This is a genomic window from Streptomyces sp. NPDC093064, assembly GCF_044754605.1.
Classification (GTDB): Bacteria; Actinomycetota; Actinomycetes; order Streptomycetales; family Streptomycetaceae; genus Streptomyces.
The window spans coordinates 1-57671 of the sequence record NZ_JBIVPK010000003.1 but is presented as its reverse complement, the minus strand read 5'-3'; the positions used below and the strand labels follow the sequence as shown (position 1 = coordinate 57671).

Here is a 57671-nt window from a genome sequence, read left to right as displayed (position 1 = left end):
CACACGGCGACGCCGGAAGTCGGCAAGCAGTGGACCGACACGGGGGAGATCCACGAAGAGCGCGATCTGAAGGGTCGCGCCGAGAGGGAGACGGGCGGCATCCTCGCGGCTCCGTCGTCCGGCGGGCCTGGCACGGCGCGCGCAAGGCGGTGCTGCCTTCCCACGTCTTCGAGTCGCCCACGGGCAAGCGCGTGTACGACAACCGGCACACGCGCCTGACGAAGTGGCTCAACGATGGGATACCGCCCGCTCAGGTGGCGGACTGGGCGGGCAACAGCGTCCCGGTGCTTCTGGCCACGTACGCCCGCTGTGTCGAGGGGCAGCTTCCCGATCTCAAGAGGCGGCTCGAAGCCGCGGGGGATCTCCCGGAGCTGCCGGACGTCGGCTGACCGTCCCGGCCGAGAACTTCGACACGTATTCGACACGGCCACCCGCGAAAACCCGGTGACAGCCGGACAGCCCCGGAGCCTCCCCATGATCGTCGGGGGAGCGCCCGGGGCTTCGTCGTGCGCGGTGAAACCCGGCCTGACCAGCGAAAAGCCCTCCCACTAGGGAGGGCTGGCAAAGGCGCCCCCGGCAGGACTCGAACCTGCGGCCAAGCGCTTAGAAGGCGCCTGCTCTATCCACTGAGCTACGGGGGCCTGGTGTGTGGCCTCTGTCGCGGTGCCCTGGCAGGGGCTGATCCGTGACATCGCCGGGGACAAGGATAGGGCTCCCAGATCCATGTCCCGGTTGCTTCGCCTCCGTGGCTCAATGTGGAGGTTCAGTGAAGCGGTCCTGATAATCGCAGGCGGGTACGAATCGTGCATCGCTTTTGACGTCCGGCGCACCTGGTGTTGTGCACTCGTTATGCCTGGACTGTACCCGCGTCCCAGTCGTCCCTTCCGTCCGATGTGTCCAATCGGCGCGCAGACATGCTCATATGCTTCAGAATTCCCCTAAAATTGGGCATTCTTCGCATGTGGTGACCTTGGACGTACGGCCTCAGCTGCTCGACGCACTCTCCGCCCTGCGCGACAGTGTCGCCGCCGCACGCTTCCCGCTGCCCCTGGCGGGGGCTCCGCGCGCGCGTGCCAACCGCGACGAACTGCTCGCACAACTCGACGACTACTTGGTGCCCCGGTTGAGAAGGCCCCAAGCGCCGTTGCTGGCGGTCGTCGGGGGATCGACAGGCGCCGGGAAGTCGACCCTCGTCAACTCGCTCGTCGGACGGCGGGTCAGCGAGGCGGGCGTGCTGCGGCCGACTACACGGACCCCGGTGCTGGTCTGCCATCCCGAGGACCACCACTGGTTCAGTGGGATGCGCGTCCTGCCGGACCTCACGCGCGTGTGGGTGCCCAGGGGCGACCCCGGGGCCGGCGACGACCTGCTGACGCAGGAGAGCACCCCCTCCCGGGTGCTGCGCGTGGAGACCGTCGACACCCTGCCTCCCGGGCTCGCCCTCCTCGACGCGCCCGACATCGACTCCCTGATCGCTGACAACCGCGTCCTGGCCGCCGAGCTGATCTGCGCCGCCGACATCTGGGTCATGGTCACCACGGCGGCCCGGTACGCCGACGCTGTCCCGTGGCACCTGCTGCGCACGGCCAAGGAGTACGACGCCACGCTGGTGACCGTGCTGGACCGGGTGCCGCACCAGGTCGCCTCCGAGGTCTCCCGCCAGTACGGGGCGCTGCTCACCAAGGCCGGACTCGGCGAGGTACCGCGGTTCACCGTGCCCGAGCTGCCAGAGTCGGCCTGGGGCGGGGGCCTGCTGCCCGCCAGCGCCGTCGCGCAGCTGCGCACCTGGCTGGTCCACCAGACCCAGGACTCCACGGCCCGGCAGTACGTCATGTCCCGCACGGCCCAGGGCCTCCTCGACTCGCTGAAGTCCCGGATGCCCGAGCTGGCCAGTGCCGCCACCGCCCAGTACACCGCCGCGCTGAGGCTCACCACGGCCGTTGAGACCGCCTACGAGAGCGAGCACACGCGCGTGCGGGGACGGCTCCAGGCCGGGGCGGTGCTCGCCGGGGACGCCCTGAAGAGGTGGCGCGCCTTCCCGCTGGACTGCTCCCCCGGGGAACTGCTCGACGCGCTCGTGGAGAGCCTGGGCTCCCTGCTGCTGTGCGCGGTCACCGCCGCCGACGAGCGCGTGGACGACGCCTGGCGGCACGAGCAGGCCGCCACGGCGCCGGGGCTCACCGATCGCGATCGCGCCTCGGAGAGCGCCGAGCACCGCATCGGGCTGGCCGTACGGCGCTGGCGGCGGGAGCTGGAGGAGTACGCCGAGGACGAGGTGCGCCGGCTGGACCGGAGCATCGCGCCTGACGCCGAGGCCGTCGCCGCCCTGGCCGCCACCGGGCTGCTGGGAGGCCGCCGGGCGCGGTCGGCGGGAGAGGGCCTCGCCGAACGGATCGGCGCGCACGGGGCGCTGCGGCTGCGCGACCGCGCCGGGCGGCTGCTCAACGAACACCTGGACCGGGTGATCCACGTCGAGCGCGAGCGCCGTCTGGCCCCGCTCGACGCCCTCGACGTGCACCCCGAGCCCCAGGCCGAACTCATCGCCGCGCTGTCCGTACTGCTGAAAGAGAGGTGACCGGTGACCGCCGTCACTGACCAGGACCGAACGGAACACACCGATCAGACGCCGGGCACCGTCCTCGCGGACGGAGATACGGACGGAAGGACGGACGGGGAGAGAGCGAGCGGGGAGACCTGGATCCGCGACAGGGCGGCAGACGCCCGGGCCGAGGGCGGCCACGGCGCCGAAGGCGTTCCCGAGGCCGGAGACGCGGAGACGCCCAGGGATGCCAAGGGCCACCGGGTCCCCGGGGCGGCCGCCCCCGACCACCTGGTGACCGGGGAGATCAGCATGGTGAAGGAGGCCGCCGTCGTCCACGCGCGCGTGGAACACGACGACTGCGACGCGCGCGGGACGGACGACGACGCATTGAGCCGTGCGGAGGCCGAGGGCGCCTGGGACGACGGACTGATCGCGCGCCGCGTCACCGAGACGGGCAGCGCCGCCGAACTCGTACCCGTGGAGCCCCGGACCGCCCGGCAGCCGGGCGTCCCCCCGCTGGCGTACGACGGATCGCTGCGGTCCCGGCTCGACGCGCTGCGCGAGCTGGTGGGCCTGTCCCGCACCCGGCTCGACAGCCAGACCCTCGCGGAGGCGGGCCGTGTCCTCGACGAGGCCGCGGCCCGGCGCCGGCTCTCCGGGCAGCACACCGTCGTCGCCATCGCGGGCGCCACCGGCAGCGGCAAGTCCCAGCTGTTCAACGCCCTCGCCGGCGTCGCCATCTCGGAGACCGGGCTACGGCGGCCGACCACCGCGGCGCCCATCGCGTGCAGCTGGAGCGACGGCGCGGCCAGTCTCATCGACCGGCTCGGCATCCCGGGACGGCTGCGCAGGCGCCCGGTGCAGGCCCAGGACGCCGACCCGCAGCTGCGCGGTCTGGTCCTGGTCGATCTGCCCGACCACGACTCGGCGGCCGTGCAGCACCGCGAGCACGTGGACCGCATCCTGCGGCTCGTCGACGCCGTCATCTGGGTCGTCGACCCGGAGAAGTACGGCGACGCCGTCCTCCACGAGCGCTACCTGCGGCCCATGGCCGGCCACGCAGAGGTCATGTTCGTCGTCCTCAACCAGGTCGACCGGTTGCCCGGCGAGGCCGCCGACCAGGTCCTCGACGATCTGCGACGGCTGCTCGACGAGGACGGGATCGCCCTCGGCGAGCACGGCGAGCTGGGCACGACCGTGCTCGCGCTGTCCGCGCTCACCGGGCAGGGCGTCGACGAACTGCGCGAGGCGCTCGGTCAGTTCGTGGCCGAGCGTGGAGCCGCGGTGCGGCGGATCTCGGCCGACGTGGACGCCGCGGCGCAGCGCCTGCGGCCCGTCTACGCCGCCCGGTCGAACGCCGGGCTCAGCGAGGAGGCGCGCGAGGAGTTCGCGGCTCGGCTCGCGGACGCGGTGGGCGCCACCGCCGCCGGCGAGGCGGCCGAGCGGGCCTGGCTGCGCAACGCCAACAAGGCCTGCGGCACGCCCTGGCTGCGGCTGTGGCGGTGGTGCCGGAGCCGGCGCGAGGCACCCACCGGACGCTTCCTGCTGGGCAACCAGCAGGACGAGGAGGCCACCGCGCGTCAGCGTGTCGAATACGCGGTGCGCACGGTGGCCGACCAGGCCTCGGCCGGCATGCCGGGGCCGTGGGCGCAGGCCGTGCGTGAGGCCGCCGTACGCGGTGCGCGCGGGCTGCCCGAGGCGCTGGACCAGCTGGCGGCGCGGGCCGGGCTGCCTTCGGGGCGGCCCCCGCGCCCGGGCTGGTGGCCCCTCGCGGTCCTCGTGCAGGCGGCGATGACGATCGTTCAGGTGGCCGGTGGTCTGTGGCTGGTGGGCCAGATCGTCGGGGTGACGGCGCCGTACCTGGGGATGCCGGTGCTGCTCATGCTGGCCGGCATCGTGGGCGGACCGGTCCTGGAGTGGAGCTGCCGGGTCGCGGCACGCGGACCCGCACGGCGGTACGGCCAGGAGGCCGAGCGCCGACTACGGGAGGCGGCCTCGGGGTGCGGCCGGGCCCGGGTGCTGGATCCGGTGGCGGCGGAACTCCTGCGGTATCGAGAAGTTCGGGAGCAGTACGCGCTGGTGCGGGGAGCGGGGGTCGGATGACGGGTGGTCATCGCCCGCAAGGGTGAGGGAGTTTTCCACAGGCAGGCGGTGGTCCACAGGGCTCGGCGGGCCCGGCCCGGACGGAGGCAGTCTGGTTCCGCGGCGATTGCGACGAACGCGGTCGTCACGGCAGACGCAGCCGTACGGGACGGGCCCGTACGCGTGTCCGCCCGGACCGAGCGGCCGGGCGAGGGAGGGGAATCGACGATGAACGAGACGATCGTCTGCACCGTGGGCAACGTGGCGACGCAGCCGGTGCACCGGGAGCTGCCTTCGGGCGCCTCGGCGCGGTTCCGGCTGGCGGTGACCTCGCGCTACTGGGACCGGGAGAAGAGCGCCTGGACGGACGGCCACACCAACTTCTTCACGGTGTGGGCCAATCGCCAGCTCGCCGCCAACGCGGTGGCGTCGCTGACCGTGGGCGACCCCGTCATCGTGCAGGGCCGGCTGAAGGTGCGTACCGAGAGCCGCGACGGCACCAGCCGGACCTGGGCGGACATCGACGCCCTGACGATCGGCCACGACCTGGCGCGGGGTACGTCGGCCTTCCGGCGCACGGTCAGGACGGACCCGCAGACGGCGAGTCCGCCTCCGCGGCCGGAGCCCACGTGGGAGACGGCCGCCGCGGACACGGAGGTCCCGCAGGAGCCACAGCCGCAGCCGGAACCTGAGCCGGTCGCGGCGGTGTGCTGACGGGAGTGTGCTGACCCCCCGGCCGGATTGCCGCTCGTCACCGCCGCTCATCGGCGCATGCGCCCCGGATACGCCCGGGATGCGCCATGGAAGTCCCCAGGGGACTCCTCGACGGGCCCCGCTCACAGGGGTCCAGGTGATCTTGGCGATAACGATTGCGATTCGGATCTGCGATCTGACGATACGACAGCGAAGTCCTGGTGTGAGGGATCCATAGGATGCCGGACACAGCTCTCTGGGCTTGTCTCAGGGCTTTGAGGTTTCTGCCGGTGGGACCGCACCCCCACGTCAACGGGTCCTGCTCGAAGGGGAATTCTGTGTGTGCTTGGTACTCTGCGCCGTCCGCGCGCAGGCGGGGGGCGGCCCGACTCGCCGCCGCCACCCTGATCTCCGGATTCGTCGCCGCCGGTGTGCTGGCCGCCGCCGGCCCTGCTGCCGCCGACGGCATGCCGCAGAGTCCGGGCGGCGCGACCGCCACCATCGGCGGCCTGAAGACCTACGGCACCGCCGTCATCCACGACGACGGCGGTGACCACCAGGTCTCCGCGGGCCTGTTCGAGATGTCCGTCGACGGCGGCGGGACCCTGCAGACCTACTGCATCGACGCGTACAACCCCACGCAGCGGGACGCCAAGTACCGCGAGACGCCCTGGAGCGGCACCTCGCTGGCCGCCAACAAGAACGCCGGGAAGATCCGCTGGATCCTGGAGAACTCCTACCCGCAGGTCAACGATCTCGCGGCGCTCGCCGCCAAGGCAGGCGTCGGGAACCTCACCGAGCAGGACGCGGCGGCCGGCACCCAGGTGGCCATATGGCGCTACTCCGACGGCGCGGACGTCGACGCGGTCGACCCACGGGCCGAGAAGCTCGCCGACTACCTGGAGGAGAGCGCCCGCGACCTGCCCGAGCCGCGGGCCTCGCTCACCCTCGACCCGGCCGCCGTCTCCGGTCGTCCGGGCGAGCGGGTCGGCCCGGTGACCGTGCACACCAACGCGAGCAGCGTGACCCTGACACCTCCCGCGGGCGCCGCCACCAGCGGCGTGCGGATCGTCGGCAAGGACGGCAAGGAGATCACGTCCGCCAGGGAGGGCAGCCAGGTGTTCTTCGACGTGCCCGAGGACGCCGGAGACGGCTCGGCGACACTGACCGCGCAGGCCTCCACCTCCGTGCCGGTCGGCCGCGCCTTCACCTCCGACAGCCGCAGCCAGACCCAGATCCTGGCCGGCTCCAGCGAGTCCACGGTCGCCGCCACCAGCGGAGCGACCTGGGCCGCCAAGGGCGCGATACCCGCCCTGTCCGCGGTGAAGAACTGCGCCAAGGGCGCCCTGGACATCACCGCGGCCAACAAGGGCGACGAGCCGTTCACCTTCGAGCTGATGGACACCCGGTACAGCATCGCCGCGGGCGCGTCCGAGACGATCACCATCCCGCTCCAGGAGGACCAGGCCTACGACTTCACGATCAGGGGCCCGGGAGGCCACGCGGAGCGCTTCGCAGGCGTCCTCGACTGCCGGACCCAGGGCAGCCCGGGCGGCGCCGTGACCCAGACCGTCGGCGAACCGAGCCCCGTCACGGCGGGCGGCGGCACCTCGCCCAACCCCAACCTCGCCGAGACCGGCGGCACCAGCACCACCCCGCTGATCGCTGCCATCGGCCTCAGCCTGCTGGTTCTGGGTGCCACGGCCCTGAGCATCGTCCACAAGAGGAAGAGCGCCGGGAACTGACCTAGCGTGGTGGGGGGACATCGAGCGGATGCCCGGCACCGGCCGTCGAACGGGGTGTGACATGACCGTGCGAGCGAGCAGGACAGACCTTGGCACAGCGCCTGCCGGCGCACCGGCTCCGGTCACGAAGGCCCACGGCGCCCGCGCCGCGGCCGAACGGGTCCTCTCGGGTGATTCGGTGACCGTCTCCCTGGGCGGTCTCCGACTCGAACTGCCGTCCCGGGACCAGCTCGCCTACCTCGCGGGCCTCGGTCTCCTCACGGCTTTCGACGTCATCGAATGGCCGATCGCGCTCGCCATCGCCGTCGGCCACGAACTGGCCCGCAGCCACCGCGGCAAGACCCTGCGCGAGTTCGGCGACGCCCTGGAACAGGCCTGAGCACCCCCGGCCGAATGTCCGGATAGTGATCATGCTGTGACCTGTGCGTACTCAGCGCGGAAGCCCTGATCACTACGGTTCAACCGTGCCAGTGAACGACGATGTGCCCACGGACCACGACCGGCGGAACGACGACGAGTGGAACGTGGTGCTCGACGACGATTTCGTCAACAGCGCCACCGTAAAGGAGGGCCCTGCGCCCGTCCGGAAGCGGCTGTGGCCCCGGTACGCCGCGCTGGCCGTGGTGGCGGCTGTGGCGGCAGCGACGGCCTTCGTCGTTCTGAGGCACGTGGGCTCGTCGCCCGACGAAGCCGCCGCGTCCGGGCCGGCGGCCTCCGCGTCCGAGTCGACGGCTTCCGCCCCCGCACCGTCGGCGGCCGCGGCCGCTCCTGCCGCAACGCGGCCGATGATCCCGCTGGCCGAGGCGTTCCCGGCTCAGGTGGAGGACAGTGCCGGACCGAGGGTCGTTGTACGGCGACCAGCCGGCCGTCGCGCTCCACCACCCCGCCGGACAGCACGAGCCGTAGCAGTGGTGCCGCCGCGACGGCGCATCCCACCCTCAACTGCTCCCGTGGCGTGCCGTCTCGCGTGTCCAGCCCGAGCAGCACGATCTGCTCGCCCACTGTCAGTCCGGCGTCCATCGACCCCCCTTTCCCCTCACAACGCACGGCGTACGTCGCACGGTTCCGCCTGTTCCAGCCCGGGCACGAACGCCCGGAGCTACGACAGGATGCTGCGCGGGTAACGGCGCTGCACCGCGCGCAGCCGGGCCAGATCCTTCTCGAAGCCACCCGCGTCGGCCGCCGACGAATAGCAGCGGCAGCCAGACCACGGAGCCGTCGCGCAGCGTGGCCGCGACACGCAGCCGCTCACCACTGCGGGCCCGGGGGCCGGTAGCTATGCGCAGTCCCTCTGAGCGGACGATCTCGTCCTACTCCAGCCGCCGCCACCGCGGCACCGCGCGGATCCGCGGCCCGTCCGGGCCCGCCTCCACCCGTCGCCCGAGCATCCCGAGCGCGCACCCGACGGCCCCCACACCCACGGTCCCGTCAAGTACCCCCACCTCTCGGCGTCCGTCCTCCCACCCGCCTGCCGCCGCGCGCAAGGCGCCGATCACCCCCTCAGCGTCAGACGAGCCACCGCCGCCACCAGCGAAACCCCAGGTCAGAGCCTCCCGGCCGCATGGGTTTCCACGTAGGGGTGGCGGTACGGCAAGATGGGGTGTATCTGCCCACTGCCTGATTTCAAGCTGCCGGACGGTTTCTCTTGGCTGAGTTCATTTACACCATGCGCAAGGCGCGCAAGGCGCACGGCGACAAGGTGATTCTCGACGACGTCACCCTGAACTTCCTTCCGGGTGCCAAGATCGGCGTCGTCGGCCCGAACGGTGCCGGTAAGTCGACCGTGCTGAAGATCATGGCGGGGCTGGAACAGCCGTCCAACGGTGACGCGTACCTGTCGCCCGGCTACAGCGTCGGCATCCTGCTGCAGGAGCCCCCGCTGACCGAGGAGAAGACGGTCCTGGAGAACGTCCAGGAGGGCGTGGCCGAGATCAAGGGCAAGCTCGACCGGTTCAACGAGATCGCCGAGCAGATGGCCACCGACTACTCGGACGCGCTGCTGGCGGAGATGGGCAAGCTCCAGGAGGAGCTCGACCACGCCAACGCGTGGGACCTCGACGCCCAGCTCGAGCAGGCCATGGACGCCCTGGGCTGCCCGCCCGGCGACTGGCCCGTCACCACCCTCTCCGGTGGTGAGCGCCGCCGTGTCGCGCTGTGCAAGCTGCTGCTCGAGCAGCCCGACCTGCTGCTCCTCGACGAGCCCACCAACCACCTCGACGCCGAGTCGGTGAACTGGCTGGAGCAGCACCTCGCCAAGTACGAGGGCACCGTCGTGGCCGTCACCCACGACCGGTACTTCCTGGACAACGTGGCCGGCTGGATCTGCGAGGTGGACCGCGGCCGGCTGCACGGCTACGAGGGCAACTACTCCAAGTACCTGGAGACGAAGGCCGCCCGTCTGAAGGTCGAGGGCCAGAAGGACGCCAAGCGGCAGAAGCGGCTCAAGGAAGAGCTCGAGTGGGTGCGGTCGAACGCCAAGGGGCGGCAGGCCAAGTCCAAGGCGCGTCTGGCCCGCTACGAGGAGATGGCCGCCGAGGCCGAGAAGATGCGGAAGCTGGACTTCGAGGAGATCCAGATCCCGCCGGGCCCGCGCCTGGGCAGCGTCGTCGTCGAGGTCAACAACCTCAACAAGGCCTTCGGCGAGAAGGTCCTCATCGACGACCTCTCCTTCACGCTGCCCCGCAACGGCATCGTCGGCGTCATCGGCCCGAACGGCGCGGGCAAGACCACGCTGTTCAAGATGATCCAGGGCCTGGAGCAGCCGGACTCCGGCAGCATCAAGGTCGGCGAGACCGTCAAGATCTCCTACGTCGACCAGAGCCGCGCGAACATCGACCCGAAGAAGACGCTGTGGGCCGTCGTCTCCGACGAGCTGGACTACATCAACGTCGGCCAGGTCGAGATGCCGTCCCGGGCGTACGTGTCCGCGTTCGGCTTCAAGGGCCCGGACCAGCAGAAGCCCGCCGGCGTGCTCTCCGGCGGTGAGCGCAACCGCCTCAACCTGGCGCTCACCCTGAAGCTGGGCGGCAACCTGCTGCTCCTCGACGAGCCGACCAACGACCTCGACGTCGAGACCCTGTCCAGCCTGGAGAACGCGCTCCTCGAGTTCCCCGGCTGCGCCGTCGTCGTCTCCCACGACCGGTGGTTCCTGGACCGCGTGGCGACGCACATCCTCGCCTACGAGGGCGACTCCAAGTGGTTCTGGTTCGAGGGCAACTTCGAGTCGTACGAGAAGAACAAGATCGAGCGGCTCGGCCCGGACGCCGCCCGGCCGCACCGCGCCACCTACAAGAAGCTGACCCGGGGCTGATCGAAGCAGATGCGCCACATCTACCGCTGCCCGCTGCGCTGGGCGGACATGGACGCGTACGGCCACGTCAACAACGTGGTGTTCCTCCGCTACCTGGAGGAGGCACGCATCGATTTCCTGTTCCGCCCGGACAAGGAGTTCAAGCAGGGGTCCGTGGTGGCGCGCCACGAGATCGACTACAAACGCCAGCTCGTCCACCGGCACGCGCCGGTGGACGTCGAGCTGTGGGTCACCGAGATCAAGGCGGCGTCCTTCACCCTCACCTACGAGGTCAAGGACGGCGACCAGGTCTACGTCCGCGCCTCGACGGTGATCGTGCCGTTCGACTTCGAGGCGCAGCGCCCGCGGCGGATCACCGCGGAGGAGCGCGAGTTCCTCCAGGAGTACACCGACGACGCCGGCACCGGTGACGACGCCGCGGACGCGGGCGACAAGGAGGAGGCCGTCGCCGCATGACGGTCCTCCACCTCGCCGACGAGACGGAGGCGGCCGACCTCGCCGCCTTCCTCTCCCGGCTGCTGCACTACGAACGTTCGGCCGCGGTGCGCCTCCAGGCGACGGGGACGGCGCTCGCCGTCTTCGGACGGCCGGCGTCCTTCGAGGTGCTGGCGGTGCGCGCGGTGCGGCTCTCCGAGCCGTACCGCGGCGAGCCGGACGACACCCTCGACGTGACCGTCTCCGCCGGTGAACTGCTGGAGTCCATCGACGAGTCGGCGGCCACGGCCGCGGTCCCGGCGGCGGTGACCGGGCCGCCGTGGGCGGGCGTGCTGCCGCCGCGCGGCGGCTGGCGGACGGAGCCGGGGCTGCCCCCGGCCGGCGCCCTGGGGGCGACGGTGGCCGCCGCGGTCGCCGAGTTCCGCTCACGTACACAGGAGTTGGCGCAGGAGCACCGCACACGCGCCGAACTCGACCGGATCGGGCGGGAGATCTGGTCCCGGTTGGTCGGCGAGACCCAACTGCCTGTGCGGGCCGTGCACGCGGCACAGTCGCTGCGGTTCCTCAGGCCCCCCGCCGCCGTCGGCGAGGGGGACTCCGCGAGGCCCCCGGCGGCCTCCGGCGAGGAGGACCTCGCGCTGCTGTCGTCGGGGACGTGGCTGCGGCTGCGGACCCCCTACGGTTCGATCGCGGTACGGCGGGCGGAGGCCGGACTCGGCTCCCTGGACGTCAGCGTCCGCTGAGCGCGACGGCTCAGTTTCCCTCGCTGTCGTCCGGCCGCACCGCGATGTGGTCGGGCTCCAGCTCCAGCGCCACCCGGTCGCGCATCCCCAGAGCCTGGGTGTACTCGGCGGGCAGTTGCAGACGGCCGGCCCGGTCGAGCATGGCGTACTCGCGGCTCACCAGCTTCTCGTCGCCGGTCGCCGCGTCCACCTCGCTGCGGCGCAGCACTTCGGTGGAGGTGCGGCCGTCGCGGATGGCGACCGTGCGGCGGACCTCGCCGGCGACCGCCTGGTCGTGGGTGACGATGACGATCGTCGTGCCCAGATGCTCGTTTGCGGTGCGGAAGGCGGCGAAGACCTGCTCGCCGGTGTGGGAGTCCAGTTCGCCGGTGGGCTCGTCGGCGAGCAGCACCGCGGGGTTGTTGGCGAGGGCCACCGCGATCGCCACGCGCTGCTGCTGGCCGCCCGACATCTGGTGCGGGCGGTGGTCCCGGCAGTGGCCCACCTCCAGCAACTCCAGTAGCTCCACCGCGCGTTCGGCCTTGGCGCGGCGGCTTCGGCCTCGGGCACCGGACAACTGCATCGGCAGGGCGACGTTCTGTGCCGCCGTCAGGTAGGGCAGCAGGTTGCGGGAGGTCTGCTGCCAGACGAAGCCGACGACCTCGCGGCGGTAGCGCAGGCGGTCCTTCGCGGTCATGGCGAGCAAATCGTGGCCCGCGACCCGGGCCGCGCCCGCCGTGGGGGTGTCCAGCCCGGCGAGGATGTTCATCAGGGTGGACTTGCCGCTGCCGGAGGCGCCGACGAGGGCCATCAGCTCGCCCTCGCGGACCAGCAGGTCCAGGCCCTGGAGGGCCTGGACCTCCACGCCGTCGGCGGTGAAGATGCGGACCAGGCGGTCGCAGCTGATCAGCGCGTCGTGGCCGTAGGCCGGGCGGGTGCGGTTCGCGGTGGCGCGCTCGGCCAGGTCGGCCAGGGTGGGATTCGTCGTCATCGGGGCTCTCCTGCGCGGCGGCTACGGCGGCTGTGGCGGTCCGGTCGGTTCATCTCGCGTCCCCCGCTCTCAACTCCCGTACCGATCCCCTGCGTCCCGTCCACCACGCCTGGCTCACGGCGATCCCCACGGTCAGCAGCAGCACCGCCGCCGCCGGCAGGGCCAGCGAGAGCGGGTCCGTCCGCAGCGCGTTCCCGCCGGCGGACGCCGTCGTCGACGGCAGCGCGATGGCCGTCAGGTCGATGCCGGGGGAGAGCAGCAGGACGGTCGCCCAGCCCGTCAGCGCTCCGCCCGCCGCGGCGAGCAGCGCCTGGGGCAGGGACTCCAGGACAAGCAGGCGACGACCCTGCGCGCGGGTGAGGCCCATGGTGCGCAGGCGGGCGAGGAGCGCGGCACGCTCGGGGGCGGCGCGCAGCAGGGCGAGCAGCAGGGCCAGGACGGCGTAGCCGGCACCGGCGGCCACCGCCACCGCGTAGACGCGCTCGGCGCCGGACTGGAGGGGCGAGTCGACGTACTGGGCCCGCTCCTCGGAACCCAGGTGCACGGACACCGACTTGCCCACCGTCCGGCGCAGGGCGTCGGCGTCCAGGTGGCCGCCGGTCAGGAGCAGTGTGTTCGTACGGGCCGTCTCGCGGCTCAGCCCGGCCCGGTCCACGACCAGGAAACTGGTGCCGACCACGGCCGGGGTCCGGTCCCGGACGGTGACGATCCGGACGGTGACGTCGGTCCCGTCGCCCAGCATCACGCTGAACGGCTGCTTGCCGAACGTCTCGGCGATGGAGGGGGAGGCCAGCGCCGGCAGTGGGGCCCGGGCGCCGTCGGCCGGCCGCCGCAGTTGCTGCTCGGGGAAGACGCCGAGGCCGGTGCTCCCGGCCAGGGAGGCGTAGGACGCCGGGTCGATGCCCGCCAGGGACACCCGAGTCAGATCCGTTCCCGCCTTGGCCAGGGAGTCGACGCTCACCTCGGTGAGCCCCCGCACGCCCGGTGTCCGGCGCACCCGGTCGGCCAAGTCGGCCGGCAGCGCGCCGGTGTCCTCGACGCGCCCGTCGGCGCCGACGGCGAGGAGAGCCGCCTGGTCGCGGGCGTCGGCCACGCCCGCCAGCACCGAACCGCCGAAGGCGGCGGTGGTGAGCGCGGTCAGCAGCGCCAGCAGGGGCAGCACCGCCGAGACGGAAGAACGGCCCGCGCGGGCCAGGGACAGATGGCCCACCGCCCCACGCAGCCGGCCGGCCGGACGCATCAGCCAGCGCAGCGGCAGCGGGTACAGGCGGACCAGCACCAGGGCCGCGATCACGCCCACCAGGACCGGGGCCAGGGACACCAGTTGGTCCCCGGACCCGTCCGAGGCGCCGGCACTCTCCGACGGCCCCGAGACCCCGTGCCGCCGCAGCGCCTCCACCGCTCCCGCCGCGATCACCAGCAGCGTCAGCTCGGCGACCGTACGGCGCCGGGAGGGACGTACGGACACCGTGTCCTCGCGTGGTCCGTGGACGCTGACCGCGCGGTGCGCGACCAGCGCGCGCACGGGCAGCGCGGCACAGGCGACGGCGGTGACCACCGCGGCCGCGAGGACCGCCTGGCCCGCGCGGCCCTCGGGGACGGCGAGCAGGGCCGCACCGAGCCCGAGCGCCCCGGCGGGCACGGCGACCACCGCCGTCTCGGCGAGCAGCCGGCCGGCCAGGCCGGTCAGGGAGGCGCCGCGGGCACGCAGCAGGGTGAGTTCGGAGCGGCGACGGTCGGCGGCAAGGCCCCCGGCCATCAGCAGGACGACGAGGGCGACCGTCGCGCTGCCGAACACGGCGACCGCGACCAGCGGAGCGACACCGGACATGAGGTGGCCGTAGGAGACGAGCACGTCGTCGAGGTCGGTGCTGACCTGCGCGGCCGGGTCGGTGGCCGTGCGCACCTGTACCAGGCCCGGCCCGGACTTCAGGGCTGCGACGGAGGACTTCAGGCCGTCGAGGTCGTGGGCGTGCAGGGCGCCGGTGTCGGGTGCCACCTGCCAGTACCGGATCAGATGCCCGTCGGTGCCCAGCATGGCGGGGGCCGCCTCGGGCGGGAACAGCAGGGCGCCGAGCCAGTACTTCTCCGAGAGGGGGTCGGTCGGGTCCACGGGGACCAGCGCCGGGGTGCGCATCAGGGGCTGCGTCGCCCAGTACGCGCCGTCACGCTCGCGCGGCGTCAGGATGCCGGTGATCCGCACGGCCAGCGGGGGCCGGGACACGGAGGGTACGTGGATGACGGAGCCGACCTCGATGTGCAGGCTCCTGGCCGTCTCGGCGGTCACGGCGGCCTCCACCTCCGCAGTCGCCGCCGTCACTTCGCCGTTCGCCCGCGGCAGCCGGCCCGCGCCCACCGAGGAGTGCGCGGCCAGCCCGCTCTGCGCGACCAGGCGCACCTGCGGGGGCAGCCCGTTGGGCCGCGGGAGCCAGGGGTCGGGGACAGGCAGGTCGGTGCCGGTCAGCACTCCGTACGCCGACTGGCCGGGGTCGGCGGCGAGCGGCCGTCCGACGGCGCCCAGGACGGCGGCGTGCTGGCGGCCCATGACGGGCGGGAGCAGGGCCTTTTCCCGTTCCCGCTGCGCGAACTGGAGGCCGGGCTGCGGGGCGGACATCAGCAGGGTGGTGCGCTTCACGGTCGCCCGGTCGACGGCCCGGGCCAGGCCGGCGTCCTCGTACCGGTCGACTGCGCGCGGGAACGCGGCCGCCAGGCACGCGGTCAGCGCGACCAGCAGCGCGAGGGCGGCCGCGGCACCCGGCGCGGTGCGCAGGCGTACCCGGACCCAGGCGGGAGTGACGGCGTTCAGCTCACTCACCTCCGCGGTCTCGAAGGGACAGCGCCGGGTCGGGCCGGCGCAGGGTCAGCACCGCCGTGACGACGAGCGGTGCGGCGGCGACGGCCGCCAGCAGCACGGCCACCCGGGCGACCGGCAGTTCGACCAGGACGGTCGGCATCGGTTTCGTGGCCTGCCCGGTCAGGACGATCAGCGGGATCACGGCCCGGGTCAGCACGGTGCCCAGGGCCACGCCGACCGCCAGCGCCAGGGCCAGCAGCACGCTCTGCTCGGCGGCCAGCGTCCGCGCCAACTGGCGGCGCGGGGTGCCCAGGGCGCGCAGCACGGCGAACTCGGAGTCCCGCTCCCTGAGCGCCCCGGCCGCGCTCACCGCGAAACCGACCGCGGCCAGCGCCGCTGCGACCGCGGCCGCCGCGGTGAAGGCGGCCGCGGGTCCGGCGCCGAACGGGTCGTCGCGCAACTGGGCGGCGATCTCCTCCCGCACGATCACCTGCGCCGGGGCGATGTCAGGCTGGGCCCGCAGGGCCGCGGCCACACTCGCCGCCTGGCCGGCGTCGGTGCGCAGCCACCACTCGGTGGGCACCACGCTCTCGCCGTAGCGCGCCTGGAGCAGCCGGTTCACCGACCGCAGATCCATCAGCACGCCTCCGCCGTCGTGCGTCGTGGCACCGCCCTGGTCGGCACCGGCCGTGGTCGGCAGTTCCCGTACCGCGCTGACGATCCGGACCAAAACGTTCTGGCCGCCGAACGTCACGTCCAGCCGCTGCCCTGGCCGCGCGCCCGTGGAGGCCAGGAAGCGGTCGGTCGCCAGGGCCGTGATCTCCGGCTGCGCGGGCTGGGCGACCTGGAGCCGCAGGGTCAGCGTGCCCGTCGCCCAGGGCTGGTCGCGCGGCACGTAGCCGGTGCTGTAGGTGACGGTCAGCGGGCGGGAGGACGTCACGGAGGGTGCGCCCGGCGTGTTGTCGCCGGAGGGGGAGGGGTCGGAGCCGGTGCCGGCCGAGGTCGCCTTCCAGGCCGTCGGCAGGCTCAGGTGCCGCTCTGTCCCGTCGGCGGCGGTCGCGGTCGCCTCGGAGACGGTGAGGCGGTGCCGCTCGGTGTGGCCGACGGGCTGGAACAGGGTCACGTCCAGGCCGGTGAGGACGAGGGGGCCCGCGGTGGCGGGGAGATCCAGGTCCAGCGGGTGGGAGTGGCCGTCGGCGGGCAGCGCGCCGAGCGGCATCCGGTACGGGACTCCGTAGCGGTCCTCGACGGTGGCCCCCACGTCCACCGAACTCCCGGCTCCGGCGCCGCGGATGGCGGTGGTCAGCCGCAGACGGGCCGTCCCGGCGGGCACCTTCAGACCCGCCGTCGGGCTCTTGGGCGCGAGCCCCGCCAGCAGCGGCCGTACGGGATCCGATGCCAGGTCGGGGCGCATCAGCATCGTGTCCGTCGCGTTCGCGGTGTCCAGCGCGAGCACGGTCGCGGCGCGGTTGCCGGACAGCGGCAGCGTGGTGCGGACGGCGGGGGCGGCGGAACTCACATGGGGGAGGGCCGCGTACCGCTCGGTGCGGCCGAGGTCTCCCTCACCGGCGGCCAGTACGCGCACCGGGGCACCCGCCTGGAAGTCGGCCTGGTCGTCCTGCGAGCGGTCCCAGGAAGCGCCCTGACCGATCGCCAGCATGCCCAGCGCGATGGCGAGTACGAGCAGCAGCACCGGACCGGCCCCGCGCATCGGGCGGCGGCTGAACTGCCAGCCCGCCAGCGCGGCCGGCAGTCCGCGGCCTCCGGTCGCGCGGCGCTCGGCCAGCCGGGCCACCGGCGGCAGCAGCCGCAGGGTCAGCACCGTTCCGGCCAGCAGGGCCAGTGCGGGCGCGGTGACCAGCAGTGGGTCGATGCCGAGCGTGCCCGTGAGATCGCTGCCGACCGCGCCGGAGGGCTGCCGGTTCAGCTGCCAGTACGCCACACCGGCCACCGCCAGCAGTCCCAGGTCCGCGCCGGCGCGCAGCGGCGCGGGCAGCGTACGGGCCCGCGAGCCGGTCGTGAACGGCGAGGTCAGCGCGGGCAGCGTCACCGCCATCGCGCAGCCCAGCGCCACGGCCGCCGCCACCAGCCAGACCCCGGGCCGCCCGGTCGCGGAGACGTCCGGGTGCAGTCCGATCCGGGCCAGGGCGCCCTGCCCGGCCAGCAGTCCGGTCAGCGGCCCCGCCAGCAGCGGCGCGCAGGCCGCGGCGGGCACGGCGAGCAGCAGCGCCTCCGTGGCGGCGAGGCCCGCGATCCGGGCACGGGAGCCACCGCGGGCCCGCAGCAGGCGGGTCTCCCCGCCGCGTTCGGTGCTCAGCAGCCGGGCCACCAGCAGCAGCGCGTAGCCGGCGAGCAACGCCAGCTGGAGCACGGCGATCAGCAGGGTGGAGCGGGCCACGAGCAGGGAGCGGTCGATCCGGTCGAGGACGGCGGGCAGCGAGGACGTGACCTCCGGTGCGCCGCTCACCGCCGTGGACTTCCGCAGGGACGCGGCACTCTCGCGCACCGCGTCGCGCAGCGCCCCGATCCGCCCGGTCGTCAGCGTGGAGAAGTCCGCCGAGGCCTGCCACGCGGTCTGACCCTCGCTCACCCTGCCGCCGGTGACGACGGCGGGGTCGGTCAGCAGCGGCCCGTACATCGTGAAGCTGACCTTGCGGACGCCGCGGCCGCCCAGTTCGTCCAGCCGCCAGTACGGCGCGTCGGCGCGGACGGGGCGGTAGAGCCCGGTGATCCGCACCTGGGCCTTCCGGCCGCCGAGGCGGTCGGTGAGGGTGAGCCGGGCGCCGGGCTTCAGCCCGAGGTGCTGCGCGGCGGTCTGCGGCAGCGCGACCTCGAGGTCGCCCGTCGCCGTCTCGCCGGGGAGGTGTCCGGAGACGAGCCGAACCTGGGTGGGGTCCATCGCCGCGAAGTAGGTCAGGTCCGGGTCGCCGGAGCGCTCTGCCGGGGGCCGCAGGGACAGGGGCAGGCCGTAGGGGCCGGAGCGCGCCAGGGTGCGCACGGTGACCGGCAGCCCGTCGAAGGCCTTGCGGGTCTGCTCGCGTACGGCGGCGTCGGCGGCCGAGCGCTTCTCGGGCGGTGTGTCGCCGCGGACGACCAAGGTGGCGTCGGCGGCGTTGCGCGGGTCCCGCAGGGAGTGGCGCAACGCCGCGTCGCCGATCGCGCCGGAGTAGGCGGTGAGTGTCGCCAGTACCGCCGTGGTCAGCAGGACCGTGAGCAACGCGGCGGCCAGCAGCAGCCGGTGCGCCCGCGCTCGTAGCAGGACGAATCCCGTGAACCCCGCCACCCGGCTCCCCCTGCCGTTGTCCAGACCTTTTCGGTGATGTTGTCAGAGGGAGCGCGGCGCGGGTAAGCGTTGATGGACCGAGCTTGACCGGATCGTGATCGGAATCCGACGCCGGACGACCGGATTCCGGTACTCAGGTGCCTGCGCGGCGGCTCAGTCGGGCGTGTTCACCATCGACGCCGCCGCGTACGTCAGGTAGTTCCACAGCGTCTGCTCGTGCTCCTGCGACAGGCCGAGCTCGTCGACGGCCACCCGCATGTGCCGCAGCCAGGCGTCGTGCGCCGCCCGGTCGACCTGGAAGGGCGCGTGCCGCATCCGCAGCCGCGGGTGGCCGCGCCGCTCGCCGTACGTCGTCGGACCGCCCCAGTACTGGATCAGGAACAGCCTCAGCCGCTCCTCGGCCGGTTCCAGATCCTCCTCGGGATACATCGCCCGCAACTCGGGATCCCCGGCCACCCCCTCGTAGAAACGGTGGACCAGCCGGCGGAAGGTCTCCTCGCCGCCGACCTGCTCGTAGAAGGTCTGCTCCTGAAGCGTGCCACGCCGAATCTCATTCACCCGTCCATGCTCTCAGACGGCCGGACGGAGGACCGGAGGCCTAGGACCTGCTGCACAGCAGAGCCTGGAGCCACCGGTCCTTACGTGACCCGTGTGATCCGTGTGATCCGGGCGGGCCTTAGCCGCGCCTGATCGTGATCGTCGTCCAGGCGCCCACGTGCACGCGGTCGCCGTCCTGGAGGGGGACCGGCACGAAGGGCTGGATGGGGTCCTCCGAGCCGTTGACCGTGGTGCCGTTGGTCGAGTTCTGGTCGACCACCGCCCAGCCGCCGTCGGGCTGCTGGACCAGAACCGCGTGCTGGTGGGAGACGCCCGGGTCCTCCGGCGGGACCGACAGGTCGATGTCGGGGGTGTCGCCGGTGGAGTGCCGGCGGCGGCCGATGGTGACCTGGTTGCCGGTGAGCGCGCGCTGCTGCTCGGGAGAGTACGCGGGCAGGTTCAGGCCCGTGGCCTCGGGGCCGGAGCGCTGCATCATCGCCATGAAGTAGTCGCGGTCCGGACCGATCGTCGCCGTCCAGGTCGCGGGCTGCTGCGGCTGCTGCGGGAAGGCCGCTCCCGGCGGGGCCTGGGTGGCACCCGGCTGGGGGTAGCCGTAGCCGCCCGCCTGGCCGGGGCCCGGACGGCCGGGGACGCCCGGACCGGAGGGGCCCGTGGACGACGGCGGGGAGATCACCCAGTCGTCGTCACCGCCGTGCTGCGGCCGGCCCGTTTCCTGCGGGAACCCGGGCGGAGCCGGCGGGCCGGGCTGCTGGAACGCCTGCGGGGCACCACCGGGCGCTCCGGGGGCACCGGGCGGCGGCGGAACCGGCCGTGACGGGTCGCCGCCGAAGTTCGGCGGGCCGGGGCGGCCGGGGGGCTCGGTGCCGAAGTTCGGCGGCCCGGGGCGGCCCGGGGGCTCGGTGCCGAAGGGCGGGGCGTGCGGGATCGGCTCGGCGGGCCGGTTCACCTGGGACGGCCGGGAGCCCTGGTACTCGAACGTGTCACCGCCGAAGGCCGGGCCGGGCGGCTGCGGGAAACGCGGGCCGGGACCGGCGCCGGGCGGCGGCGCGGCCGGCGTGTACGAGGTCGCCGTGTTCGTCAGGAAGTTCCACCGGCACTCCTCGCAGAACGGAGCGCCGCCCTCACGGGGCGTACGGCACTGCGGGCAGAGCTCCGGCTCGGGGTCCGGTACGGCGGACAGGTGCGGGCGCCCACCGGGCGCACCCGGCTGACCGGGACCACCGGGTCCCGGCGCGGGCGGGAAGCCGTAGCCCCCGACCGGAGGGGGCGGGGGAGGCGGAGGCACGGCACCGGCCATGCGGTGACCGCACACCTCGCACCAGTCGTCGGAACCCGACTGGTGTCCGTTCGGGCAGGTCGGCATGTCGGCGCTTCCCCCTCTCCTTTTCCGGCCGGTGCGGCCGGATTTCTCCAACCCCGAGGGGCCGGGCTCGCTGTCTTCCGCGGTCTTCCCGCGTCACTTCTTCACACGAACGGTCTTGGTGGACCGGGTCTCGAGAGTCATCTCGTCGGCCTCGTCGACCTTCGCTTTCAGTCGCACAGTACCCGTCGCGGCGTCGACCACGTCCACCACCTTCGCAAGCAGTTTCGCAGTATCCGCGTTCCCCGAGGCTCCGGCGAGCTGAACAGCGCGGCCCAGTTTGGCCGTTGCTCCATCGAAATCGCCCGCTTTGCGAAGATCGAGGCCCTGTTGGATGGCCTGCGCCAGTTCGGCCTGCCCGGTGTAGTGGGCCACCTGCGGATTGATCGAGGTGGAGGCGGTCATGTCGTCGGTCCACACGGCCCGTACCAGGCCCTGGGCGCCGAGGTTCTGCACCGTTCCATCCGGTTGGGGCACCACCAGGGAGATCCGGGCGGCGAGCATCTCCTGCCCGATGCCGGCCGCGGGCACCTCCACGCAGAGGTGGTAGTCGCGGGACTCGTCCCCCCAGGATCCGGTGGGATAGTCCCCGGCGCGGGGCCCCGCCTCTGCTCGGCGACCGGTCAACTCCTCCACAGCCGGGGCAACTTGCTTGACGAACTTGATGGTCGTGCCCACCGGCGTCCACACCCGCAGCCAGACGTCCGCGACCTCCTTGCCCATCGCCGTCTCCATCATCTGCGTGAAGTCGGCGGCCAGGCCCGCCGGGTCGGCGACGATGTCGGCGGTGCCGAGCAGCGCGGAGGCGATCTGTGTGACTTCTTTCACCTCCCAGTCGGTGCCCACGCCCCGCGCGTCACATGTGAAGCGTCCCGCGCATGCGTCGAGCGTCCGCCGGAGGTCCTCGGGCGACTCGTGCTCGTTGCGGCCGTCGGTGAGCAGGATGCCGTGCCGGATGGCGACGTCGGCCGAGGACAGCAGCCGGTCGGCCAGCCGCAGCCAGGTGCCGATGGCCGTGCCGCCGCCCGCGCTGAGCCTGCGCAGCGCCTGCTTGGCCTGGTCTCGGGTGGTCGCGTCGGCGACCGCGAGCCGGCCGCCGCCCGGATAGACCTCCTTGGCCACGTGCGTGCCGCCGATCACCGCGAAGTGCACGCCGTCGCGCAGGGTGTCGATCGCGGCGGCCGTGGCGTCCCGGGCGTTGCGCATCTTGGTCGGTGGGTAGTCCATCGAACCCGAGCAGTCGACCATGATCGCCACCGCGGCGGACGGCCCCTGCCCGGGCGTGTACAGGTGCGGTGCCGCGACCGCGCTGCCGATCGTGCCGCCGCCGGTCGCGCTGACCGTGACGATCGAGTTGACCTCCTGGCCGCCCTCCGGCAGGTACTCGTTCTGGTACACGTCCACCGAGAACTGCGGCACGCTGGATTTCGAGAAATTCGCCATGCTGTCCCAGATCCCCCTCTGGACCCCGTGAACGGGGACGACGACTGTGAACGGGCCGGCCCCCGCCGGCCCTCGGAGCTTCCCCGCGCTGAGGGCTCGGCCGGGGGCTCCCGTCACGCGCCCCCGCGTACGTCCCTCAGGCCGATCCTGCCCCCTGCGGCGCGGCAGGGAACGGCACGACGGCCACTGTTACGTTGTCGTGGCCCCCGCCGTCCAGGGCGTGGCCGACCAGGACCCGGGCGCTGTGCAGCGGGCGCACGGCGGCGTCGAGGGGGACGGCCTCGGCCATCTCCCTTGCCGTCTCGGCGTAGTTCCACAGCCCGTCCGTGCACACCACGACCACTCCCGGCCGGTCCGGCTTGAAGGAGGCGGTGTGCGGCTCCAGTTCGTAGGCGTCCGCGCCGAGCCAACCGGTGATCGCGTGGGCGCGCTCGTCGGCGTACGCCTCCGCCTCGGACATCAGGCCCGCGGAGACCATCTGCGCGGCCCACGAGTCGTCCTCGGTGAGCCGGGCCGGGGGCGCGCCGCGGTCCACCGGGATCCAGTAGGCGCGGCTGTCGCCGACCCAGCCGACGACCAGCAGCCCGGAGGTGACCACCGCGCCGACGAACGTGCAGGCGGGCGCGTTCTGGTGGGCGGAGTGCCGGCCGGCCGACGCGGGCTCCCCGACGAGCGCGTCGACCGCCTGCGCGGCGGCGACGATCGCGTCGTGCATGGCCTGCTGCGGGTGCGTGCCCCGGGGCAGCGCGGCCAGCAGCGACTCGCTCGCCGCTCGTGAGGCGGCGAGGGAGGCGTCGTCGGGGCGGGTCGCGGAGGACACGCCGTCGCAGACGACCGCCGCGAGGGCGGGCGAGCCGTCGGGCAGCGCGGTGCGGCCGAGGGCGAAGGCGTCCTCGTTGCGGTGGTGGCGCAGGCCGCGGTCGCTGACGGCGGCGATCGGGCCCGACTCCTGTTCCATGTGGTCGCGTTCGCGCGGCTGGGCGTGCCCGCAGTTCTCGCAGTAGCCGTCGCTGTCGACCCGGCCGGCCCGGCACGCCACGCACACCGTGGCGGCCTCACCCGGGGTGCCGTCGCCCGCGGCGCCGTCGGCCGGAGCGGCGGCGTCGGAGTCGGTGGGCACGCGCGGGTCCGGCGCCTGCAACGGGTACTCGTCCGGCTCCGCCGGCCGGTCGAGCCGCACGCCCGAGGCAGACGCCCCTTGCTGCTGCGGCTGTTCCTGCGGCTGCGGACCCTGGCCTTGCGGCTGCGGCTGCGGCTGCGGCTGCCCTGGTCCTTGCGGCTGCTGCTGAACTGGGGCCTGTGCTTGAGCCTGCGGCTGTTGCTGGGCCTGCGCTTGACGCGGCGGCTGAGCGGCCGGCTGTGACTGCGGCCGGGCCGCCGCCTGGGCCTCGGCGGGTGGCTGCGCCTGCGGCTGTGGCTGGGGCTGAGCCGTCTGTGGCTGCTGCGGGGACTGCGCCACCGGCTGCGGCCGCTGCTGAACCGTCGCCTGGGCCTGGGACTGGGCTTGAGCCTGCGCCTGCTGTGCCGGAGCCGGCAGCGGGGAGCCGCTCGAGTCCGTGCCCGGCAGGTCCGTCGGCAGGTGCAGCCGCGGTGGGGCCTCGGAGGTGTCCGGGTGCGGTGCGCGCGGCCACACGGCGTCGTCGGCACGCTCGCCGGGGCCGGCCGGGCGCGGCACCGCGCCGCGGTCCACTGTGAGCGTCGGCGCGTCGCCCGGTCCCTCGGCGGCCGCGGACAGGTCGTACCCGCACGCGCCGCAGAAGCGGTCACCCGATTCGAGCGGCTCCGCACAGCTCGGGCACTTCGGCAGCGCTGCCTGCTGGTGCATCTGCGACATCAACTACACCCACGTCCGGGGGCGGTAACGGTTGGCACGTTCCACCAGGTCGATCCTCTCCTCGCCACCGGGCGCCAGCCGGGCCAGCGTGCGGTACGAACGCTCCAGGCCGAAGCGGAGTCCCCGCTCGTCCAGGTCGCTTCCGAGCAGCACCCGCCGGGCGGCCGGGTCGGTGGCCCGGCCCCCGGAGAGTACCCAGTCCAGGGCGCAGCCGAGGACTTCCGCCGACAGCCGCTCCCGCCGGGCGGGGTCCAGACCGTAGGCCTGAAGTGCCTCGACCTGCCCGGAGGCGGCCGTCAGGTCGTCCAGGAACGGCGTGTCGGACGCAGCCGCCGTACGGTGCCGCAGCCGTGCCCGTACGGCCGCCACGCGCGCCGCCGTGTAGTGGATCGAGGACTCCGGAACGGACTCCAGGGTCCGTACCGCGCCGGGCCGTTCGCCGGAGGCGAGCTGCACGCGGGCCAGCCCGAACGCGGCGCTGACCTGGCTCGGGTCGGTCGACCACACCAGGCGGTAGTACTCGGCGGCGTTGTCGAGCTGGCTGAGCACCTCCGCGCACAGGCCGAGCGCCAGCTTCGGCGCGACCTCACCGGGGAAGGCGTCGTAGACCGCGTCGAAGGCGAGGGCCGCTTCCTCGTGGTCGCCGGTGACCAGGGAGGCCACGCCCCGGTACCAGACGACCCGCCAGTCGTCCGGGTGCCGCTGCTCCAGTTGGCGCAGGACCTCCAGCGCGGTGGCCGCCTCGCCGGTCTCCAACCGGGCCCTGACCTGGCGCAGCCGGGTCTCGGCCGACTGCGTGGGCGCCGCCGCGAGCGCGTGCGCCAGTTCCCCGGGCGCGGACGTCAACAAGCCCGCCAGAAAACCCGCGTTCGGGTCACTCGGGTCGACGTGGGGGACCGGCAGGGCGAGCGCGGCGGCGGGCGTGTCGACGGGCTTGACGAGCGCCGGGGGAGCCGGAGCGTTCGGCGTGCCCGGAGCGCCGTGGCCGTGCGCGGTGCCGGCCGCGATGGCCGGGGCCGATCCACGCGGGCGTGGCACCCGCGCCCCCAGCCGGGACACGTCCCCGTCCAGCTTCGGGAACAACTCCGCGTCCGTCACCCGCAGTTCCGGGCCGAACAGGGTCGATAGGGCCGGCCGCGCCCGGCCGGTCTGGAGGGACACGACCTCCCGCAGCACGCCGGTGAGCTGCTCGGCCATCTCCTGCGCCGAGGCGAACCGGCGGGCCGGGTCGGGGTCGGTGGCACGGACCAGGAGGCGGTAGAAGGACTCGTACTGGCGGAAGACCTCGATGTTGTCGGGGTCGGGCAGGGAGTCCGCGAAGACGTTCGTGTAGCCCTGGAAGTCGAAGGTGAGGACGGCGAGCGTACGGCCCACCGTGTACAGGTCGCTGGCGACCGACGGGCCGACCTCGGCGACTTCGGGCGCCTGGTAGCCGACCGTGCCGTAGATGGCCGACTCGTCGTCGTCCATCCGGCGCACCGCGCCCATGTCGATCAGCTTGAGCTGGTCCTCGGTCTGGATCGCGTTGTCGACCTTGAAGTCGCAGTACAGCAGGTTGCGGCTGTGCAGATGGCCGAGCGCCTCCAGCGCCTCGATCCCGTACGCGCACGCCTGCTCCACCGGCAGCGGGTCGCGCCTGCCCTCCGGGGTGCGGCGGGAGTTGGCGATCTCCTTCAGCGACTTGCCGCCGACGTACTCCATCACGATGTAGCCGTCGAGGGAGCCGGTGCGCTGGTCGAGGTGCTCGACGAAGTTGTAGATCCGCACGATGTTGCCGTGCTCGATCTCCGCCAGGAACCGCCGCTCGGAGATCGCCGCCGCCATCGCGTCCTGGTCGCCGGTGTCCAGCAGGCCCTTGAGCACCACCCAGCGGTCGGACACGGCCCGGTCCACGGCGAGGTAGATCCAGCCCAGGCCGCCGTGCGCCAGACAGCCCACGACCTCGTACTGGCCGTGGACGATGTCCCCGGCCCTCAGCTTGGGCACGAAGGAGTACGGGTGCCCGCACTTGGTGCAGAAGCCCTCCGTACGGCCCGCGCGGTCCCCCCGCGCGCGCCCGACCGGCGCACCGCAGTCCGAGCGCGAGCAGAACCGCTTGCGCTCCGGCACCTCGGGGTTCTCCAGCACCATCGAACGCGGGTCCGGCCGCGGCACCTGCGGCACCTGCACCAGACCCGCGCCCAGCCGGCCACGGCCGGAGGAGCCCGTCGTGGAGCCGGAGCTGCGCACCGACACCGACCGGCCGGTCGCCTTGCCCGACAGCGAGCGCGAGAGCCGCCCCGACACCGAGCGGCGCGATTTCGACGACTGCGACGACGTACGGGAACTGCGGGCACTGGAGGCCGAACCGCCGCCCACCGAACCCCGCGAGTCTCCGCCGCCGCCGGTCACGCCGGTGGGTGGCGAGCCCACCATGCCGGTCGCCGAGACGACCGGCGCGAGACCGCACGTGTCGCAGTACAGCTCGCCGCCGCCGACGTCCTCGTACGTGCCGCCGCAGTCCGGCCGCTGACAGGTCTGCCCCGCCTGACTCATGACTCCCCCTACCGTCCCTCGGGCCCGCCCTGCTCCGGCACCCGCGAGCCGCCGAGCAGTTCGGCCGCCGCCTGCTGGTAGCGCAGCACGGACTGTTCGGCCACCCGCAGGTCGCACGGCGCGCTCCACAGCATGCGGCGCGCCGCGTCGTACCGCTCGACCAGCAGCGGGTCCTCCGCCAGGCCGTGCCGGGCGACCTTCGCCTTGTACGCGTCCAGCCGCCCGCGCAGCTCGGCACGGACCGCCAGCGGCGCGGTGACCGCCGTCAACGACTCACGGGCGCGCTCAAGTTCGTCCTCCGCCTTCTGCTCCAGCGACTCGAGGAGCGGCGACAGCCGGTGCCACTGGGCCTGCCTGCGGTACTCGGCGGCCGTCGCCAGCTGCTCCTGGAGGGCGGTCGGCGGACCGCTGACCACCGGTACCTCCGTGGCGGCGATCTTCGCCAGCACCTCGCCGCGCGCGGTGCGCGCCTCGGCGAGCGTGCGGTCCGCGCGCGAGAGCACGTCCCGCAGCTTGATCAGCCGCTGCTCGGCGTCCTGCCGGACCCCGAGCACGGCGTCGATCTCCCGGCGCACCTCGTCCAGCGCCCGCGCCTCCCGGTCGTACACCGTGGTGTCCGGCCGTCCGCCGCCCGGTGCCGAACTGCCCTGCGCGGGCACCCAGAAGGCGAGCGGATCGGAGATCACCTCCGCGCGCAGCCTCGTCAGCGTGCGCGTGACGCGCTCCAGGTCGTCGCCCGCCGGGTGCTCGCCGGGGCGGACGCCGACCGAGTGCGCGAGTCGGCGGGTGCGCTGGAGCTCGGCGGCCAGCAGATCGATCCGCGCGGGCAGCGCCGACCACACCGCGTCGGCGGCGACCACCATGTCCAGACCGGTCGCGTACAGCTCGTTCATCCGGTCCACCAGCGTGGCCAGGGAGAAGCTCTGGCTGAGCCGGCCCGGACCGGGCAGGGCGGGCGCGGCGGCCGCGCCGGAGACGGTGACGGACTCGCCGCGCAGCAGCTCGGTCAGCTCCACCAGGTCCTCGCGGCTGGACCAGCGGCGGCGGGCGCGGATGTCACGGGCGGTGCGCAGGGCGCCGCTGTAGGCGTCGAAGTACGCCCACAGCAGCGTGATCGACGCCTCCGTGGCCGCCCAGCGCTCCTCGGTGACGCCGGTCAGCTCGGCGCCCTCCAGGAGTCTGCGGCCCGCGTGGTCCTGAAGGGCGAGCAGCGAGGTCTCGATGGCTTCGTGCTCCGCGCCGAGCCGCGCCAGCGCACGGTCCACCTCGTCCCGGTCCATGACGGGCCCGGCGGGGTCCGTGACGCCCATCGATCACCTCTCGCTGCTGCGTGTCGCCTGTGTGCTGTCGGTTCTGCTGTTCCGTCGGTGCCGCGCCGGCCGGTGACCGGTCACCGGTAGCTCGGCGTCGGCGCGGTGGCCGACGGTGAGTCCTTACCCAGCGTGGCGGACAGCCACGTCCCGTACGACGCCTTCCAGCCTCCGTCCTTGCGGTAGTTCTCCAGCGTCCGGTTGACCTGGCGGACCAGATCGTCGGCACCGAGCTTCATGGCCACACCGTAGAACTCCTTGGTGAAGGAGGCGCCCTTCAAGGCCACCGTGGGGTCCTGCGCGGCCTGGCTGGCGGCGAGCGCGCCGTCCGTCACCACCGCGTCCACCTCGCCGAGTTGGAGCCGCACCAGGCAGTCCAGCTGGTTGGGGACGGTGGTGGTGATGTCGGTGGACGCGGGGAGCCTGCCGTCCTTGGTGTCGGCGGACAGGTGGTCGTAGGCCGTGGAGCCGGTTGCCGAGCAGATCCTCTTCCCGGCGAGGGAGCCGTCGTAGCCGGTGATGCCGGAGGTCTTGGGGGCCAGGACCTGCTGGCCGGTCAGGAAGTAGGGGGCGGAGAACGCCACCTGCTTCAGCCGGTCGCAGGTGATGGTCATGGTGCGCACCACCATGTCCACCCGGCCGCTGCGGATCGCGGGTATCCGCTCGTTGGTGGGGATGGCCTTGAACTGGACCTTGTTCGCGTCGCCGAGGATGTCCTCGGCGATGCGGTGCACGAGGTCGATGTCGAAGCCCTCGAGCGCGCCGGAGGCGTTGTTCGGGTTGCGGTAGCCCCAGCGGTAGCTGTTCTGGTCGACGCCGACCGTCAGATAGCCGCGCGATCGGATGGCGCTCAGCGTGGGGCCGCCGGCGCCGGACGGGGACGGGCTCAGGTTCTGCGCCTGGCTGTCCTGGCAGTTGTCCGCCTTGGACTGTGTGCCCTGCACGGCTCGCGAGCCGCTTGCCGCGGGGCCGCCGACGCCCTGCGGCTGGGTGCGGGGCAGCAGCAGGACGAACGCCAGCGCCAGGGCGCAGACGGCCGCCATCGCGCCGACACCGCCCCAGCCCTTCAGGCCGGCCCGCAGACGTCGTGCTCGCATCGCCACGCCCCCTCTCACCGCTGTCACGCTCCCTTTCACCGGTACTCCGAAAGCCTGCGCCCGATGCCCAGCACCGCGCCGGCCGCGGCGAGCACCGCGAGCACCGCGGAGCCGGCCGGCAGGCCCGTCATGGCGGCCCGGCCGCCCTCCGCGGCCTGCCGGAACCGGCCCGTCTCATGGGTGAGTGCCGACGCGAGGGAGGCGTCGACGTTGTCGAAGCACTCACCCGTCGACTCCGTCCGGTCCTTGGCGGTGGTGCCGATGACCCGGTCGCGTGCCTTCTGGTAGTCGCCGGAGTCGTTGGCCTGGCGGGCCAGTTCGTGCCGTTGCTTCCACACCTTCATCGACTCGTTCGCCGTGTCCACGGGCTTCCTGCCCCCCGGGTCCTCGGCGAGGGCGCCGGCCCGGGACAGCGTCCGGGCGAGGGTGCCGAGCTCCTGGTCGTACGCCCAGTCGTAGGCGTCCATGACCGTGCCGTCCTTCAGCGTCTTCGTCTCCGCGCCGCGGCTGACGAGGGTCAGGTTCTCGTCGCTGCGTGCCTTGAGGGAGGCGATACGGGCGTCGTGCAGCACGTTCAGCGAGCGCACGCCGTGCGTGTAGGAGCCGTTGAGTCCCGCGCGCGCGACGCTGTGGCCGATCACCAGCCACAGCAGGACGACGGTGGTGGCGGCGGTCGCGGCGACCAGGCCGTGGTTCAGCACCCGGTTCGTACGCTGGTAGTTGCGCCGCTGGGCCCAGGCGAGGCCGGCCAGGGCGACGACGCCGAGGGCGATCGCGGCCCACGGGTACGGCGTCGCGTCCCCGTAGTCGGAGCGCAGCCGCTGGTTCTCCTTCTGGTACAGGTCCTCGGCCGCGGGGAGCATCTCGTCCTGCATGGTGTCGTTGGCCGCGCGCAGGTACGCGCCGCCCACCGGGAAGCCCTGGCGGTTGTTGGCGCGGGCGGACTCGACCAGGCCCTTGTAGCGCGGCAGGAGCTCGTTGAGCTTGGTGATGGTGGCCGCGGAGGGGCTGCCGGGAGCGGAGTTGGCGGCGGCGGTGACCAGCTTGGCGGCGGCCGTGCGGACGTCGGCCTCGTAGCGCTCGCGGGTGGCCGTCGTCTCCTGGAGACCGGCCAGGTAGCCGCTGGTCGCCATGGTGTTGGCGTCGGCGAGCGAGCGGTAGATGTCGGCCGCGTCGGAGCTGAGCGGCTGGCTGCGGTGCAGGACGTCGTCGGCGGCCGAGGCGCGGTCGGTGGCCTGGAGGGCGGTGACGGCGCCGAAGGCCAGGACGAGGAGGGCGAGGACGGCGCCGATGATGCGGAGGCGGCCGGGCTCCGTGGTGGCGGCGGCGCGCAGGCGCTCGGCACCCTCCGCGAAGGCGGTGCGGCGCGGGGGCGCGGGGGGCCGCGCGGCGGGGGCGGGGGACGCGGGCTGCGGCGGAACCGCCGGCAGGGTGGGCAGGCCCGGGCCCGGCGGTGCCGAACTGCTCGTCGGCGGTTGTGTCACTGCTGACCTCCCCCATGGTCATCCGTCGCCGCAAGTATCGCTGCCGGGACCGACATTCGCACCGGCCTTCACTGGAACTCGGCCGGGCCGCAGTGCGCTCGCCCCGTACCACCCCTTGCCCATGAATACGCCGGGGGAACCAGTTCGGTTCCCCCGGCCGCGCTCCCGGGATGCCCACCGGCGGGATGCTCACCGTCTCTCACTGCTCGAAATGGGCCCGCACCCTTTCCCGGGCCGCCGCCGGCGCTCCCACGTGGTCCAGGCCCAGGAGGGCCGCGCCAAGGACCGGGCGGGCCGTGACGACCCGCGGGACCGCCTTGGGGGCGCGCGCGGCGAGGAGGTCGCGTACGGCGTCGTCGAGTCGGGGGTGGCGGGCGGCGAGGACACTGCCGCCGAGGAGGACCGGGGTCTCCTCGTCGAGCAGACCGAGGCGGGTCAGGGCGACCGTGGCCATGGCCACCACCTCCTCGGCCTGGCGGTCGACGATCGTGCGGGCGATCGGATCGCCCTGGTCGGCCGTGGCGAACAGGACCGGGGCCAGTTCGTGGCGGCGGTGGTGGTCGACGTGCCCCAGGTGCAGCGCCTCGACGAGGGCGTACACGGAGGCCAGCCCGAAGTGGGCGGGGAGGGTGCGGGACAGGGCGGTGGGCGCCCCGCGGCCGTCCTCCGCGCGGGCCGCGTACCACAGGGCCTCCTCCGCCAGGCCCCAGCCGCCGCCCCAGTCGCCGGAGACGCGGCCGAGCGCGGGGAAGCGGGCGGTGCGGCCGTCCGGGAGCATGCCGACGCAGTTGATGCCGGCGCCGCAGACGACCGCGACCCCGCGCGGTTCGGCCACGCCCGCGCGCAGGATGGCGAACGTGTCGTTGCGGACCTGCACCGTCGTGCCCCACGCGCGCGCGTGCAGGGCGGACGCCAACTGCTCCTCCTCCACCGGCAGATCGGCGTTGGCCAAGCATGCCGAGACATGGCCGGCGGCGGTGACGCCGGCCTGCGCGTACGCCCGCCGGACCGTTTCCTCCAGGGCGTCCACCGCGGTCCCGACACCCACGGCCGGTGGCCGGAACCCGCCGCCGCGGGCCGTGGCGAGGACGTGCCCGTCGGCCGCCACCACCGCCACGTCGGTCTTGCTGTTGCCCGCGTCGATGGCGAGGACGCTTGCGGTCAGGCCCACGCGAGGTACTCCCGGTTGTGCGCGACCAGTTGGTCGGTGAGGGCCTCGGCATACGCGTACTGGCCGATCAGGGGGTGTGCGAGGAGGGCGCGGAAGACCCGGTCCCGGCCGCCGCGCAGGGCCGCCTCCAGGGCCAGGTCCTCGTACGCCGTCACGTCGGCCATCAGGCCCGCGTACAGCGGGTCCACGTCGGAGACGGGGAGGGGGGCCGCGCCCTTGGAGCCCACCGCCGCCTGCACCTCGATCACGGCGTCGTCCGGGAGGAAGGGCAGGGTGCCCTTGTTGTACGTGTTCACCACCTGGTACGGGTTGCCGCCTCCGCCCAGCAGGGCCGCCGCCAGGTCCACGGCCGCCTCCGAGTAGTAGGCCCCGCCCCGCCCGGCCAGCAGGGCCGGCTTCTCCACCAGCGCCGGGTCGCCGTACATCGTCAGCAACTCCCGCTCCATCGCCGCCACTTCGGCCGCCCGGGACGGCTTGGTGCGCAGTTCCTCCACGACCTCGTCGTGCGCGTAGTAGTAGCGCAGGTAGTAGGAGGGCACCGCGCCCAGGCGGTCCAGGAGCGGGCGGGGCAGGCGCAGGCCGCCGGCGATCGCCTCGCCGTGCTCGGCCAGGAGCGCGGGGAGTACGTCCTCGCCCTCCGGGCCGCCCAGACGCACCCCCGTCTCCCAGGTGAGGTGGTTCAGGCCCACGTGGTCCAGGTGGATGTCGGCGGGCGCGATGCCGAGCATCTGCGCGAACTTGCGCTGGAAGCCGATCGCCACGTTGCACAGGCCGACCGCCCGGTGGCCTGCCTGGAGCAGGGCGCGGGTGACGATGCCGACCGGGTTGGTGAAGTCGATGATCCAGGCGTTCGGGTTCGCGCGGCGGACCCGGTCGGCGATGTCCAGGACCACCGGGACCGTGCGCAACGCCTTGGCCAGACCGCCCGCGCCGGTGGTCTCCTGGCCGACGCAGCCGCACTCCAGAGGCCATGTCTCGTCCTGCTGGCGGGCCGCCTGGCCGCCGACGCGCAACTGGATCAGCACCGCGTCGGCGCCGTCGACGGCCGCGTCCAGGTCCGAGGTGGTGACGACACGGCCAGGGTGGCCCTGGTGGGCGAAGATGCGGCGGGCCAGTCCGCCCACCAGCTCCAGCCGGTCCGTCGCCGGGTCCACCAGCACGAGTTCCTCGACGGGCAGGGTGTCCCTCAGACGCGCGAAACCGTCGACGAGTTCGGGGGTGTAGGTCGAGCCGCCGCCGACCACGGTGAGTTTCATGGCTGTTTAACCCTTCACTCCGGTGAGTGTGACGCCCTCGACGAATGCCTTCTGGGCGAAGAAGAACACGAGGATCACTGGGGCCATGACCAGAACGGTCGCGGCCATGGTGAGGTTCCAGTCGGTGTGGTGGGCCCCCTTGAAGGACTCCAGACCGTAGGACAGGGTCCACGCGCCCGGGTTCTCCGAGGCGTAGATCTGCGGGCCGAAATAGTCGTTCCAGGCGTAGAAGAACTGGAAGAGGGCGACGGCCGCGAGACCGGGCCTGGCCATGGGGACGACGACCTTCAGCAGGGTGCGCAGCTCGCCGCAGCCGTCGACCTTCGCCGCGTCCAGGTACTCGTTCGGAATGGTCGTCAGGAACTGCCGCAGCAGGAAGACGGAGAACGCGTCGCCGAACGCCATCGGGATGATCAGCGGCCACAGCGTGCCGGACAGGTCCAGCTGCTTGGCCCAGAACAGGTACATCGGGATGATGATCACCTGCGGGGGCAGCATCATCATCGAGATCACCAGCATGAGCGACAGGTTGCGGCCCCGGAAGCGGAACTTCGCCAGCGCGTACGCCACGGGCAGCGAGGACGCGACCGTCAGGACCGTGCCGAGACCGGCGTAGACCAGCGTGTTCCGCCACCAGGTCAGGAAGCCCGGGGTGTCGAGGACCCTCTTGTAGTTGCCCCACTCCCAGGTGTGCGGGACCAGATCGCGGCTGAGGGCCTGGCTGTCGCTCATCAGCGAGGTCAGCAGGACGAACACGAAGGGCAGCACGAAGAACAGGGCGGCCGCCACGCCCAGCGAGTGGACCGCGATCCACTCCAGCACCGCCCTGCGGCGGGCCGCGCGCGCGGCGGGGGAGGGCCGCGTCTTCGACCCGAGCGGCTTGTCGAGCACTTGGGCCATCGTCAGTCACCTGCCTGGATGAGACCGCCCCGGCGCCGCATCAGGAACGCGGTGAACACCATCGACAGGGCGAACAGCACCAGCGCCACCACGCAGGCCGAGCCGTAGTCGAAGCGCTGGAAGCCGAGGTTGTACACGAGCTGGGGGAGGGTGAGCGTGGACTTGTCCGGGTAGCCGGGCTCGAACTGGGTGCCCGCGCCCTGGATCACGCCCGAGGCGACCTTTCCGGCGATCAGCGGCTGGGTGTAGTACTGCATCGTCTGGATCACACCCGTGACCACCGCGAACATCACGATCGGCGAGATGTTCGGCAGCGTGACGTACCGGAAGCGCTGCCAGGGGGAGGCGCCGTCCAGCTCCGCGGCCTCGTACTGCTCCGTGGGCACGTCGAGCAGCGCGGCCATGAAGATGACCATCAGGTCGCCCACGCCCCACAGGGCGAGCATCGTCAGGGCCGGTTTGGACCAGGTGGGGTCGTTGAACCAGCCGGGCGCGGAGATCCCGACCCGCTCCAGGAGGGAGTTGACCGGGCCCGTACCGGGGTTGAGGAGGAAGGCGAAGGCCATGGTCGCCGCCACCGGCGGGGCCAGGTAGGGCAGGTAGAACAGGGTGCGGAAGACACCCGTGCCCGTCCTGATCCTGGTGATCAGCAGGCCCACGCCGAGCCCGAAGACCACCCGCAGGCTCACCATCACCAGGACCAGCCACAGGGTGTTGCGCAGGGCCGGCCAGAACAGCGGGTAGTTCTGGAAGACGTACGTCCAGTTCCCGGTGCCGCGCCACGTCGGCGGCTGGAAGCCGTCGTAGTGAACGAACGAGAAGTAGACGGTGGAGATCAGCGGATACGCGAAGAAGACCGCGAAGCCGATCAGCCACGGCGACATGAAGGCGAGGGTCTTCAGCGCCGAGCGGCGGCGCTTGGACGCCAGGGTGACGGTGGTCATGCGCCCCTACTTCGCCTGCGCGATGTCCGTGTCGATCTGCTGAGCCGCCCTGAGCAGGCCGGCCTTGAGATCCTTCGTCCTGCCGCTCTCGTAGTCGTAGCCGAACTGCTGGATCGTCACCAGGTACTGGCCGCCGTTGACGGAGGCGGGCGTCGTGGTCGAGTACGGGTTGGCGGCGATGTCCAGGAAGGTCTTGAAGCGCGGGTCGTACTTCAGCTTCGGGGACTTCAGCGCGGCCAGCGTGGAGGGCACGTTGTGGATGTCGTTGGCGAAGCCGACCACCGCGTCGGTGTCCGTGGTCATGTACTTCACCAGCTCCCAGGCCGCGTTCTGCTTCTTGCTGGTGGCGGCGATGCCGGCGATGGTGCCGCTGATGTAGCCCTTGCCGTACTGGTCGGCCTGGTCGTCGGGGACGGGCAGCGGGGCGACGCCGATCTCGAACTTCGGCTTGGCCTCCTCGGCCATGCCCAGCCGCCACTCGCCGTCGAGCTGCATGGCCACCTGGCCGGTGTGGAAGGGGTGCTTGGGGCCCCACTCGTCGCCGAGGGTGGCGCGGTACTTCTCCAGCTTCCGGTAGCCGCCGAGTTCGTCCACGAGCCGCTTCTGAAGGGTGAAGCCCTTCTCGAACGCAGGATCCTTCGCCAGGTTCGACTTGCCGCTGGAGTCGAAGTACGCCGGGGAGAACTGCGCGAAGTAGTGCTCGGTCGTCGACTCCCAGCCGTGGTAGTCCGGCATGAAGCCGAGCTGCCGGTAGCCGTCGCCCCGGGGGATCGTCAGCTTCTTGGCGTCGGCCTCGAACTCGGACCAGGTCCTCGGGGGGTTCTCGATGCCCGCGGCGGCGAAGGCGTCCTTGTTGTAGTAGAGGCCGTAGGCGTCGCCCAGCAGCGGCACCGTGCAGCGCTTGCCGTCGAACTGGGTGTACTCGTTCATCGCCTTGGGGAAGGTCTTCTCCGGGTCTGTGTCCGTCTTCGCGAAGAACGGGTTGAGATCGACCAGCGCGCCCGAGGAGCAGAACTTCCCGACGTTGTTGGTGGTGAAGGAGGAGATCACGTCGGGCGCCTTGTCGCCGCCGGTGCGCAGCGCCTGGTTGATCTTGTCGTCGGTCATGTTGCCGACGACGTTGACGCGGATGTTGGGGTGCGCCTTCCGGAAGCCGTCGATCAGCGACGTGACGGCCTTCACCTCGCTCGGATCGCTCCAGGCGTGCCAGAAGTTGATGGTCGTGTCCTTCGACGCGTCGTCGTTCGCGCCGGAGTTCGGCTGACCGGTGCAGGCGGTGGCGAGCAGTGCCATGGCGGCGGAGGCAGCGAGGGCGAGGGCCGCTTTCCGGGACACTTCGGGCATGGCTGGATCTCCCTGGGACGGGCGGGCGGTGAGGGAAGGGGCGGGGCGGGTACGGCAGTCGGTACGGCGGTCAGCGCGAGGTGTCGAAGACCTCGTCGCGGGTGGTCGCGAGCGCGCTCTCCAACGCGCCGCGGAGCACGGGGTGTTCACGGACGTCGCCGACCACCAGGCGGGGCCGGGAGGCGGCCAGTTCCTCCAGTTCGGCCTGGACCAGGGCGCGCAGCACCTCGCCGCCGGCGGTGAGCGAGGCGCCGCTGAGGACGACGAGTTCGGGGTCGAGGACGGAGACGAGGGAGGCGAGACCGGTCGCGAGCCGGGTCGCGTATGTCGTCAGGAGCGTGCGGTGGGGGCCGGTGGCGTGGTCGGCGGCGCGGGCGACGAGTTCGGCGGCGGCCTCGGCGGAGGATCCCGTGGGCAGGTCCTCGATGCCCAGCTCGCGGGCCAGTTTCGGCAGCGCCTGCGAGCCGGCCAGTTCCTGGTAGCCGCCGCTGTTTGCCTTGGTCACCTGGCGGACCAGCGGGGTGCCCGGCACCGGCAGGAAGCCGACCTCGCCGGCGCCGCCGGTCCAGCCGCGGTGCAGCCGGCCGCCGAGCACCAGGGCGGCGCCGAGGCCCTCCTGGTTCCACAGCAGCACGAAGTCCTGGTGGCCGCGGGCCGCGCCGAGCCGCTGCTCGGCCATGGCCACGAGGTTGACGTCGTTCTCGTACTCCACCGGCATCGGCAGCGCGGCGGCGAGCTCGTCGAGCAGGGTGGGGGAGTGCCAGCCGGGCAGATGGGAGGCGTAGCGCAGCCGGCCGGTGTTGGGGTCGAAGGCACCGGGGGTGCCGATGACCAGCCGGTGCACGTCGCCGGGGGCCAGCCCCGCCGCCTTCACCGCACCGTCGAGGGCGTCGGTGACCTGCCGTACGACGGGCTGGGACGGGCGCCGGCCGGGGGTCGGCAGCTCGTACTCGCCGACGGTGCGGCCGGTGATGTCGGCGACGGCGGCGCGGATGCGGAGGGGGGTGACGTCCAGCCCGGCGGCGTGGGCGGCGGTCGGATCGACCGCGTACAGCTGGGCGTTGGGGCCCGGGCGTCCCTCGCTGGTCCCCGTGGCGAGGACCAGCCCGGCGGCCTCGAGACGGGCCAGGAGCTGGGAGGCGGTCGGCTTGGACAGGCCGGTCAGCTTGCCGATCCTGGTGCGCGACAGCGGCCCGTGCTCCAGCAGGAGGTCCAGGGCGGCGCGGTCGTTCATGGCGCGCAGGACCCGCGGGGTGCCCGGCGTGCCGGCGGTTCCTGGCATACGTGTCGGCACCTGCCCTCCCCTGGAGATCACTGTTAGGAAAGTTTCCTATTTGGGTGGGAGGAAGGTATGCCCGGGGTGAAGCGAACGTCAAGAGAAAAGTGCCCCCGGGCAACGGAGTCGTTACCTGTGGGGGCGGCGAGGGTGCGCGCGGCGGGAGCCCGGTCCGGTCAGTCCTTGAGGAACGGTGCCGTGTCCAGCGTGGGGTACGGCGCCGGGAGGGGGAGCGGATCGCCGAGGTCGACCTTGGCCTCGTCGTCGTAGTACGCCTTGGTGGGGTCCTCGTCGGGGAGCACGGGGGTGGTGTAGCAGTGGGCGGTCCGGGTCTCGCGGTTGATCAGGACGTAGACGGAGACGCCCGCGGCGGCGTAAGTGCGGAGCTTGGGGCCGGTGTCCGTCCAGTGGTTGCTCGACGTCACCTCGCCGACGAGGGCGATCATGTCGACGGGGTACCAGCCCTTGTGGGTCCTGCGGTAGGACTCGTCGAGTTCGGAGGCCTTGCGTCGCCGAACGTAGAAGTCCGGAATGAGCAGGGCCATGGTGCCGCCGTCCTTGTTGGCGGCGCGATAACCGTTCCCCATGCCCGCCAGTTCGAACCCGGCGTTGAAGAACTGGACCGCGAGCTCGAAGGCTCCGTCGTTGTGATGGTCGTTCGGCTGTGGCGGCACGATGACCGTCCCCTCGATGTACTCCGGCCGAATCGGCATCGGCGACGCCTGTTCGATCGCGTTCAACAGGTCGATGGGGTCCACCTGCGTCATCACCGGCTCCATGATCGGTTCGGCGCTCATCGCTGATCTCCTTGTCGCGCTGGTGTCAGGCTACGCCCGCGCCGGGTGCCCCGGCAGAACGATGGAGCGTGCGGGGCGCGTCGCACGATGGAATCCGCACCCCTTCACTCGAACGAGTGTGCTGAACCGTTCCGTCCCTCTTTCGGACACGCGAGAGGCGGCGCCCGGAGGGTTCCGGGCGCCGCCTCTTTTCGCCGTGGAGGCGCAGTGGTGCTACTTCGACAGGGACGGCGGCGGGATCGGTGAGGCCGCCAGGGACTGCGGGGAGGTGGTGCTGGCGAATGCCGAGGGGGCCGACATGCCCGCCGTCGGGTCGGCTGCCGCCTCTTCCGCCGGGGCGGTCGCGTCGCCCACGATCCGGATGCCGGCCGCGTCGAAGGCGCGCTTGATGCGCCAGCGCAGCTCCCGCTCGACGGTCACCGACTTGCCCGGCATGGTCTTGGCGGTGACGCGGACGACCATGGAGTCGATCAGCACGCTGTCCAGGCCGAGCACCTCGATCGGGCTCCACAGGAGCTCGTTCCAGGGCTCCTCCTTGCTCATCCGCTCGGCGACCTCGTCGAGGGTGGCCTTCACCTTGTCCAGGTCCTCGTCCGTCCTGACGGTGACGTCGACGCCGGCCGTGGCCCAGCCCTGGGAGAGGTTGCCGATGCGCTTGATCTCGCCGTTGCGGACGTACCAGATCTCGCCGTTCGCCCCGCGCAGCTTGGTCACGCGCAGTCCGACCTCGATCACCTCGCCGGCGGCGACGCCCGCGTCGATCGAGTCGCCGACGCCGTACTGGTCCTCCAGGATCATGAAGACGCCGGAGAGGAAGTCGGTGACCAGGTTGCGGGCGCCGAAACCGATCGCCACACCGGCCACACCGGCCGAGGCCAGCAGGGGCGCCAGGTTGATCTCGAAGGTGGCCAGCACCATCAGCGCCGCGGTGCCCAGGATCAGGAAGCTCGTCACCGAGCGCAGCACCGAGCCGATCGCCTGCGAGCGCTGCCGGCGGCGCTCGGCGTTGACCAGCAGCCCGCCCAGCGCCGTGCCGTCCACCGCCTGGGCGGTACGGGCCATGCGGTCTATGACCTTGGTGATCGCCCGCCGGACCACGCCTCTCAGCACCGCCGCGATCACCAGGATCAGCAGGATCTTCAGGCTGATGGCGAGCCACGTGGACCAGTTCTGCTCGACCCAGCTGGCCGCGTTCGTCGCGGTCTCGTGGGCGTCCTGGAACGTCGGGACCGTCAGGGCCGGCGACTCGGAGGGCGACGGCGACGGCGACGGACCGGCGGCCGGCAGGACGGCGGGCAAGGACACGGCAGGTACCTCCAGGTGCAATCCGCCCTCCGGCACGGGGTCAATATCGACTGGGTCACGAAGAGATCACCGGACGGGCAGAACCACCACACTAACGGTGCAGGGTGTGTGGGTTCCCGTGAAGTCCGGGGAAGGGCGCATGGGGAGACGGTGACCACCGGCCTCTGATCAGGCCGTGTGAAGGGGCCGTGATCCGGGGGATGAATGAGGTGTGGTCGAAAACACTCCCAGCCCGTTACCGGGACATGGTGGCGCGTTCACCAGGCATGAGGGGAAACTGACTGCAGGCAGCCCCGGCGCGAGCCACGCGCCGCCGGCGTACAAGGAGGCATCCGTGCCGCATGTCCTGGTCCTCAACGCGTCGTACGAGCCCCTCGGCGTCGTACCGCTCCGCCGCGCGCTCGTCCTCGTCCTCGAGAACAAGGCAGTCTGCCTCGAGGAGTCCGGCGCCTATCTGCACAGCGCAACCGTCACCGTCCCCGCACCCAGCGTGGTCCGGCTCAAGCGTTTCGTACGGGTTCCCTACCGGGGGCCCGTTCCTCTGACCCGAAGGGCGCTGTTCGCGCGCGACGGGGGCCGGTGCATGTACTGCGGTGGCATCGCCACCAGCGTCGACCACGTCATCCCGCGCTCGCGCGGGGGCCAGCACGTCTGGGACAACGTGGTGGCCTCCTGCCGCCGCTGCAACCACGTCAAGGCCGATCGCCACCTGGTCGAGCTCGGCTGGCGCCTGCGCCACAAGCCGGCCCCGCCCACGGGCCTGGCCTGGCGCATCATCGGCACCGGGCATAGGGACCCGCGCTGGCTGCCCTACCTGCAGCCGTACGGCGCGGACGACGCCTTGGCCCGGATCGACGGTATCTCCGCCTGACGATTCCGGGCCTTCGCATTGCCCACGGCCACCCGCCCGGAGCGCGGTCCCCACGGCCACCCGCCTGGGGACCGCGCTCCGGACGCGGGCCGTGGGCGGCGCGTGTCACCGGGGCCGGTCGCGAAGACCGGAACGATCAGGTGGTGCCGAGGCTCGCCAGGGCGTGCCGGACGGCCGCGAGTGCCTCCTCGTCGCTGACGTCGAGTTGCCTGGCCGCGGCGGCGTAGGTGCCGGCGTACTCGTGGAGCTTCGCCTTGACGTCGGTGGCGGGTGCCGGGGCGATGACCTGCGTGCCGGAGCCCCGGCGGCTCTTGACGAGGCCCGCGGCCTCCAGTTCGCGGTAGGCGCGCACCACCGTGTTGTTGGCCAGTCCCAGGTCGGAGGCGAGCTGGCGCACGGACGGCAGCCTGTCGCCCATGCGCAGCCGGCCGACGGAGATGAGATCGGCCAGTTGCGCGCGGATCTGCTCGTAGGGCGGCACCGGGGAGGGGTGGACGACCCTGATGCTCACGTCGTTCGCGTTCACAGCCGCACCTTGACATAGGCCTGCGGGAGCAGCGAGACGCAGAGGCAGTGACCCGCGGTCACGGCGGAGACGAGGGCGGTGACGGCCAGCCCCCACAGCGCCGCCACTTTCATCACTCCTCCACAGGCCAGGCTCAGCACCGCGACGCCCATCGTCAGGGAGACGCCGAAAAGAGGCGCGCACACGAGTACCCCCCACGCGCCGATCGCGGCCCGGGCCCCGGTGAGACGCTGGTCGTCGCTTCCGGACCCGGCGGTGATACGGCGCAGGAGCAACGCGCCGACAACGGTACCCAGTGCGAGACCACCGAGAGCGGGCCGCGCGTAGTGCGGGCCGGGCCACGGCGACAGTACCTGGGCCCCCGCCGGGCAGGTGACGGACAGCGCGTGCCCCGAGCGTCCCGCCTCGTCCGGCGAGGCCGTCACCACGGCGACGACCAGCAGGACGAGGAGCACGGCGGCCTGCACGGTCAGCGCGACGGTCAGGGCACGGGGCACGTAGTCCCGGATCCGGCGCGGTGTCATGCTGGCGACGCGCAGCCGGCCGGGGCTCCGGCGGGCGAGCGCGTCCGCCGCGAAGGCGCTCGCCATGACGCACAGTCCGAACACGGCGAACTTGTACAGCAGGTCCACGTCCGACTCGGAGCCATAGCTGACCAGTGCGTTCACCGTCAGTCCGGCCGCCGCGCCGGTCCACCGTACGAGGGTTTCGAGGCTCTGACGCCACGAGTCGCCGTTCTCTGTGGCAGCACGCATGCCGATCCCTGCTCTCCCGCAAGTGCATCAACTACTTGATACAATTCCCGGTGAATCAAACTGTGTCAAGTAGTTGATACGCAAGGCTCACGCGTACCGCAGCTCCGCGGGACGGACCGAGCGCCGCAGCAGCGGCAGCGAGGCGGCCGCGGCCAGCAGGCAGGTGGCGTACACGCCGGCGGGGACCAGGAGTGCCGTGTACGGCACGGTCCCGGCGGCGAGGAGGGCGTACCAGAGGCCGATCGCCAGGCCGCCCGCGCCCGCCACGAGGACGGCCGGGGCCAGGGGCAGGGCGGTTTCCAGCAGGAGGGCCCGGGCGAGTACCCGCTGCGGTACTCCGGCGGCCACCTGCGCGGCCAGCGCCCGGCGACGGGTGGCGACGGACTCGGCGGTGCCGACGGCGAGCGCGATGAGGACGACCGTGAGGGCGAGGACGATGGCCGCGGCCGTGAGGTTCAGGCCCGTGACGTAGAAGGAGGCGTCCGCGGCGAAACCGTGCGTGTCGTCCGCGGTTTCCAGCTCGGCGAGCAGCGCCTGCCGCACCCCCGTGTAGCCGGTGCCGACCACCGTCACCAGCAGCACCGCCGCATGGGTGCGGGCCGCCGCCCACGGGTCGTCCCGCAGCCGTTCCGCCGCGATCAGCACCGCCGGGGAGCCGGTCCGGGCCGCGAGCAGCCGGCCGGTCAGCCGGGACAGGGCGCCCGTGAGCCACACCGCGCCCGCGCCGACGGCCAGGACCGCCGCCATGAAGACGAGCGGGCCCCTCGTCAGGCCCGCGTGCGGGGAGTCGGCGGACGTACCGGCCACCGCCCCCAGCGCCACCACGCCGACGACCAGCAGTCCGCCCACGAACATCAGCGCCGGGCCACGCCCCGACCGCGCGTGGCTCCGCCGCACCCAGCCCAGCGGCGAGGCCACCACGCGGCGCAGCGCCAGCACCCCGGCCGCCATGCCCAGTACCGGTGTCGCGGCCGCGACCAGCGCCATTCCGGCCCACGCCGACGCGGTCGGCCGCTCCCACACGGCCACCAGCACCGCTGCCGCCCCGGCCGTGGCGAGTGCCGAGCCCAGCAAGCAGGCTAACCCCGTCTCCAGCGCGGCGATCCGCCGCACCCGGCCCGGCTCCGCGCCCGCCAGCCGCAGCACGGCCGTCCGCCGGTCGCGGTGCACCGCGCCGATCCGGGCGCACTGCCCGAGGAACCCGAGCACGGGCACCAGCAGGAGCAGCAGCGTGACGATCACCCCGGAGCGCTCGCCGGGCTGGTCGAGCAGGCCGTTGCCGAAGGAGAAGCGGTACTGCCCGTGCACCGAGGACAGGACGGCGGCCGCCAGGCCCAGCCCCGTCGCGCACATCGCCCCCGCTGCCGTGAGCGCGATCCGCCACCACTCCCACCGGTCCGAACCCCGGACGAGCAGCCAGGCCAGCCGCAGATCGGTTCTCACGCGAGCACCCCCGACGCGACCGTCACGCCGTCCTGCAACCGCACCTCGCGGTCGGCGTACGCCGCCACCTGGGCGTCGTGCGTGATCAGCAGGACCGCCGTGCCCGCCTCCCGGGCGGCTTCGACCAGGGCCGTCATCACCTGTTCGCTCGCCAGCGAGTCCAGTGCCCCCGTCGGCTCGTCCGCGAACACCACCCTTGGGGCGGTCACCAACGCCCGTGCCAGGGCCACGCGTTGCGCCTGGCCTCCGCTCAACTCCCCTGGGCGCGCGGCCTCCTGCTCCCGCACGCCGAACCGCTCCAGCCATGCCCCCGCCTGCTCCTGGGCCGCCCCCCGCGCGGTCCCGGCCAGCATCAGCGGCAGTGCGACGTTGTCCACGGTGGTCAGCTCGGGGATCAACTGGCCGAACTGGAACACCACTCCGAAGTCGGTGCGGCGCAGCTCGCTCAGGCGCTGCTCCGGCAGCCTGTCGACGCGCTCCTCGCGGTACGTCACCGAGCCCGCGTCCGGCCGGACGATGCCCGCCAGGCAGTGCAGCAGCGTGGACTTCCCGCTGCCGCTGGCGCCGGTCACGGCGACGGTCTCGCCCTCGCGCAACTCCAGGCACGCCCCGCGCAACGCTGGCGTCCTGCCATGGGACTTGACGAGGTCTCGGGCCACCAGAAGGGGCGCCGGAGGGTTGCTCATGCTCGGTCGACCTCCACGGTCAGAGCGGTCAAAGTGGTGAGCCGGGCCTGGGTGGTGGTCATCCAGCGCAGGTCGGCGGCGAGGTGGTTGAGGGCGTAGTCCGCCGAGAGCACGGTCGTCAGATCGGCGCCCGGGGCGGTCTTGACCGCCGTCAGCTCCCGCATCCGCTCCATGTGCGCGGCGCGTTGCGCGAGCAGATGGGCGGCGGGGTCGCCACCCGTGAGGATCGCCACGACGACCTTCGCGAAGATCTCGTTCGTCACGAAGGGCGCGGGAGGCGTGACCTGCCCGGCCCAGACGGCCACGTCCCGGGAGCCCTCGGCCGTGAGGCGGTACAGCGTGCGCTCCGGCCCGCCGTCGGAGTCGGTGCCCTCCACCTGGGCCAGTCCGTCGCGGACCAGCCGCTGCAGGGTCGTGTAGACCTGCCCGTAGGCCAGCGGGCGGGCTTGCGGGAAGTGTTCGTCGTGGCGTCGCTTCAGGTCGTAGCCATGGCTCGGCCCCCCGGCGAGCAGGCCCAGCAGGATGTGGCGGGTGCTCATGCGCTCAGTATGTACTGAGTACATGTACTGAGTGAATAGCGATCGCGAGTTTTTCGCCGGACGGTCTCGCCGGACATTCCGACCGCGTCGGCTGCCCGGTGGGCTCAGTCCGCGACCGCGTACGCCTCCACCGACCACAGCGAATAGCCGTACTGGGTGGCTCGCTTGTCGCCCTGCACGCGGATGTAGCGGACGTCCCGCGCGTCCATGCGCAGGGTTTCGCGGCCGCCGGTGCTGTTGCGGACGGTGGTGGCGGTGCGCCAGCGGCGGCCGTCGGCGGAGACCTGGACGCGGTAGGCGGAGGGGTGGGCGTCCTGCCAGTGGAGGGCGACCTTGCCCAGGCGCACCGGGTTCGGCAGCTCCACCTGCCACCAGGCGCCGTCGTCGACGGGGGAGGACCAGCGGGTGTCCGGGTTGCCGTCGATCGCGGCGGAGGCCGGGAAGTCGGGGGTCTCGTCGGCGGAGGAGCGCGCCGTGCCGGTGCGGGCCAGGTCGGGGCCGGCGGTGCGCGGGAAGGCGCGGACCGTGAGGGTGCGGGTCACTCCGGCGAAGGTGACGCGGATGTCGTACGCGCGTGCGGGCGTGGCCGGCGGCACGGTCACCTCGACGGGGACGTCCACCGTGGTGCCGCGGGGCACGGTGAGCGAGGTGGTGGGGACGCGGACCTTGATGCCCTTGGGGGCCTCCACGGTGACCTTGCCCTGCACGTCGGCCGGACGGCCGGAGGACAGCCGGGCGGTCAGCCGCTCCGTGCCGCCGATCTCCGCGTCGGCCTCGGCGCGCGGCAGCTCCAGATCCGCGACCGGGGTGTCGGCGAACCAGGGGACCAGGTGGCGCACCCGGGAGGGGTAGGCGCCGGTCACGCGGACGGCGTCGACGCCGGTGCCGGCCGGCGGGGGAGTGGGCTGCACGAGGGCCGGCGGGCGCGTCCAGACGCCCGGAGCCGGGGAGACCGGAGGCCAGAGGGCAGGCGGGTGCGTCGCCGGGCCGCCCGGGGACGGGGACCGCACGGTGTCCAGCTCCGTCGCGCCCCGCTCCGCCAGCGATCCCACCCGGCGCCAGCCCTGTCCGGGGACGTGGACCTCGACGCCACCGGTGGTTCCGGGGTCGCTGAGGACCGTCACGGCGGTGAGGGCGCGGGCGTGCGGGAAACGGATCGTGCGGCCGTCCGGCGCCCCGTCCGGGTCCTCGGCCGGCTCGTGCGTCAGGCCCGCCCAGGTCTCGTACTCCTGCCGCGCCCGGTCGAGGAAGGGGTCCAGTACGCCCTTGCCGACCGTCACATCGGCCTGCTTGGCCTCGGCCCGCAGCCGGTCCAGCGTCCGGTACGCGGTCCAGGCCCCCGCCGCGTCGCCCGCGCGCTGGGCGCGGAGCATGTCGAGCGCCGCCTCACCCGCCTTGCCGTAGCGGGCCAACTGCGCGGACCACGGCGCGACTTCGTCCGCCAGGGTGCCCTCGCCGGCCAGTTCCCGCGGCAGGTCGCGCAGCACCGTGAAGGCGGCGCGCAGCCGCTGCTCGGCACGCTCGTTCGTGGCCCGGTCCGTCGTCGTACGGGCCTGCCACAGGTCCGCGATCAGCGGACGCAGATACGCCGACTCGGTGCCGCCGAGCACCGAGGACGCGTCGTTGCCGGCCAGGGCCGACAGCGCCTCGTGGCGCCGTGCGTCGCCCCCCGCGAGGTCGGCGATGGCCGCCTGCCAGGACTCCTCGGGGCGGTAGTCGCGGGGGTTCCAGGCGTAGTCGGCCGCCGTGAACAGCGGGATGCGGGAGGCCTCCGCCTGCTCCATCGCGTTGGCCAGCAGGGCGGCCGAGCCGCTGGCGACGGCCGGTTCACGCCCGGTGTACGGGCCGAGGAAGATGCGGTCCTCGGCGTAGTCGTTGACCGGGTAGTTGTCCATGGTGACCAGCGGATGCGCGAACGCGGCGCGGGCGTCGGCCAGTTCGTCGCCGGTGATGGTCCGCGGCACCACGCCCACCCCGGTCCAGGCGACGTGCACCGACGCGTCCAGCGCGGTCGCCAGCGCCCGCCGGTAGGGCGTCGCGCCGTCCTCGTAGAACTCCGTCGGCATCAGCGACAGCGGCGCCGCGTCCGGATGCCGTTCCGCCAGGTGGCGGGCGACCTCGTTGGCCACCCGCGCCTGCGCCCGTGCCGCCGCGTCCGGGCCGGAGCCGAAACGGGCCGGGTCCGCGCCGCAGTGCCACTCGCTGTAGCTGACGTTCTGGAACTGGAGCTGGAACGCCCGGAAACCGAGCTCCCACATCGCGTCCAGCTTGCGGGTCAGCGCCCGTACGTCGTCGTCCGAGGCGAAGCACAGCGACTGGCCCGGCGCCACCGCCCAGCCGAGCGTGACGTGGTTGGCGCTCGCCCGGTCGGCCAGCTCCCGGAAGGCGGCCCGCTGTATGGCCGGGTACGGCTCGCGCCAGCGCTCCTGGCGGTAGAGGTCGTCGCCCGGGGCGTACAGGTACCGGTTCTGCTTGGTGCGGCCCATGAAGTCCAGCTGGGCGAGCCGCTGCTGCTGTGTCCACGCGGTGCCGTAGAAGCCCTCGGTGGTGCCGCGCACGGCGGTGCCCGGCCAGTCCCGGACGGTCACCCCGGGGACGGTCCCGTCGGGGCGCAGCAGCTGCCGCAGCGTCTGCACGGCGTGGAACAGGCCGTCCTCGCCGGCGCCGGTGAGTGTCAGGGCGCCGCCGCCCGTGGCGATGAGGTAGCCGCCGGAGGGCAGCGCGTGCCGCGGGTCGCCGTGCGCCCGCTCGGTGTACGCGCGCACCACCAGGGCGCCCGCCGGAACCGGGTCCGCCACGGCGAGGTCCGTGACCGTCCGGGCCCCGGCCCCGTACAGCAGCGAGCGCAGCGCGCTCAGGGCGTACGGGTCCGCCTCCGTGTCGGTGACGAGGGCGACGTTCCGGTCGGCGACCTTCACCGCGCCGCCGGTCGTCCGCAGGGACTGCGGGCGCGGCCACACCGCGAGGCCGGAGGAGTCCGTGGCGGGGTGCTCCGGGTTCGCGGCCGGGAGGCCGGTGCCGGGGTCGGGGGCGGACGGCGCCGCGACGGCCGCGGGTGCGGCTCCCAGTGTTCCGGCCATGACTGCGAACGCGAGTGCGGCCGCGCTCTTCCCGTGCCCCATACCGCGCCGACGCCGCACGGCCCCTCCTCGTCGATCGGCCTTCGCCGGGCGAGCCGAAGGCAGTGTCGAAGAGTCCTGACCACACCATCCCTGCGGGAAGGTGTCAACGAGAGTGGCCGTTGTGCCGTGATTGCCCCAACCTGGTGAAGGGGAATGTGACCAGCGGCACGTAGGTCGTTCTCATGCGTCTGCCGCGGCGAGCACTGGGTAGGGCTGCGGTAATCCCCTTGATGCCGTACTCGACAAGGAGGCCCCCGTGGCCGCACCGGCACACCTTCTGCTCTCGGCCCTGTCCAAACACGTGGCGGAGCCGCCCGCCGACCACCTGCTGCCCGCCGACCCCGGCCTGAGCGTGTTCAGCGCGGAGGCTACCCGCGCCGACGTCCCGCTGACCAGCGAGCCGCCGCTGCCCGACGCCGAGCCGCTGACCAGCGAACCGCCGCTCGCCGAGGCCGCCCCCCTGACCAGCGAATCGGTCGCCGAGTCGGCCGAACAGGACCCCTGTCGCGCGGAGTTGTAGATGACGGAACCCTGGCCGGACGAACCTCCCGGACCTCACCAACCTTCCGGATCTCCCGGATCTCCCGGATCTCCCGGATCTCCCGGATCTCCCGGATCTCCCGGATCTCCCGGATCTCCCGGATCTCCCGGATCTCTCGGTGACGAGCTGACCCGGCTCGCCGCGCTGCACGGCGTCGCCGCCTCCTACAGCCCCTCCCCGGGCCGTACGGTCACCGCCTCCGCCACCGCGGTCGTCGCGGCCCTGGCCGCCCTGGACGTCGACGCGAGCACCCCCGCGGCCGCCCGCGCCGCGCTCACCGCCGGCGAACGGGAACGGGACGAACGGCTGCTGCCGCCGACGGTGGTGTGCTGGCTGGGCCCCACGGACGATCCCGCGGACGGCCCCACCGGTGGCCCCGCGGGCGGCGGCGGCCCCGCGGCCGAGTCGGACGCCGGGCTGCCGCCGGCCGCCCTCGCCGGGCTGCCGCCCGGCACCCGGCTGGACGTCGAGACCGAGCGGGGCGAGACCCGCTCCTGGGTGCACGGCGTGGACGGGACGGACCGTGTGGACCGCCTTCCGCCGGGCGTCCACCGGCTGACCGCCACCGCCCCCGACGGTCGCACCGGGCAGGCGCACCTGATCGCCGCCCCGCCCCGGCTGCCCACCCCGGCGGGACGCTCGTACGGGCTGCTCGTCCAGCTGTACTCCCTCCTCTCCCACCGCTCCTGGGGCATGGGCGACCTCGGTGACCTCGCCGAGCTCAGCAGTTGGGCCGGACGGGCGCTGGGCGCCGGGTTCGTGCAGGTCAACCCGCTGCACGCGGCCGTGCCCGGACCACCCGCCGACCCGTCCCCCTACCGCCCCTCCTCGCGTCGCTTCCCCGACCCGGTGCACCTGCGCGTCGAGGACGTCCCGGAGTTCGCCTACGCCGAGGACCGAGAGCGGCTGCGGCCCCTGCTGGAGCGGGCCGGCCGGCTGCGCGCCGCCGTACTGGACGAGGGCGCGCTGATCGACCGGGACGCGGTGTGGGAGCTCAAGCGGGAGGCGCTGGAGCTGGTGCGGCGGGTGCCGCTGGGACCCGGCCGCCGCGCCGCCTACGCCGACTTCCTCGCCGAGCAGGGCCGGGCCCTGGAGGACCACGCCACCTGGTACGCCCTCGCCGAGGTGCACGGCTCGGACCGGAGCCGGTGGCCCGAGGGGCTGCGGGACCCCCGCTCGACGGAGACGGCCCGCGCCCGCGCCGCGCTGGCGGACCGCGTCGACTTCCACTCCTGGCTCGCCTGGCTCACCGACGCCCAGCTCACCGCCGCCCAGCGCACGGCCCGCGAGGCGGGCATGGGGATCGGGATCGTGCACGACCTCGCTGTGGGCGTGCACCCCGGCGGGGCCGACGCCTGGGCGCAGCGGGACCACTTCGCGGCCGGCATGTCGGTCGGCGCACCGCCGGACGCCTTCAACGCGCGCGGTCAGGACTGGGGCCTGCCGCCCTGGCGCCCCGACCGCCTCGCCGCCTCCGGCTACGCGCCCTTCCGCCGGCTGCTGCGCGCCCTGTTCCGCTACGCGGGCGCCCTGCGCATCGACCACGTCATGGGCCTCTTCCGGCTGTGGTGGATCCCGCGGGGCCTGCCGCCCACCGAGGGCACGTACGTCCGCTACGACGCCGAGGCGATGCTCGCCGTGCTGGTGCTGGAGGCCTCGCGGGCGGGCGCCGTGGTGATCGGCGAGGACCTGGGGACGGTGGAGCCCGGCGTGCGCGAGACCCTCGACCGGCGCGGGGTGCTCGGCACCTCGGTGCTGTGGTTCGAACGGGACTGGGAGGGGTCGGGCCGCCCACTGCCCCCCGAACGCTGGCGCGCGGACTGCCTGGCCACCGCCACCACCCACGACCTGCCGTCCACCGCGGCCCGCCTCACCGGCGAACACGTCGAACTGCGCCACCGCCTCGGCCTGCTCACCCGTCCCCTGGAGGAGGAGCGCGAGGAGGCCGCCGAGGACGTCGGCGAGTGGCTGGCCCTGCTGGCGGAGCTGGGCCTGCTGCGGGGCACGGACGACGGCGCCTCCTCGGAGGAGGCCGGGATCCAGGCCGTCCACCGCTTCCTGCTGCGCACCCCGGCCCGCATGATCGGTCTGTGGCTGCCGGACACGGTCGGCGACCGGCGTCCGCAGAACCTGCCCGGCACCTGGGACCAGTACCCGAACTGGCGCCTGCCCGTCGCCGACGCCGAGGGCCGTCCGGTGACCCTGGAGGACCTCGCCGCGTCCCCCCGGCTGCACGCCCTGACGGACGTGCTGCGGACGGACGCACGGGCGGCGCCGGGCGACGAGGGCTGACCGCCGGGCGACTCACGCCGGTGCCGAACAGCGCGGATACGGTACCCCGGGCGCGCGACCCGTTTCGGGGTTCGCTACGTTTGCACCGTGGACAAGAAGAACGCCCTGCGCGCCGGCGCTCTGGCCGCCGGTACGACGCTGATGATGCTGCTCATGTCGTCTCCCGCGCTCGCGCTGACCCGCGACGACGGCGACGACCCCGGCCCGGGCCTGAGCGTCGTCCAGACGCTGGGTCTGTTCGTCGGTCTCCCCCTCCTGCTGTTCGTGGTCATCACCGGCCTGGTCATGGTCCTGGACAAGTCCAAGGACCGGCTGTCGCGCACGAGCCGGGACGTGGACGTCAAGGCCAAGGCCTGACCGAGTCCTCCTCCCGCCGCGGGCCCGTCCGCAGCACACTCCCTCCGAGGGCGCCGACCTCGCCGTACGTACGCGCACAGCCGCCGTACGTGGGCGAGGTGGGCGCCCTGGGTGCGTTGCGGGACCGGCGGGCCGGGCGGCCGCGGGGTCACCGGCCGATTCCTACGCCGGCGCCCCTGATGACTCCGACGTCCCGGCCAGCAGCTCCCTGAGCAGAGCGGCCAGCTCGCCCGCCCGTTCGGTGTCCAGGGCGGACAGCGCCTCCGTCTGCGCGGCCAGTCCCGCGCCGACCGCCTCGTCGATGAGCCGCAGCCCCTTGTCGGTCAGCGTGACCTTGAGACCGCGGCGGTCGTGCGGATCCGGCGAGCGGCGCAGCAGCCCCGCGACCTCCAGCTTGTCCAGCCGCCCGGTCATCCCACCCGTGGTGAGCATGAGCGTCGCCGAGAGCTGCCGGGGCGAGAGGGTGTAGGGCTCGCCGGCCCGGCGCAGTGTCGCCAGCACGTCGAACTCGCCCCGCGAGATCCCGAACGGCGCGTACGCCTTCTCCATCCGGTCTCCCATCGCCCGCGAGAGCCGGAAGATCCGCCCGAAGACCTCCATCCCCGCGGTGTCGAGATCGGGCCGCGCGGCCGCCCACTGGTCGATGATCGCGTCGACGGCGTCCCTGCGCTGCTGGGGGCGTTCACTCATGGACCGAGTATCCGCCGCCCTACGGTCGACCGCAAGAAAGTGGCTTGACGTTAAGTAGCTTACGACTAAGCTATTTGTATGGCTGTCTCTCAGCGTCCCGCCTCCACCTGGTCCCTCGCCGCCCTCACCGCCCTCGCCCCCGTCTCCTGGGGCACCACCTACGCCGTCACCACCGAGTTCCTGCCTCCAGGCCGGCCGCTCTTCACGGCGCTGGCCCGGGCGCTGCCCGCCGGGCTGCTGCTGCTCGCGCTGGCCCGGGTGCTGCCGAAGGGCGCCTGGTGGTGGAAGGCGGCGGTCCTCGGCGCGCTGAACATCGGCGCCTTCTTCCCGCTGCTGTTCCTGTCCGCGTACCGCCTGCCGGGCGGGATGGCGGCGGTCGTCGGCTCGGTCGGACCGCTGTTCGTCGTGGGGCTCTCCGCGCCGCTGCTGGGACAGCGACCGACGGGGCGGGCGCTGCTCACCGGAGTGGTGGCCGCGTTCGGGGTCAGCCTCGTCGTGCTGAGGGCGGCCGGGGCGCTGGACGGCGTGGGCGTCGCCGCCGCCCTCGCCTCCACCGCCTCGATGTCCACCGGCACCGTCCTGGCCAAGAGGTGGGGCCGCCCGGCCGGTGTGGGTCCGCTCGCGCTCACCGGCTGGCAGCTCACCGCGGGCGGACTGCTGATCGCGCCCCTCGCCCTGCTGGCCGAGGGGCCGCCGCCCGCACTGGACACCCGGGCCCTCGGCGGCTACGCCTACCTCGCCCTGGCCAACACGGCGCTCGCCTACTGGCTCTGGTTCCGCGGCATCGGCCGGCTCTCCGCCACCCGGGTCACCTTCCTCGGCCCGCTGTCACCGCTCACCGCGGCCGTGGTCGGCTGGGCCGCCCTCGGTCAGGCGCTCACCCCGGTCCAACTGGTCGGCATGGCGCTGGCGTTCGGAGCGACGCTGGCGGGACAGCTCGGCGCGGCTCGTCCCAAGGGCACACCGGCACGATCGTTCAGCTCGCCTGAAAGGAATGCTCGAAAGGATTCGATGGACCTGACCGGTTCAGCGCTGCGACGGTAGAGCGGACCCCGCTCACCCACCAGCGAGAGGACCTACGTGGCCGACGTCCGCCCTCGGACCACCACACCGCCCCCACCCACCGGCAGCCCTACCACCGCCACCAGCGGCCCGAGGGCGGGCGCCCCCGCTCTCGGAACCGCGCTCGCCGCCCTCGCCACCGTCGTCTGGGCCGGCAGCTTCGTCACCTCGCGCGCGCTGCACGACAGCGTGCCGCCGGTGCAGCACGCGTTCTGGCGCTGGGTGGTGGCACTGGCCGCCGTCGCCCCGTTCGGCGCCCGCGCGGCCTGGCGGCAGCGGGAGCTGATCCGGCGCCACCTCGGCTATGTGCTGCTGACCTCCCTCCTCGGCGTCGCCGTCTACAACACCCTGGTCAACCAGGCCGGCCTGACCACCCCGGCGGCCAACATGGGCATGATCATGGCGGCCTCGCCGGTGCTGATGGCGGTCTTCGAACGGGCGAGCGGTGTACGGCTCGGCGCGCGCCGGGTCGTGGGGCTGCTGACCGCCTGCGCGGGCGTGCTGCTGCTCGTGGGCGGAGGAGGGATGGCGTCGTTCACGGCCGGGGACCTGTGGATGATCGTCGCGGCCTGCTGCTTCGGTTCCTACAGCGCCCTGCTGCGCCGCCGCCCCGCCGAGTTCGACGGCGTCGCCTTCCTCTTCACCACGTTCCTGTTCGGCACCGTGCTGCTCCTGCCCGCGCAGGCCGTCAGCCTCGCCGTCCAGGGCGGCTTCGAACCGGCCCCCGGCACGGTGCTGCCCCTGCTCTACGTCGGCGTCATGTCCTCCGCCGTGGCGTTCGTCGCCTGGGGCAAGGCGATCGCCCTCGTCGGCCCGACCCGCGCCGGACTCGTCTACTACCTGCAACCGGTCTGCGTGGCCCTGCTGTCGTGGGCCCTGCTCGGCGAGGCGATCGGCCCCCGGCAGGCGCTGTGCATGGCGCTGATCCTGGGCGGAGTGGTCCTCGGCACGGCCTCGCGCCGCTGAGGGAACTCGCGCGCGAACTCCGCACGGCGGCCCCGTACAGCCCGTATAGGTTGCCGCCATGGCCGAGTGGGAGATCCGGAAGCTGCTGATCCTGCGGACCCTGCGGGAGCAGGGGACCGTGACCGCGACGGCCGAGGCGCTGCGGATGACGCCGTCCGCCGTCTCGCAGCAGCTGACCAACCTGTCCAAGCAGCTCGGGGTGGAACTGCTGCAGGCGCAGGGGCGGCGGGTGCGGCTCACGGACGCGGCGCGGCTCGTGCTGCGGCACGCCGAGGCCGTGTTCGAGCAACTGGAACGAGCGGACGCCGAGTTGGCCGCGTACACCAAGGGCGAGGCGGGTGAGGTGCGGGTGGGTGCCTTCTCCACCGCGGTGCCCGCGCTCGTGGTGCCGGCGGTACAGGCGCTGCGCGGCACGCATCCGGCGGTGACCGTCCGGGTCCGGGAGGCGGAGGCGGGCGAGGCCTACGAACTGCTGGCGGCCGGGGAGGTCGACCTCGCGCTGTCCCTGGCCGCGCAGGCGCCCAGCGCGGTGGACCCGCGGTTCACACTGGTGCCGCTGCTCGCCGACCCGCTCGACCTCGCTCTGCCGCCGGGGCACCGGCTGGCCTCGGCGCCCCGGGTACGGCTCGCCGAGCTGGCGGAGGAGGCGTGGATCTTCGGCGGCAGCGGCCCTTGGTCGGACATCACGCGCGCGGCCTGCGAGGCGGCCGGGTTCAGCCCGTACCAGGGTCACTCGGCGGCCGGCTGGACGGCGATCCTGGCGATGGTGGAGGCGGGCATGGGCGTGGCACTCGTCCCGCGCATGGCGGCGGTGAGCAGGGAGGGCGTCGTGATGCGCGCCCTGGCCGCCGACCGGCCCTGCCGGCACGTGGTGGCGGCCGTGCGCAAGGGGGCGCGGGACGCGCCCGCGCCGGCGAGGGTGCTGGCGGCACTGCGGTCCGCGGCCGCCGGGCTCGCCCGCCCCGAGTGACGGGAGCAGACGGAGACCGGAAGGGAAAGGGGCGCCCGGTCGAGCACCGGGCGCCCCTTGTCGCCGCACGGGCGCCGGTACGGCATCGCCGTACCGGCGGTGTTACGGCTGGGCCGCCGCGTCCGCTGCCTGGGCCTTCAGAGCGCGCTCGACGCCCGCCCGCGACTCCGAGACCAGCCGGCGCAGGGCCGCGCTCGGCTCGGCCGAGGCCAGCCACTCGTCGGTCCTGCGCAGGATGTCCTCGGACACCTGGATCGACGGGTACAGACCGACCGCGATCTGCTGGGCCATCTCGTGGGAGCGGGCGCCCCAGATGTCCTTGACCACCGTGAAGTACCGGTCCGCGTACGGCGCCAGCAGCTCACGCTGGTCGGTCTGGACGAAGCCCGCGATGACCGCCTCCTGGACGGCGTTCGGGAGCTTGTCGGACTCGACGACCGACGCCCAGGCCTCCGCCTTGGCCTCCTCGGTCGGTCGGGCGGCGCGGGCGGTGGCCGCGTGCCGCTCACCGGCCGCGGTCTTGTCGCGCTCGTACTCGCCCGCGATCTCCGCCTCGTCGAACCGGCCGACGGCCGCGAGCCGCTCCACGAACGCCCAGCGCAGCTCCGTGTCCACGACCAGGCCCTCGATGGTGTGGGAGCCGTCCAGCAGGGACTCGAGCAGGTCGAGCTGCTCCGGCGTACGGGCGGTCGCCGCGAAGGCGCGCGCCCACGCCAGCTGGTGGTCGCTGCCCGCGTCCGCCGCGCGCAGATGGGCCAGCGTGGCGTCCGTCCAGCGGGTGAGCAGGGCCTCGCGGGCGGTCGGGTCGGCGTACAGGTCGACGGCCAGCTTCACCTGGCGGTGCAGCGACTGCACGACACCGATGTCGGACTCCTTGCCGATCCCGGACAGCACCAGCGACAGGTAGTCGCGGGTCGCCAGCTCCCCGTCGCGGGTCATGTCCCAGGCCGACGCCCAGCACAGGGCGCGCGGCAGCGAGGACTCGAAGTCCCCCAGGCGCTCGGTGACGACGGCCAGCGACCCCTCGTCCAGGCGCACCTTGGCGTACGACAGGTCGTCGTCGTTGAGCAGGACCACCGCCGGGCGGGGCCGGCCGGCCAGCTGCGGCACGTCGGTCAGCTCGCCGTCCACGTCCAGCTCGATCCGGCCGTCCGCGGCGCGCACCAGCTTGCCGCTCGCCTCGTCGAGGTCGTACAGGCCGACCGCGATCCGGTGCGGGCGCAGGGTCGGCTCGCCCTTCGCGCCGGCGGGCAGGGCGGGGGCCTCCTGGCGGATGGCGAAGGAGGTGATGACGCCCTGGGCGTCGGTCTCGATCTCCGGGCGCAGGATGTTGATGCCGGCCGTCTCCAGCCACTTCTTCGACCAGGTCTTCAGATCGCGCCCGGAGGTCTCCTCCAGCGCGCCCAGCAGGTCGGACAGGCGCGTGTTGCCGTAGGCGTGCCGCTTGAAGTACGCCTGCACGCCCCGGAAGAACTCGTCCATGCCGACGTAGGCGACCAGCTGTTTGAGGACGCTCGCGCCCTTGGCGTAGGTGATGCCGTCGAAGTTGACGAGGACGTCGTCCAGGTCGTGGATCTCCGCCATGATCGGGTGGGTGGACGGCAGCTGGTCCTGCCGGTACGCCCACGTCTTCATGGAGTTGGCGAACGTGGTCCACGAGTGCGGCCAGCGCGAGCCCGGGGCGTACGCCTGGCAGGCGATGGAGGTGTAGGTGGCGAACGACTCGTTCAGCCACAGGTCGTTCCACCACTCCATGGTGACCAGGTCGCCGAACCACATGTGGGCCAGCTCGTGCAGGATCGTCTCGGCGCGCACCTCGTACGCCGCGTCGGTCACCTTGGATCGGAAGACGTACTGGTCGCGGATGGTGACCGCGCCCGCGTTCTCCATCGCGCCCGCGTTGAACTCCGGCACGAAGAGCTGGTCGTACTTCTCGAACGGGTAGGCGTAGTCGAACTTCTCCTGGAACCAGTCGAAGCCCTGCCGGGTGACCTCGAAGATCGCGTCCGCGTCGAGGAACTCGGCGAGGGAGGGCCGGCAGTAGATGCCGAGCGGGACCGACTGCCCGTTCTTCTCGTACACACCGTGGACGCTGTGGTACGGGCCGACGATCAGCGCCGTGATGTACGTCGAGATGCGCGGCGTCGGCTCGAACACCCAGACGTCGTCCTGCGGCTCGGGCGTCGGCGAGTTGGACACCACCGTCCAGCCCTCGGGGGCCTTCACGGTGAACTGGAAGGTGGCCTTCAGGTCCGGCTGCTCGAAGTTGGCGAAGACCCGGCGGGCGTCCGGGACCTCGAACTGGGTGTAGAGGTAGGCCTGGTCGTCGACCGGGTCGACGAAGCGGTGCAGGCCCTCGCCGGTGTTGGTGTACGCGCAGTCGGCGACGACCCGCAGCACGTTGCGGCCCCGGAGCAGGCCCGGCAGGGCGATCCGGGAGTCCTCGAAGACCTCGGCGGGGTCGAGGGCGTCGCCGTTGAGGGTCACCTCGTGGACGGCCGGGGCCACCAGGTCGACGAAGAAGGCGGCGCCGTCCTCCGCGACGTCGAAGCGCACCGTGGTCACGGACCGGTAGGTACCGCCCTCCTGCGCGCCGGAGAGGTCGAGATCGATCTCGTACGAGTCAACGGTGAGCAGCTTCGCCCGCTGCTGCGCCTCTTCGCGAGTCAGGTTTGTGCCAGGCACGCGGTCATCTCCTCGTGATGTGTGGATTGCGCCATCCTTCCACGTGACCCGCACGGAACGCGACGACCGGATCCCGCCGGTGACGGGTGCGGCGGGGCATGAGCCTGAGGGCATGACGACAGTGAGCGAAACGACGGGACACAGCGCACGTGCCATCGCCCCGGCCGTGCTGGCGCGGCTGCGGGAACGGGACGACGCCGGACGTCCGACGGCCCCCTTCACCGACGAGGAGGGCGGCGCGCCCCTGCGCTGCTGTCTGCGCAGGAGCGAGCCGGGGGAGCGGATCGCGTTGGTCTCCTACGCCCCGCTGCGGCGCTGGGCGGCGGAGACGGGCGCCACTTTGGGCGCGTACGACGAGCGGGGGCCGGTCTTCGTCCACGCGCGGGAGTGCGCGGGGCCGGCCCGCGAAGGCCACCCGTTCACCAACGCCCACCGTGTGGTCCGGCGCTACGGCGCCGACGGGCGCATCCTGGGCGGGCGGCTGGTCGGCGAGGGCTCCGCCCGGTTCGACGCGGCCTTCGCGGAAGCGTTCGACGACCCGGCCGTGGCGCTCGTCCACGTCCGGGCCGTCGAGTCAGGGCTTGATCAAGTTCCCTCGGTTCCCGGGTTGTTGGTGATGCCCAGGAGTGGAAGTGCTCGTTGGGGTTGGTCGCGGATTGCGCGGGTGGTCTTGGCGATGTTGTCGGCTCCCAGGGTTCTGAGCAGGCCGATGGCAAGGTTGCGGAGGGTGGCCATGGCCCGGGGTGCGGTGCCGGTGTGGACGGTGGAGGCGTCCTCGGCGAAGGTCACGTCTCTCACGTGGTGCAGGGCTTCCACGGTCCAGTGGCCGCGGATCGCGGCGGCGAGCTCGGCGGGGCCGACCTGGTGGGCGTCGAGGCTGGTGACGGCGTAGACCGTCTCGCGGGTTTCGCGTCGGCCGGTCTGCCTGCGGCGGCGGTGGACGCGGACGGCCAGA

At 73.1% G+C, this 57671-nt stretch carries 44 protein-coding genes, 1 tRNA gene and 1 pseudogene; 17 read left to right on the top strand and 29 right to left on the bottom strand.

The annotated features are described in order from the left end of the window. Positions 1-149 precede the first annotated feature (149 nt). Entirely contained in the window at positions 150-389 is a 240-nt protein-coding gene (locus tag ACIQFZ_RS05015) for a hypothetical protein (RefSeq protein WP_365773795.1), read from the top strand. A gap of 179 nt (positions 390-568) precedes the next feature. Here ACIQFZ_RS05015 and ACIQFZ_RS05010 read toward each other — a convergent pair. Beyond that, positions 569-641 (bottom strand) — tRNA-Arg (locus ACIQFZ_RS05010). A 320-nt stretch (positions 642-961) separates the two neighbouring features. On the opposite strand from ACIQFZ_RS05010, the gene ACIQFZ_RS05005 reads away from it, so the two are divergent. The 8 genes from ACIQFZ_RS05005 (at position 962) to ACIQFZ_RS04970 (ending at position 11550) form a co-directional block, all read left to right on the top strand. Next, positions 962-2575 (top strand): dynamin family protein, encoded by a 1614-nt coding sequence (locus tag ACIQFZ_RS05005; RefSeq protein WP_365427546.1) that lies wholly within the window; start codon positions 962-964, stop codon positions 2573-2575. Positions 2576-2578: 3 nt separating this feature from the next. Then, positions 2579-4645: a GTPase gene (locus ACIQFZ_RS05000; RefSeq protein ID WP_402690640.1), complete on the top strand. Its 2067-nt coding sequence runs from the start codon at positions 2579-2581 to the stop codon at positions 4643-4645. Between the two features lie 207 nt (positions 4646-4852). Next, entirely contained in the window at positions 4853-5338 is a 486-nt protein-coding gene (locus tag ACIQFZ_RS04995; protein WP_383055564.1) for a single-stranded DNA-binding protein, read from the top strand. Positions 5339-5655: 317 nt separating this feature from the next. Next, positions 5656-7062, top strand: a complete 1407-nt coding sequence (locus tag ACIQFZ_RS04990) for a Cys-Gln thioester bond-forming surface protein (RefSeq protein WP_402690639.1) — start codon at positions 5656-5658, stop codon at positions 7060-7062. A gap of 178 nt (positions 7063-7240) precedes the next feature. Then, on the top strand, positions 7241-7441 hold the full coding sequence (locus tag ACIQFZ_RS04985) for a hypothetical protein (protein ID WP_365427558.1): 201 nt from the start codon (positions 7241-7243) through the stop codon (positions 7439-7441). Positions 7442-8707: 1266 nt separating this feature from the next. Next, complete coding sequence (gene ettA, locus ACIQFZ_RS04980; RefSeq protein WP_402690638.1) at positions 8708-10372, top strand: energy-dependent translational throttle protein EttA; 1665 nt, start codon at positions 8708-8710, stop codon at positions 10370-10372. A 9-nt stretch (positions 10373-10381) separates the two neighbouring features. Then, positions 10382-10828, top strand: coding sequence for a thioesterase family protein (locus tag ACIQFZ_RS04975; RefSeq protein WP_365773803.1), 447 nt, complete (start codon positions 10382-10384; stop codon positions 10826-10828). Beyond that, positions 10825-11550, top strand: coding sequence for a hypothetical protein (locus ACIQFZ_RS04970; protein WP_383055558.1), 726 nt, complete (start codon positions 10825-10827; stop codon positions 11548-11550). The genes ACIQFZ_RS04975 and ACIQFZ_RS04970 overlap by 4 nt, the downstream gene beginning before the upstream one ends. 10 nt (positions 11551-11560) lie before the next feature. On the opposite strand, the gene ACIQFZ_RS04965 is transcribed toward ACIQFZ_RS04970, so the two are convergent. The 19 genes from ACIQFZ_RS04965 to ACIQFZ_RS04875 all read right to left on the bottom strand — a co-directional run bounded on the left by ACIQFZ_RS04965 (position 11561) and on the right by ACIQFZ_RS04875 (position 39211). Then, positions 11561-12520, bottom strand: a complete 960-nt coding sequence (locus ACIQFZ_RS04965; RefSeq protein ID WP_365773805.1) for an ABC transporter ATP-binding protein — start codon at positions 12518-12520, stop codon at positions 11561-11563. Between the two features lie 49 nt (positions 12521-12569). Beyond that, positions 12570-15326 (bottom strand): ABC transporter permease, encoded by a 2757-nt coding sequence (locus ACIQFZ_RS04960; RefSeq protein ID WP_376650857.1) that lies wholly within the window; start codon positions 15324-15326, stop codon positions 12570-12572. 1 nt (position 15327) lies between these two features. Beyond that, positions 15328-18597, bottom strand: a complete 3270-nt coding sequence (locus ACIQFZ_RS04955; RefSeq protein WP_402690637.1) for an FtsX-like permease family protein — start codon at positions 18595-18597, stop codon at positions 15328-15330. 153 nt (positions 18598-18750) lie between these two features. Beyond that, positions 18751-19155, bottom strand: coding sequence for a globin (locus ACIQFZ_RS04950; protein WP_365427293.1), 405 nt, complete (start codon positions 19153-19155; stop codon positions 18751-18753). Positions 19156-19273: 118 nt separating this feature from the next. After that, entirely contained in the window at positions 19274-20518 is a 1245-nt protein-coding gene (locus tag ACIQFZ_RS04945; RefSeq protein WP_365427290.1) for an FHA domain-containing protein, read from the bottom strand. 93 nt (positions 20519-20611) lie between these two features. Then, complete coding sequence (locus ACIQFZ_RS04940; RefSeq protein ID WP_402690636.1) at positions 20612-21958, bottom strand: VWA domain-containing protein; 1347 nt, start codon at positions 21956-21958, stop codon at positions 20612-20614. Between the two features lie 136 nt (positions 21959-22094). Continuing rightward, positions 22095-23792, bottom strand: coding sequence for a PP2C family serine/threonine-protein phosphatase (locus ACIQFZ_RS04935; RefSeq protein ID WP_402690635.1), 1698 nt, complete (start codon positions 23790-23792; stop codon positions 22095-22097). Between the two features lie 3 nt (positions 23793-23795). Continuing rightward, positions 23796-26327 (bottom strand): tetratricopeptide repeat protein, encoded by a 2532-nt coding sequence (locus tag ACIQFZ_RS04930; RefSeq protein ID WP_402690634.1) that lies wholly within the window; start codon positions 26325-26327, stop codon positions 23796-23798. An 8-nt stretch (positions 26328-26335) separates the two neighbouring features. After that, positions 26336-27637 (bottom strand): hypothetical protein, encoded by a 1302-nt coding sequence (locus ACIQFZ_RS04925; protein ID WP_402690633.1) that lies wholly within the window; start codon positions 27635-27637, stop codon positions 26336-26338. A gap of 80 nt (positions 27638-27717) precedes the next feature. Then, complete coding sequence (locus ACIQFZ_RS04920) at positions 27718-28734, bottom strand: glutamate ABC transporter substrate-binding protein (protein WP_365434466.1); 1017 nt, start codon at positions 28732-28734, stop codon at positions 27718-27720. 35 nt (positions 28735-28769) lie between these two features. After that, positions 28770-30218, bottom strand: a complete 1449-nt coding sequence (locus ACIQFZ_RS04915; RefSeq protein ID WP_383055550.1) for a hypothetical protein — start codon at positions 30216-30218, stop codon at positions 28770-28772. A gap of 199 nt (positions 30219-30417) precedes the next feature. Next, on the bottom strand, positions 30418-31389 hold the full coding sequence (locus tag ACIQFZ_RS04910; RefSeq protein WP_365773817.1) for a BadF/BadG/BcrA/BcrD ATPase family protein: 972 nt from the start codon (positions 31387-31389) through the stop codon (positions 30418-30420). Continuing rightward, positions 31380-32645 (bottom strand): 6-phospho-beta-glucosidase, encoded by a 1266-nt coding sequence (locus ACIQFZ_RS04905; RefSeq protein WP_365432913.1) that lies wholly within the window; start codon positions 32643-32645, stop codon positions 31380-31382. The genes ACIQFZ_RS04910 and ACIQFZ_RS04905 overlap by 10 nt, the downstream gene beginning before the upstream one ends. 6 nt (positions 32646-32651) lie before the next feature. Beyond that, complete coding sequence (locus ACIQFZ_RS04900) at positions 32652-33545, bottom strand: carbohydrate ABC transporter permease (RefSeq protein ID WP_365773821.1); 894 nt, start codon at positions 33543-33545, stop codon at positions 32652-32654. A 2-nt stretch (positions 33546-33547) separates the two neighbouring features. Then, the gene (locus ACIQFZ_RS04895; RefSeq protein ID WP_365773823.1) at positions 33548-34489 is read right to left on the bottom strand and encodes a sugar ABC transporter permease; all 942 of its coding nucleotides are present in this window, start codon (positions 34487-34489) and stop codon (positions 33548-33550) included. A gap of 6 nt (positions 34490-34495) precedes the next feature. After that, positions 34496-35833, bottom strand: coding sequence for an ABC transporter substrate-binding protein (locus ACIQFZ_RS04890; RefSeq protein ID WP_402690632.1), 1338 nt, complete (start codon positions 35831-35833; stop codon positions 34496-34498). Positions 35834-35903: 70 nt separating this feature from the next. Next, the gene (locus ACIQFZ_RS04885; protein WP_383055544.1) at positions 35904-37115 is read right to left on the bottom strand and encodes an ROK family protein; all 1212 of its coding nucleotides are present in this window, start codon (positions 37113-37115) and stop codon (positions 35904-35906) included. 170 nt (positions 37116-37285) lie between these two features. Next, positions 37286-37906 carry a Uma2 family endonuclease gene (locus ACIQFZ_RS04880; RefSeq protein WP_402690631.1) on the bottom strand — a complete coding sequence of 207 codons (621 nt, stop codon included), beginning with the start codon at positions 37904-37906 and terminating at the stop codon, positions 37286-37288. 213 nt (positions 37907-38119) lie between these two features. Further along, entirely contained in the window at positions 38120-39211 is a 1092-nt protein-coding gene (locus ACIQFZ_RS04875; protein ID WP_402690630.1) for a mechanosensitive ion channel family protein, read from the bottom strand. Between the two features lie 334 nt (positions 39212-39545). Between ACIQFZ_RS04875 and ACIQFZ_RS04870 the strand changes: the two genes are divergently transcribed. Further along, positions 39546-40082: an HNH endonuclease gene (locus ACIQFZ_RS04870; RefSeq protein WP_365426008.1), complete on the top strand. Its 537-nt coding sequence runs from the start codon at positions 39546-39548 to the stop codon at positions 40080-40082. Between the two features lie 136 nt (positions 40083-40218). Here ACIQFZ_RS04870 and ACIQFZ_RS04865 read toward each other — a convergent pair whose 3' ends face one another. From ACIQFZ_RS04865 to ACIQFZ_RS04840, 6 genes are all read right to left on the bottom strand, one after another. After that, a complete protein-coding gene (locus ACIQFZ_RS04865; protein ID WP_365426010.1) occupies positions 40219-40608 on the bottom strand; it encodes a GntR family transcriptional regulator in 390 nt (129 codons plus the stop codon). Next, entirely contained in the window at positions 40605-41363 is a 759-nt protein-coding gene (locus ACIQFZ_RS04860) for a hypothetical protein (protein ID WP_402690629.1), read from the bottom strand. Before ACIQFZ_RS04860 ends, ACIQFZ_RS04865 begins: the two co-directional genes overlap by 4 nt. Positions 41364-41450: 87 nt before the next feature. After that, positions 41451-42806, bottom strand: a complete 1356-nt coding sequence (locus ACIQFZ_RS04855; RefSeq protein WP_402690628.1) for an ABC transporter permease — start codon at positions 42804-42806, stop codon at positions 41451-41453. Beyond that, positions 42803-43492 carry an ABC transporter ATP-binding protein gene (locus ACIQFZ_RS04850; RefSeq protein ID WP_383055540.1) on the bottom strand — a complete coding sequence of 230 codons (690 nt, stop codon included), beginning with the start codon at positions 43490-43492 and terminating at the stop codon, positions 42803-42805. Before ACIQFZ_RS04850 ends, ACIQFZ_RS04855 begins: the two co-directional genes overlap by 4 nt. After that, positions 43489-44031: a PadR family transcriptional regulator gene (locus tag ACIQFZ_RS04845; RefSeq protein WP_402690627.1), complete on the bottom strand. Its 543-nt coding sequence runs from the start codon at positions 44029-44031 to the stop codon at positions 43489-43491. The genes ACIQFZ_RS04850 and ACIQFZ_RS04845 overlap by 4 nt, the downstream gene beginning before the upstream one ends. 104 nt (positions 44032-44135) lie before the next feature. Next, positions 44136-47111, bottom strand: a complete 2976-nt coding sequence (locus ACIQFZ_RS04840) for a beta-N-acetylglucosaminidase domain-containing protein (RefSeq protein ID WP_402690626.1) — start codon at positions 47109-47111, stop codon at positions 44136-44138. Positions 47112-47409: 298 nt separating this feature from the next. Here ACIQFZ_RS04840 and ACIQFZ_RS04835 point away from each other — a divergent pair, with 298 nt between their 5' ends. The 3 genes from ACIQFZ_RS04835 to ACIQFZ_RS04825 all read left to right on the top strand — a co-directional run bounded on the left by ACIQFZ_RS04835 (position 47410) and on the right by ACIQFZ_RS04825 (position 50343). Then, positions 47410-47673 (top strand): hypothetical protein, encoded by a 264-nt coding sequence (locus ACIQFZ_RS04835; RefSeq protein WP_365426018.1) that lies wholly within the window; start codon positions 47410-47412, stop codon positions 47671-47673. Beyond that, positions 47674-49986, top strand: coding sequence for a 4-alpha-glucanotransferase (gene malQ / locus ACIQFZ_RS04830; protein WP_402690625.1), 2313 nt, complete (start codon positions 47674-47676; stop codon positions 49984-49986). It begins immediately after the preceding gene. A gap of 87 nt (positions 49987-50073) precedes the next feature. Beyond that, the gene (locus ACIQFZ_RS04825; protein WP_365426022.1) at positions 50074-50343 is read left to right on the top strand and encodes a hypothetical protein; all 270 of its coding nucleotides are present in this window, start codon (positions 50074-50076) and stop codon (positions 50341-50343) included. Between the two features lie 162 nt (positions 50344-50505). On the opposite strand, the gene ACIQFZ_RS04820 is transcribed toward ACIQFZ_RS04825, so the two are convergent. After that, positions 50506-51033 carry a MarR family winged helix-turn-helix transcriptional regulator gene (locus ACIQFZ_RS04820; RefSeq protein ID WP_383055536.1) on the bottom strand — a complete coding sequence of 176 codons (528 nt, stop codon included), beginning with the start codon at positions 51031-51033 and terminating at the stop codon, positions 50506-50508. A gap of 78 nt (positions 51034-51111) precedes the next feature. Here ACIQFZ_RS04820 and ACIQFZ_RS04815 point away from each other — a divergent pair, with 78 nt between their 5' ends. From ACIQFZ_RS04815 to ACIQFZ_RS04805, 3 genes are read left to right on the top strand one after another with little or no spacing between them, the layout of a single operon-like run. Beyond that, positions 51112-52077: an EamA family transporter gene (locus ACIQFZ_RS04815; protein WP_365426024.1), complete on the top strand. Its 966-nt coding sequence runs from the start codon at positions 51112-51114 to the stop codon at positions 52075-52077. Between the two features lie 36 nt (positions 52078-52113). Next, positions 52114-53061 (top strand): DMT family transporter, encoded by a 948-nt coding sequence (locus ACIQFZ_RS04810; RefSeq protein ID WP_402690624.1) that lies wholly within the window; start codon positions 52114-52116, stop codon positions 53059-53061. A gap of 58 nt (positions 53062-53119) precedes the next feature. Then, complete coding sequence (locus ACIQFZ_RS04805; RefSeq protein WP_376650755.1) at positions 53120-54031, top strand: LysR substrate-binding domain-containing protein; 912 nt, start codon at positions 53120-53122, stop codon at positions 54029-54031. A gap of 102 nt (positions 54032-54133) precedes the next feature. Here ACIQFZ_RS04805 and pepN read toward each other — a convergent pair whose 3' ends face one another. Beyond that, on the bottom strand, positions 54134-56716 hold the full coding sequence (pepN, locus tag ACIQFZ_RS04800) for an aminopeptidase N (protein ID WP_402690623.1): 2583 nt from the start codon (positions 56714-56716) through the stop codon (positions 54134-54136). 112 nt (positions 56717-56828) lie between these two features. On the opposite strand from pepN, the pseudogene ACIQFZ_RS04795 reads away from it, so the two are divergent. Next, positions 56829-57296 (top strand): annotated as a pseudogene (locus ACIQFZ_RS04795) (DUF1203 domain-containing protein); the annotation flags it as partial. A 5-nt stretch (positions 57297-57301) separates the two neighbouring features. Here ACIQFZ_RS04795 and ACIQFZ_RS04790 read toward each other — a convergent pair. After that, positions 57302-57671: transposase (locus tag ACIQFZ_RS04790; protein ID WP_388733754.1), on the bottom strand; the 370-nt coding region annotated here is incomplete at its 5' end.

What these genes read in the sequence shown, in the direction of transcription:
- ACIQFZ_RS04880 (WP_402690631.1), bottom strand. Translation starts at nt 37,906, where the DNA reads ATGAGCGCCGAACCGATCATGGAGCCGGTGATGACGCAGGTGGACCCC.
- ACIQFZ_RS04930 (WP_402690634.1), bottom strand. Translation starts at nt 26,327, where the DNA reads ATGAGTCAGGCGGGGCAGACCTGTCAGCGGCCGGACTGCGGCGGCACG.
- ACIQFZ_RS04920 (WP_365434466.1), bottom strand. Translation starts at nt 28,734, where the DNA reads ATGCGAGCACGACGTCTGCGGGCCGGCCTGAAGGGCTGGGGCGGTGTC.
- ACIQFZ_RS04945 (WP_365427290.1), bottom strand. Translation starts at nt 20,518, where the DNA reads ATGCCGACCTGCCCGAACGGACACCAGTCGGGTTCCGACGACTGGTGC.
- ACIQFZ_RS04885 (WP_383055544.1), bottom strand. Translation starts at nt 37,115, where the DNA reads ATGCCAGGAACCGCCGGCACGCCGGGCACCCCGCGGGTCCTGCGCGCC.
- ACIQFZ_RS04935 (WP_402690635.1), bottom strand. Translation starts at nt 23,792, where the DNA reads ATGTCGCAGATGCACCAGCAGGCAGCGCTGCCGAAGTGCCCGAGCTGT.
- ACIQFZ_RS04860 (WP_402690629.1), bottom strand. Translation starts at nt 41,363, where the DNA reads ATGCGTGCTGCCACAGAGAACGGCGACTCGTGGCGTCAGAGCCTCGAA.
- ACIQFZ_RS04895 (WP_365773823.1), bottom strand. Translation starts at nt 34,489, where the DNA reads ATGACCACCGTCACCCTGGCGTCCAAGCGCCGCCGCTCGGCGCTGAAG.
- ACIQFZ_RS04890 (WP_402690632.1), bottom strand. Translation starts at nt 35,833, where the DNA reads ATGCCCGAAGTGTCCCGGAAAGCGGCCCTCGCCCTCGCTGCCTCCGCC.
- ACIQFZ_RS04840 (WP_402690626.1), bottom strand. Translation starts at nt 47,111, where the DNA reads ATGGCCGGAACACTGGGAGCCGCACCCGCGGCCGTCGCGGCGCCGTCC.
- ACIQFZ_RS04900 (WP_365773821.1), bottom strand. Translation starts at nt 33,545, where the DNA reads ATGGCCCAAGTGCTCGACAAGCCGCTCGGGTCGAAGACGCGGCCCTCC.
- ACIQFZ_RS04845 (WP_402690627.1), bottom strand. Translation starts at nt 44,031, where the DNA reads ATGAGCACCCGCCACATCCTGCTGGGCCTGCTCGCCGGGGGGCCGAGC.
- ACIQFZ_RS04940 (WP_402690636.1), bottom strand. Translation starts at nt 21,958, where the DNA reads ATGGCGAATTTCTCGAAATCCAGCGTGCCGCAGTTCTCGGTGGACGTG.
- malQ (WP_402690625.1), top strand. Translation starts at nt 47,674, where the DNA reads ATGACGGAACCCTGGCCGGACGAACCTCCCGGACCTCACCAACCTTCC.
- ACIQFZ_RS04820 (WP_383055536.1), bottom strand. Translation starts at nt 51,033, where the DNA reads ATGAGTGAACGCCCCCAGCAGCGCAGGGACGCCGTCGACGCGATCATC.
- ACIQFZ_RS04815 (WP_365426024.1), top strand. Translation starts at nt 51,112, where the DNA reads ATGGCTGTCTCTCAGCGTCCCGCCTCCACCTGGTCCCTCGCCGCCCTC.
- ACIQFZ_RS04925 (WP_402690633.1), bottom strand. Translation starts at nt 27,637, where the DNA reads ATGGGCGTCACGGACCCCGCCGGGCCCGTCATGGACCGGGACGAGGTG.
- ACIQFZ_RS04975 (WP_365773803.1), top strand. Translation starts at nt 10,382, where the DNA reads ATGCGCCACATCTACCGCTGCCCGCTGCGCTGGGCGGACATGGACGCG.
- ACIQFZ_RS04805 (WP_376650755.1), top strand. Translation starts at nt 53,120, where the DNA reads ATGGCCGAGTGGGAGATCCGGAAGCTGCTGATCCTGCGGACCCTGCGG.
- ACIQFZ_RS04970 (WP_383055558.1), top strand. Translation starts at nt 10,825, where the DNA reads ATGACGGTCCTCCACCTCGCCGACGAGACGGAGGCGGCCGACCTCGCC.
- ACIQFZ_RS04850 (WP_383055540.1), bottom strand. Translation starts at nt 43,492, where the DNA reads ATGAGCAACCCTCCGGCGCCCCTTCTGGTGGCCCGAGACCTCGTCAAG.
- ACIQFZ_RS04965 (WP_365773805.1), bottom strand. Translation starts at nt 12,520, where the DNA reads ATGACGACGAATCCCACCCTGGCCGACCTGGCCGAGCGCGCCACCGCG.
- ACIQFZ_RS04905 (WP_365432913.1), bottom strand. Translation starts at nt 32,645, where the DNA reads ATGAAACTCACCGTGGTCGGCGGCGGCTCGACCTACACCCCCGAACTC.
- ACIQFZ_RS04995 (WP_383055564.1), top strand. Translation starts at nt 4,853, where the DNA reads ATGAACGAGACGATCGTCTGCACCGTGGGCAACGTGGCGACGCAGCCG.